Source organism: Paracoccus solventivorans (assembly GCF_900142875.1).
GTDB lineage: Bacteria > Pseudomonadota > Alphaproteobacteria > Rhodobacterales > Rhodobacteraceae > Paracoccus > Paracoccus solventivorans.
Genome location: NZ_FRCK01000005.1, coordinates 1 through 55,836 on the forward strand (window position 1 = coordinate 1; position 55,836 = coordinate 55,836).

At 70.2% G+C, this 55,836-nt stretch carries 49 protein-coding genes and 3 tRNA genes (1 of these 52 only partly in view); 29 read left to right on the top strand and 23 right to left on the bottom strand.

All coding sequences use genetic code 11. The annotated features are described in order from the left end of the window. Positions 1-87 precede the first annotated feature (87 nt). A tRNA-Ser gene (locus BUB57_RS09005) sits at positions 88-177 on the bottom strand. 414 nt (positions 178-591) lie between these two features. Here BUB57_RS09005 and BUB57_RS09010 point away from each other — a divergent pair. The 6 genes from BUB57_RS09010 (at position 592) to BUB57_RS09035 (ending at position 7,536) form a co-directional block, all read left to right on the top strand. Next, positions 592-1,503 carry a hypothetical protein gene (locus tag BUB57_RS09010; protein WP_143159682.1) on the top strand — a complete coding sequence of 304 codons (912 nt, stop codon included), beginning with the start codon at positions 592-594 and terminating at the stop codon, positions 1,501-1,503. Then, a complete protein-coding gene (locus BUB57_RS09015) occupies positions 1,497-2,597 on the top strand; it encodes an NUDIX domain-containing protein (RefSeq protein ID WP_143159683.1) in 1,101 nt (366 codons plus the stop codon). Before BUB57_RS09010 ends, BUB57_RS09015 begins: the two co-directional genes overlap by 7 nt. Positions 2,598-2,741: 144 nt before the next feature. Continuing rightward, positions 2,742-3,782, top strand: coding sequence for a cysteine synthase A (locus BUB57_RS09020; protein WP_073065631.1), 1,041 nt, complete (start codon positions 2,742-2,744; stop codon positions 3,780-3,782). 202 nt (positions 3,783-3,984) lie between these two features. Continuing rightward, positions 3,985-6,243: a DUF3772 domain-containing protein gene (locus tag BUB57_RS09025; protein ID WP_407670340.1), complete on the top strand. Its 2,259-nt coding sequence runs from the start codon at positions 3,985-3,987 to the stop codon at positions 6,241-6,243. Positions 6,244-6,341: 98 nt separating this feature from the next. Continuing rightward, positions 6,342-6,773: an ElaB/YgaM/YqjD family protein gene (locus tag BUB57_RS09030; protein ID WP_073065637.1), complete on the top strand. Its 432-nt coding sequence runs from the start codon at positions 6,342-6,344 to the stop codon at positions 6,771-6,773. Between the two features lie 4 nt (positions 6,774-6,777). Then, the gene (locus tag BUB57_RS09035) at positions 6,778-7,536 is read left to right on the top strand and encodes a hypothetical protein (protein ID WP_073065640.1); all 759 of its coding nucleotides are present in this window, start codon (positions 6,778-6,780) and stop codon (positions 7,534-7,536) included. Positions 7,537-7,843: 307 nt separating this feature from the next. On the opposite strand, the gene grxD is transcribed toward BUB57_RS09035, so the two are convergent. Together grxD and BUB57_RS09045 are read right to left on the bottom strand one after the other, a co-directional pair. After that, positions 7,844-8,206 (bottom strand): Grx4 family monothiol glutaredoxin, encoded by a 363-nt coding sequence (gene grxD, locus BUB57_RS09040; protein WP_073065644.1) that lies wholly within the window; start codon positions 8,204-8,206, stop codon positions 7,844-7,846. A gap of 30 nt (positions 8,207-8,236) precedes the next feature. Then, positions 8,237-8,479, bottom strand: coding sequence for a BolA/IbaG family iron-sulfur metabolism protein (locus BUB57_RS09045; RefSeq protein WP_073065647.1), 243 nt, complete (start codon positions 8,477-8,479; stop codon positions 8,237-8,239). Positions 8,480-8,656: 177 nt separating this feature from the next. Here BUB57_RS09045 and BUB57_RS09050 point away from each other — a divergent pair, with 177 nt between their 5' ends. Then, positions 8,657-9,325 (top strand): protein-L-isoaspartate(D-aspartate) O-methyltransferase, encoded by a 669-nt coding sequence (locus BUB57_RS09050; RefSeq protein WP_200796437.1) that lies wholly within the window; start codon positions 8,657-8,659, stop codon positions 9,323-9,325. A gap of 39 nt (positions 9,326-9,364) precedes the next feature. Beyond that, on the top strand, positions 9,365-10,312 hold the full coding sequence (locus BUB57_RS09055; RefSeq protein ID WP_073065651.1) for a pirin family protein: 948 nt from the start codon (positions 9,365-9,367) through the stop codon (positions 10,310-10,312). 93 nt (positions 10,313-10,405) lie between these two features. Here BUB57_RS09055 and BUB57_RS09060 read toward each other — a convergent pair whose 3' ends face one another. Continuing rightward, positions 10,406-11,032 (bottom strand): DnaJ domain-containing protein, encoded by a 627-nt coding sequence (locus tag BUB57_RS09060; protein ID WP_073065654.1) that lies wholly within the window; start codon positions 11,030-11,032, stop codon positions 10,406-10,408. A gap of 73 nt (positions 11,033-11,105) precedes the next feature. On the opposite strand from BUB57_RS09060, the gene BUB57_RS09065 reads away from it, so the two are divergent. From BUB57_RS09065 to BUB57_RS09080, 4 genes are all read left to right on the top strand, one after another. Beyond that, positions 11,106-11,366, top strand: a complete 261-nt coding sequence (locus tag BUB57_RS09065) for a BolA family protein (protein WP_073065657.1) — start codon at positions 11,106-11,108, stop codon at positions 11,364-11,366. A gap of 141 nt (positions 11,367-11,507) precedes the next feature. After that, on the top strand, positions 11,508-12,476 hold the full coding sequence (gene glpX / locus BUB57_RS09070; RefSeq protein WP_073065660.1) for a class II fructose-bisphosphatase: 969 nt from the start codon (positions 11,508-11,510) through the stop codon (positions 12,474-12,476). A 149-nt stretch (positions 12,477-12,625) separates the two neighbouring features. Then, entirely contained in the window at positions 12,626-14,389 is a 1,764-nt protein-coding gene (recJ, locus tag BUB57_RS09075; protein ID WP_073065663.1) for a single-stranded-DNA-specific exonuclease RecJ, read from the top strand. 97 nt (positions 14,390-14,486) lie between these two features. After that, positions 14,487-14,561: transfer RNA gene (locus BUB57_RS09080), tRNA-Glu, on the top strand. Between the two features lie 313 nt (positions 14,562-14,874). On the opposite strand, the gene BUB57_RS09085 is transcribed toward BUB57_RS09080, so the two are convergent. Beyond that, positions 14,875-15,069, bottom strand: coding sequence for a hypothetical protein (locus BUB57_RS09085; protein ID WP_073065666.1), 195 nt, complete (start codon positions 15,067-15,069; stop codon positions 14,875-14,877). 92 nt (positions 15,070-15,161) lie between these two features. Continuing rightward, positions 15,162-15,416, bottom strand: coding sequence for a hypothetical protein (locus tag BUB57_RS16560; protein ID WP_143159684.1), 255 nt, complete (start codon positions 15,414-15,416; stop codon positions 15,162-15,164). A gap of 431 nt (positions 15,417-15,847) precedes the next feature. On the opposite strand from BUB57_RS16560, the gene BUB57_RS09090 reads away from it, so the two are divergent. Next, positions 15,848-15,937 (top strand) — tRNA-Ser (locus tag BUB57_RS09090). Positions 15,938-16,911: 974 nt separating this feature from the next. Here the strand turns inward: BUB57_RS09090 and clpA are convergent. Together clpA and gloB are read right to left on the bottom strand one after the other, a co-directional pair. After that, positions 16,912-19,230: an ATP-dependent Clp protease ATP-binding subunit ClpA gene (gene clpA, locus BUB57_RS09100; protein ID WP_073065672.1), complete on the bottom strand. Its 2,319-nt coding sequence runs from the start codon at positions 19,228-19,230 to the stop codon at positions 16,912-16,914. 187 nt (positions 19,231-19,417) lie between these two features. Beyond that, complete coding sequence (gene gloB / locus BUB57_RS09105) at positions 19,418-20,155, bottom strand: hydroxyacylglutathione hydrolase (protein WP_073065675.1); 738 nt, start codon at positions 20,153-20,155, stop codon at positions 19,418-19,420. A 120-nt stretch (positions 20,156-20,275) separates the two neighbouring features. Between gloB and BUB57_RS09110 the strand changes: the two genes are divergently transcribed. From BUB57_RS09110 to BUB57_RS09135, 6 genes are all read left to right on the top strand, one after another. Further along, positions 20,276-21,067, top strand: coding sequence for a class I SAM-dependent methyltransferase (locus tag BUB57_RS09110; protein ID WP_073065678.1), 792 nt, complete (start codon positions 20,276-20,278; stop codon positions 21,065-21,067). Positions 21,068-21,419: 352 nt separating this feature from the next. Then, positions 21,420-21,980 (top strand): F0F1 ATP synthase subunit delta, encoded by a 561-nt coding sequence (locus BUB57_RS09115; RefSeq protein ID WP_073066136.1) that lies wholly within the window; start codon positions 21,420-21,422, stop codon positions 21,978-21,980. Continuing rightward, positions 21,980-23,515 carry a F0F1 ATP synthase subunit alpha gene (gene atpA / locus BUB57_RS09120; protein ID WP_073065681.1) on the top strand — a complete coding sequence of 512 codons (1,536 nt, stop codon included), beginning with the start codon at positions 21,980-21,982 and terminating at the stop codon, positions 23,513-23,515. Before BUB57_RS09115 ends, atpA begins: the two co-directional genes overlap by 1 nt. Before the next feature lie 12 nt (positions 23,516-23,527). Then, positions 23,528-24,400, top strand: a complete 873-nt coding sequence (locus BUB57_RS09125; RefSeq protein WP_073065684.1) for a F0F1 ATP synthase subunit gamma — start codon at positions 23,528-23,530, stop codon at positions 24,398-24,400. A gap of 20 nt (positions 24,401-24,420) precedes the next feature. Further along, positions 24,421-25,842 (top strand): F0F1 ATP synthase subunit beta, encoded by a 1,422-nt coding sequence (atpD, locus tag BUB57_RS09130; RefSeq protein ID WP_073065687.1) that lies wholly within the window; start codon positions 24,421-24,423, stop codon positions 25,840-25,842. 9 nt (positions 25,843-25,851) lie between these two features. After that, on the top strand, positions 25,852-26,301 hold the full coding sequence (locus BUB57_RS09135) for a F0F1 ATP synthase subunit epsilon (RefSeq protein ID WP_073065691.1): 450 nt from the start codon (positions 25,852-25,854) through the stop codon (positions 26,299-26,301). A 277-nt stretch (positions 26,302-26,578) separates the two neighbouring features. Here the strand turns inward: BUB57_RS09135 and BUB57_RS09140 are convergent, their stop codons facing one another. Together BUB57_RS09140 and BUB57_RS09145 are read right to left on the bottom strand one after the other, a co-directional pair. After that, the gene (locus BUB57_RS09140; RefSeq protein ID WP_073065700.1) at positions 26,579-27,364 is read right to left on the bottom strand and encodes an alpha/beta fold hydrolase; all 786 of its coding nucleotides are present in this window, start codon (positions 27,362-27,364) and stop codon (positions 26,579-26,581) included. After that, complete coding sequence (locus BUB57_RS09145; RefSeq protein WP_073065703.1) at positions 27,361-27,960, bottom strand: 2-hydroxychromene-2-carboxylate isomerase; 600 nt, start codon at positions 27,958-27,960, stop codon at positions 27,361-27,363. Before BUB57_RS09145 ends, BUB57_RS09140 begins: the two co-directional genes overlap by 4 nt. A 110-nt stretch (positions 27,961-28,070) precedes the next feature. Between BUB57_RS09145 and BUB57_RS09150 the strand changes: the two genes are divergently transcribed. Continuing rightward, complete coding sequence (locus BUB57_RS09150) at positions 28,071-29,090, top strand: ribose-phosphate pyrophosphokinase (protein WP_073065707.1); 1,020 nt, start codon at positions 28,071-28,073, stop codon at positions 29,088-29,090. A 195-nt stretch (positions 29,091-29,285) separates the two neighbouring features. On the opposite strand, the gene purD is transcribed toward BUB57_RS09150, so the two are convergent. Then, on the bottom strand, positions 29,286-30,545 hold the full coding sequence (gene purD / locus BUB57_RS09155; RefSeq protein WP_073065710.1) for a phosphoribosylamine--glycine ligase: 1,260 nt from the start codon (positions 30,543-30,545) through the stop codon (positions 29,286-29,288). 513 nt (positions 30,546-31,058) lie between these two features. Here purD and BUB57_RS09160 point away from each other — a divergent pair. Continuing rightward, on the top strand, positions 31,059-32,252 hold the full coding sequence (locus BUB57_RS09160) for a 3-deoxy-D-manno-octulosonic acid transferase (protein WP_073065713.1): 1,194 nt from the start codon (positions 31,059-31,061) through the stop codon (positions 32,250-32,252). Further along, the gene (gene lpxK, locus BUB57_RS09165) at positions 32,252-33,241 is read left to right on the top strand and encodes a tetraacyldisaccharide 4'-kinase (protein WP_073065717.1); all 990 of its coding nucleotides are present in this window, start codon (positions 32,252-32,254) and stop codon (positions 33,239-33,241) included. Before BUB57_RS09160 ends, lpxK begins: the two co-directional genes overlap by 1 nt. A gap of 51 nt (positions 33,242-33,292) precedes the next feature. On the opposite strand, the gene BUB57_RS09170 is transcribed toward lpxK, so the two are convergent. Continuing rightward, the gene (locus BUB57_RS09170; RefSeq protein WP_073065720.1) at positions 33,293-33,958 is read right to left on the bottom strand and encodes a DsbA family protein; all 666 of its coding nucleotides are present in this window, start codon (positions 33,956-33,958) and stop codon (positions 33,293-33,295) included. A 38-nt stretch (positions 33,959-33,996) separates the two neighbouring features. Then, positions 33,997-34,578: a DUF721 domain-containing protein gene (locus tag BUB57_RS09175; protein WP_407670341.1), complete on the bottom strand. Its 582-nt coding sequence runs from the start codon at positions 34,576-34,578 to the stop codon at positions 33,997-33,999. Positions 34,579-34,660: 82 nt separating this feature from the next. On the opposite strand from BUB57_RS09175, the gene BUB57_RS09180 reads away from it, so the two are divergent. Beyond that, on the top strand, positions 34,661-35,689 hold the full coding sequence (locus tag BUB57_RS09180) for an A/G-specific adenine glycosylase (RefSeq protein WP_073066142.1): 1,029 nt from the start codon (positions 34,661-34,663) through the stop codon (positions 35,687-35,689). Positions 35,690-35,692: 3 nt separating this feature from the next. On the opposite strand, the gene argF is transcribed toward BUB57_RS09180, so the two are convergent. The 5 genes from argF to BUB57_RS09205 all read right to left on the bottom strand — a co-directional run bounded on the left by argF (position 35,693) and on the right by BUB57_RS09205 (position 43,184). Next, positions 35,693-36,619 carry an ornithine carbamoyltransferase gene (gene argF / locus BUB57_RS09185; RefSeq protein ID WP_073065724.1) on the bottom strand — a complete coding sequence of 309 codons (927 nt, stop codon included), beginning with the start codon at positions 36,617-36,619 and terminating at the stop codon, positions 35,693-35,695. Positions 36,620-36,873: 254 nt separating this feature from the next. Continuing rightward, complete coding sequence (gene rocF / locus BUB57_RS09190; RefSeq protein ID WP_073065727.1) at positions 36,874-37,794, bottom strand: arginase; 921 nt, start codon at positions 37,792-37,794, stop codon at positions 36,874-36,876. 119 nt (positions 37,795-37,913) lie between these two features. After that, positions 37,914-39,983 (bottom strand): TonB-dependent receptor domain-containing protein, encoded by a 2,070-nt coding sequence (locus tag BUB57_RS09195; protein WP_084732062.1) that lies wholly within the window; start codon positions 39,981-39,983, stop codon positions 37,914-37,916. A 377-nt stretch (positions 39,984-40,360) separates the two neighbouring features. After that, entirely contained in the window at positions 40,361-42,088 is a 1,728-nt protein-coding gene (gene metG / locus BUB57_RS09200; protein WP_073065730.1) for a methionine--tRNA ligase, read from the bottom strand. 409 nt (positions 42,089-42,497) lie between these two features. Then, entirely contained in the window at positions 42,498-43,184 is a 687-nt protein-coding gene (locus BUB57_RS09205; RefSeq protein ID WP_073065733.1) for a GcrA family cell cycle regulator, read from the bottom strand. Positions 43,185-43,435: 251 nt separating this feature from the next. On the opposite strand from BUB57_RS09205, the gene BUB57_RS09210 reads away from it, so the two are divergent. Then, the gene (locus BUB57_RS09210; protein WP_084732076.1) at positions 43,436-44,221 is read left to right on the top strand and encodes an ABC transporter permease; all 786 of its coding nucleotides are present in this window, start codon (positions 43,436-43,438) and stop codon (positions 44,219-44,221) included. A 174-nt stretch (positions 44,222-44,395) separates the two neighbouring features. Further along, entirely contained in the window at positions 44,396-45,565 is a 1,170-nt protein-coding gene (locus tag BUB57_RS09215) for an aspartate aminotransferase family protein (RefSeq protein WP_073065741.1), read from the top strand. A gap of 173 nt (positions 45,566-45,738) precedes the next feature. Here the strand turns inward: BUB57_RS09215 and BUB57_RS09220 are convergent, their stop codons facing one another. The 5 genes from BUB57_RS09220 to BUB57_RS09240 all read right to left on the bottom strand — a co-directional run bounded on the left by BUB57_RS09220 (position 45,739) and on the right by BUB57_RS09240 (position 51,558). Continuing rightward, positions 45,739-46,638 carry a PfkB family carbohydrate kinase gene (locus BUB57_RS09220; RefSeq protein ID WP_084732063.1) on the bottom strand — a complete coding sequence of 300 codons (900 nt, stop codon included), beginning with the start codon at positions 46,636-46,638 and terminating at the stop codon, positions 45,739-45,741. Further along, positions 46,635-47,924: a TFIIB-type zinc ribbon-containing protein gene (locus BUB57_RS09225; protein ID WP_073065748.1), complete on the bottom strand. Its 1,290-nt coding sequence runs from the start codon at positions 47,922-47,924 to the stop codon at positions 46,635-46,637. Before BUB57_RS09225 ends, BUB57_RS09220 begins: the two co-directional genes overlap by 4 nt. A gap of 96 nt (positions 47,925-48,020) precedes the next feature. Next, on the bottom strand, positions 48,021-49,163 hold the full coding sequence (locus tag BUB57_RS09230) for an SPFH domain-containing protein (RefSeq protein ID WP_073065751.1): 1,143 nt from the start codon (positions 49,161-49,163) through the stop codon (positions 48,021-48,023). Positions 49,164-49,247: 84 nt separating this feature from the next. Next, positions 49,248-50,267: a DUF2927 domain-containing protein gene (locus tag BUB57_RS09235; RefSeq protein WP_073065755.1), complete on the bottom strand. Its 1,020-nt coding sequence runs from the start codon at positions 50,265-50,267 to the stop codon at positions 49,248-49,250. An 82-nt stretch (positions 50,268-50,349) separates the two neighbouring features. Further along, positions 50,350-51,558: a toxic anion resistance protein gene (locus BUB57_RS09240; RefSeq protein ID WP_073065758.1), complete on the bottom strand. Its 1,209-nt coding sequence runs from the start codon at positions 51,556-51,558 to the stop codon at positions 50,350-50,352. Between the two features lie 315 nt (positions 51,559-51,873). On the opposite strand from BUB57_RS09240, the gene fabF reads away from it, so the two are divergent. The 4 genes from fabF to BUB57_RS09260 form a co-directional block, all read left to right on the top strand. Beyond that, a complete protein-coding gene (fabF, locus tag BUB57_RS09245) occupies positions 51,874-53,136 on the top strand; it encodes a beta-ketoacyl-ACP synthase II (protein WP_073065762.1) in 1,263 nt (420 codons plus the stop codon). Continuing rightward, positions 53,136-54,311: an endolytic transglycosylase MltG gene (gene mltG / locus BUB57_RS09250; protein WP_143159687.1), complete on the top strand. Its 1,176-nt coding sequence runs from the start codon at positions 53,136-53,138 to the stop codon at positions 54,309-54,311. The genes fabF and mltG overlap by 1 nt, the downstream gene beginning before the upstream one ends. Positions 54,312-54,661: 350 nt before the next feature. Next, entirely contained in the window at positions 54,662-55,060 is a 399-nt protein-coding gene (locus tag BUB57_RS09255; RefSeq protein WP_143159688.1) for a permease, read from the top strand. Then, on the top strand, positions 55,002-55,836 hold the 5' portion of the coding sequence (locus BUB57_RS09260; protein WP_143159694.1) for a DNA-packaging protein. Its footprint extends 521 nt past the window's final position; 835 of the gene's 1,356 nt are visible here — the first part of the coding sequence; it begins with the start codon at positions 55,002-55,004; its stop codon lies beyond the right edge, outside the window. Before BUB57_RS09255 ends, BUB57_RS09260 begins: the two co-directional genes overlap by 59 nt.

The following is a 55,836-nucleotide window of genomic DNA, read 5'->3' on the forward strand; positions in this document are numbered from 1 at the left end:
GTTCGTATCATGGGATCGAAGTCCCGGCTGCTACAGACGCTCGTGGCGGGAAGTGGCGTAAACTCAGTGCCCACTCAGGGACTGAAGTGGCGGAGAGGGTGGGATTCGAACCCACGGAACCCGTGAAGGCTCAACGGTTTTCGAGACCGCCCCGTTCGACCACTCCGGCACCTCTCCGCGCTTTGGGGTGGTGAGGGCGGGATTTATCGGTGCGGTGGGCGAAGCGCAAGGGGGATTTCGCAAATATTTGCCGCCTTTGGGGGGCGCTGCAGAACGGCGGCCGGCTGCGGGACCCGTGGCGGCGCAAGCCCGTGCGGGCGGGTGGGAAGACAGGTGTCGTCGCTGACCTTCCGCCGCTCGGACGTCGCTCAAGCCCGCGCGGACGGGGCGTCAGCTCAAGCCGGCCCCCGCCGGTGGCGCCGGTCCAGCCTCGACCCGCGCGGACGGGGCGGCGGCTCCGGGAGGGTTCCGAGGGGGCTCTCTCAGCACCCGAACCCGCACGGACGACGGGGCGGCGGAATCGGGCCGGGCGACGCGCCTGCGACCTTCCGCGGCTTGCGGGACGGCGGCGGGTAGGGCACAGGGGCAGGGATGAGCAGATCCACCGTCAGGGCTGTTTGCATTGCCGCGGCGTTGTCGGGGCTGGCCGCCATGCCCGGCATTCCGGTGGCGCCGGGGCGTGCCGCCGCGCAGCAGCCGGATCTGCCCGCCCGGCCTCCAGCCGAGTTTCGCGCCGTCGACCCCGCGCGGGTGGAACAGGCGATGCGGCTCGACCTGCTGGCAACGGTGCTGGCGGCCGAGATCGCGGCGGCGGGCGACCCGTTGCGCCCGCCTCCCCCCGGCGTCCGCGATCCGCGCTGGCAGGCGATCGCGACCCGCATCGCCTCGCCGCAGCGGATCCTGGCCGGGCTGCGCGCGGGCGTGGCCGAGGGGCTGGCGGCGCTGGACCAGCAAGCGCAGCGGGCGGCGGTGGCCGAGGCGCTGGGCTTCTGGGAAGCGCCGCTCGGGCGGCGGGTGATCCTGCTGGAACTGGCCGCGCGCGAGGCGATGATCGCCCCGGGGTTCGACGCCGCCGCCCGCGCCGATTTCGCCGGCGCCGCGGCGCGCAACCATCCGCGGGCCGAACAGGTGCGCGCGCTGATCGCCGCGGGCGATCTGGTCGAGCCGGCGGTCGCCGCCGCGCTGAACATGAGCGTGGCGCTGCTGGAAGGGGTGGCGCAGGCCGAGCGCCGGCCGGTCGACCGCGATACGCTGCTGCGCCGGGCCTGGGCGCAGGAACCCTCCATCCGCGCCGACCAGTCCGGCTGGATCGAGGCGCTGCTCCATGTCGCCACCGGGCCGCTGAGCGATGCCGAGATGGCGCTGCTGGTCCGGGCGGCCGGGCGGCCGGGGCACCACCGGCTCAACGCGATCCTGCAACAGGCGGCGGCCGGGGCGTTCGCCGAGATCGCCCGCGATCTCGGTCGCGCTTCGGCGCGGCGCGGGCGGGGGGCTCCGTGGTAGGCCCGGCCGGGACGGTGCTGCTGGTCGGGGTGCTGGCGGCGCCCGAGATGCTGGCGGCGCTGGGGCTGGCGCCGGCGGGGCCCGACATCGCGCTGCCCGGGGCGCTGCGCGGCGGCGGCGCGGGGATCGGCGCCGGGGACTGGCCGCAGTGGGATCGCGACGCGCCGGGGACGGTGGCGGCGACCCCGGTCACGTCCAACCCGCAGCTGGCGCGCTATGCTGCGATCATGGGGCTCGCGCCGGTCGAGACCGGGCAGGGCAGGGTGCTCGGCATCCGCCCGCCCGGCGACCCTGACCCTGAGGCCGCCCCTCCCCCTGACCCGGCGCTGGCCGCAGGGGTGGCGGCGGAACTGCTGGCCCTCGACCCCGCCATCCCGGCAGAGCTGCTGCGGGCGCATCTGCCGGGGATCGCTTGGCGGGCGGATTCGCGGCGCCGCGCGCGGGGCGCGCCACCCCGCGGCGAGCTTGTGCCCACCCCCGGCGAGCCCGCCCCCGACCGGCTGCGCATCGAACACCGCTCTACCCCCTATCTGGGCCATTTCGCCGTCGAACAGCTGCGCCTGCGCCACCTCCTGCACCACGGCGGCTGGAGCGGGGAGATCGAGCGGGCGGTGTTCATCTCGGGCGATGCGGTGGTGGTGCTGCCCTGGGATCCGGGCCGCGACCGGGTGCTGCTGGTCGAGCAGTTCCGCGCCGGCCCGGCCGCGCGCGGCGACCCGCAGCCCTGGCTGCTCGAACCCGTCGCCGGCCGCATCGACCCCGGCGACACCCCGGCTCAAACCGCAAGGCGCGAGGCCGCGGAGGAGGCAGGGCTGACGCTGTCGCGGCTGATCCCGGTGCCGGGCAGCTACCCCTCGCCGGGCAGCGTGGCCGAATATATCTACGCCTTTATCGGCATCGCCGAACTGCCGGACGGGGCGGCGGGGATCGGGGGGCTCGAGTCGGAATCCGAGGATATCCGCAGCCATGTCCTCGACCGCGCCCGGCTGACCGAGATGGCGCTGGCCGGGCAGATCGTGAACGCGCCGCTGATGATCCTGGCGCTGTGGCTCGACCGCATGGCCGGGCGGCTGCGCTGCGACATGGCCCGCTGACAGCTTCTTCCTTGCCCCAATATCCCGCGGGGGGGCGGGGGCGCGAAGCCCCCGCCCGCAGCCGTGCAACCGCCGCCCCCGCCGCAGGGTTGCCTGATCCCGCCCCCGCTGGTTTAACGGCAGGGCAAGAGGAAAGGCCCGACCATGCGCAACTGCCCCGACCTGGCCGCCGCCATCGGCCACACCCCGCTGATCCGCCTCAACCGCGCCTCGGAGGCGACGGGCTGCGAGATCTGGGGCAAGGCCGAGTTCATGAACCCCGGCCAGTCGGTCAAGGACCGCGCCGCACTCTACATCATCCGTGACGCGGTGGCGCGGGGCGAGCTGCGCCCGGGCGGCACCATCGTCGAGGGCACGGCCGGCAATACCGGCATCGGGCTGGCGCTGGTCGGGGCCTCGATGGGGTTCCGCTCGGTCATCGTGATCCCGGAAACCCAGAGCCAGGAAAAAAAGGACATGCTGCGGCTGGCCGGCGCCGAGCTGGTCGAGGTCCCCGCCGCCCCCTACAAGAACCCCAACAACTACGTGCGCTATTCCGGGCGGCTGGCCGCGGCGCTGGCGCGCGATCTGCCGGGGGGCGCGATCTGGGCCAACCAGTTCGACAACACCGCCAACCGGCAGGCGCATGAGGAAACCACCGGCCCCGAGATCTGGGAACAGACCCAGGGCCGCGTCGACGGCTTTGTCTGCGCGGTGGGGTCCGGGGGCACGCTGGCGGGGGTGGCGGCGGCGCTGCAGCCCCGCGGCGTCAAGATCGGGCTGGCCGACCCCGAGGGCGCGGCGCTGCACGCCTATTACACCACCGGCCAGTTCGACAGCCCCGGCAGCTCGATCACCGAAGGCATCGGCCAGGGCCGGATCACCGCCAACCTCGAAGGCTTCACCCCCGATTTCAGCTGGCGCATCCCGGACGCCGAGGCGCTGCCGGTGATCTTCGACCTGCTCGAGTTCGAGGGGCTGTGCCTGGGCGGCTCGTCCGGGATCAACGTCGCCGGCGCGATCCGCATGGCGCGCGAGATGGGGCCGGGCAAGACCATCGTCACCGTGCTGGCCGATTACGGCAACCGCTATCAGACCAAGCTGTGGAACCCGGCGTTCCTGCGGGACAAGGGCCTGCCGGTGCCGCATTGGCTGGACCGCGACGCCGGCACCCCGGCGGCGCTGCCGGACGTGACCGAGGGCTGAGCCGATGCAAGGCGCCCGCATCCCGCAGGCCGGGCGGCTGCGGCCGGTGCTGCTGGCCGCGCTGCTGTGGCTGGCGCTGGCGGTGGCGGTGCTGGCGCAATCCGCCGCCACCGAGCCCGATTATGCGGACTGGGAACGCGAGGCCAGCCGCGCCGAAGAGCTGGTCGAGGCCAGCGACACCCCTCCGGACGTGCTGGGGGCGGTGCGGGCGGAAATCGTCGCCTGGCGCGACCAGTTCCAGCAGGCGCAGACGCTGAACGGCACCCGCATCGCCACGCTGCGCGAACAGATCGGCGCGCTTGGCCCCGCGCCGGCCGAGGGCGAGACCGAGGCCGAGGACATCGCCGCCCGCCGCCGCACCCTGAACGAGCAGCTGTCGGAATTGCAGGCGCCGGGGCTGCGCGCGGTCGAGGCGTACAGCCGCGCCGACAGCCTGGTGCGCGGCATCGACGACGAGTTGCGCACCCGCCAGACCAGCGCCCTGCTGCGCCACGGTCCCTCGCCGCTCATGCCCGGCAGCTGGGCCGAGGCGGTGTCCGCGGCGGTGCAGCTGGCGCGCGGCATCGCCGCGGATGTGCGCGAGCGCTGGGTCGGCCCCTCTGGGGAAACCCTGCCCGCCCGCCTGCCCGAGGTGGCGCTGTATCTGGCGCTGGCGCTGGGGCTGCTGGTGTTTGCCCGCGGCTGGGTGGAGGCGCTGCCGCGCCGGATGTCGGAACGGGCCAGCGACTATGCCCGCGACGCGGTGGGGTTCGCGGCCTCGCTGGGGCAGATCGCGATCCCGACCGCGGGCGCCTATCTGCTGGTGCGGGCGCTGGATGCGACGGGGCTGGCCGGTCCCTGGGCGCGGCCGATCCTGATGGCGCTGCCGGTGGCGGCGCTGATCCTGTTCGGGGGCCGCTGGCTGGCGCGGCGGCTGTTCCCGGCCAGCGGCGACCCGCCGGTCTGCTTCCCCGAGCCGATGCGGCTGCGCGGGCGGCTTTACGGCACCGGGCTGGCGCTGGCGCTGGCGCTGCACCATGTCGCGGCCCGGGCGCTGCTGCCGCTGTCGGGGACGCGGGGCGGCGGACCGCAGGACAGCCGCATCCCGCTCGAGATCGACCCGGGCGCGGCGGCGGTGTTCCACCTGCCGCTGGTGGTGATGGGCGCGGTGATGCTGTTCCGCCTAAGCCATATCCTGCGCCGCGCCCGCGAGTTCACCAACACCAACACCCCCGATTACGGCGATGCGGCGCTGGCGCTGCTGGGACATGCCGGGCGCTTCGTGGCGCTGGTGGCGCCGGCGCTGGTGCTGGTCGGCTTCGTCACCATGGCCAATGCGATCCTGTGGCCGACCGCGATGACGCTGGGGCTGCTGGCGCTGCTGGTGGTGCTGCAGGAGTTCGTGGCCGACCTGTGGGTGCTGGTGACGCGCAACCGCGACGGCTCGCGCAACGAGCTGGCGCCGGTGCTGATCGGCTTTGCCATGGTGCTGCTGTCGCTGCCGCTGTTCGCGATGATCTGGGGCGCCAGCGTCACCGACCTGACCGAGACCTGGACCCGGGTGCGACAGGGGATCTCGCTGGGCGGGATCCGGCTGTCGCCGGGGGCGATCCTGACCTTCGTCGTCGTGTTCGCGCTGGGGTACATGGCGACGCGGCTGCTGCAGGGCACGGTGCGCAACACCATCCTGCCCCGCACGCGCCTGGACGAGGGCGCGCAGAACGCCGCCGTGGCCGGGCTGGGCTATGTCGGCATCGTGCTGGCGGCGCTGTTTGCGATCACCTCGGCGGGGATCGACATGTCGAGCCTGGCCATCGTCGCCGGGGCGCTGTCGGTGGGGATCGGTTTCGGCCTGCAGAACATCGTCTCGAACTTCGTCAGCGGCATCATCCTGCTGGTGGAGCGGCCGGTGGCGGTGGGCGACTGGATCCAGGTCGGCGGCGCGCAGGGCTATGTGCGCAGCATCTCGGTGCGCTCGACCCGCATCCAGACCTTCGACCGCACCGATGTGATCGTGCCGAACTCGGACCTGATCTCGAAAGAGGTGGTGAACTGGACGCGCGGCAACCTGCAGGGCCGGATCATCGTGCCGGTGCGGGTGGCTTACGGTTGCGATTCCCGCCGGGTAGCGCAGATCCTGACCGAGATCGCCGAGGACCAGCCCACCGTGCTGATCAACCCCGCGCCGGTGGTGGTGCTGGCCGGTTTCGGCACCGACAGCCTGGATTTCGAGATCCGGGCGGTGCTGGCCGACATCAACCAGGGCGTCACCGTCGCCTCGGAGATCCGCCACCAGATCGTCGAGCGCTTCGCCGCCGAGGGGCTGGCGATTCCCTTCACCAACCGGCAGGTGCGCATCGTCAGCGGCGATGGCGCCGTCTTTGGCGTGCCCCCCAAGCCTGCGCCGCCGGCCGAGGCGGGCAGCGCCGGCGGCGACGAGGAGGCGGGCGAGGGCGAGGGCAAGGGCGCCGGCCAGCGCTAGGCCGTCCAGGACACAAGTTTTCGCGGGCGATGGAACGATTGCCGCCACGACCGGGTTCGGATGCCATAAGCAAATCCCTTCGTGGAAAGGAAGATGAAATGGCCAATCAAGACAACGCCTCGAACGCCGGCAAGACCATCAAGGACACCGCGCGGGATGCTGCGGACGATCTGAAGCAGGGCGCCTCGAAGCTGGCCAGCGGCGCGAAGGAGGCCTGGGACGAGGCGACCGATGGCTCGACCGCCCAGCGGCTCAAGCAGGATGCCTCGGAGATGGCGCAGACCGTGCGCGACAAGGGCGCCGAGGCGGTCGACGCCGCCCGCGAGAAGGGGACGGAATATGTCGAGCGCGCCCGGCACGAGGCCGACCGCCTGTATCGCGCCGCCGACCGCCGCGTCCACGAGGTCGCCGACCACGCCGAGGAATATTACGACGAGCTGTCCGACATGGTGCGCCGCCGCCCCGCGCAGGCGCTGGGGATCGCGGCCGGCGTCGGCTTCCTGGTCGGCCTGATCCTGGCGCGGCGCTGAACCCATGTTCGACTATGCGCGCAACCTGAAGCTCGCCGCCCAGGACACCGGCCGCAGGGTCGCCATCAAGGCGGCCGCCGGCGGCGCGGTGATGCTGGGCGCCGGGTTCCTGCTGGCGGCGCTGTGGACGTTCCTTGCGCGCACGCTGGGCTGGGGGCCGCTGGTCGCCTCGCTGCTGATCGGGGTGGTGTTCGTCGGCGCGGGCATCGCGCTGCTGGCCAGCTCGCACGAGGTCAAGCACCCGGTGCCCACCACCGACGAGCTGAAGGCCGAGATCGAGACCCGGCTGGAGCTGGCCACCGACGCGGCGCTGGAAAAGGCGCGGCTGAAGGCGACCGAGGTGGTGGACACGGTGGAAAACCGCGTGCACTCCGTGGTCGACGAGGTGACCCACAAGGCCAACCGCTTTGCCGACAGCGCCGAGGCCCGGGTGCAGGGCTTTGCCAGCAGCATCGCCGGCCAGGCCGGGAAAGCGGCGGAAAAGGTCGGCCTGACGCCCCAGCGGGTGGCGCGCGCCGAGGCGCGGGTCAAGTCGGGGGCGGAACGCTTCCGCCACTCGAACGCCGCCACCATCCCGCCGCTGGTCGGGGCCTTCGCCGTGGGCATCGCGCTGGCCAACCGCCTGCAATCCTGGCGCCACGGCGACGATGCCGGGGCAGAGGATGACAGCGCCTGGGACAGGGAATGGGAAGAACAGTGGGACGATCCCTACGGCAACCCCTATCCCCCCGACGAGCCCTATGACGGCGACCGCTACGCCTGAGCCGGGGCGCCGCCCGGGCGGACACAGACAAACGAAAAAGGGCCGCGGATTCCGCAGCCCTTTTTCATGTGTCCCCGATGCCGGGGCGCTGGTCCCGGACGGGCGCTCAGCCGCCCATCTTGCTCGAGGATCGGGAAGAGCAGTGGGGCGATCCCTATGGCCACCCTCTCCCCCGGACGAACCCCATGACGGCGACTGCTACGCGCGAGCCGGGCGCCGCCCGGGCGGGCACAACAGAACGAAAAAGGGCCGCGGAAGCCGCAGCCCTTTCTCATGCGTTCCCGGGGCGCTGGTCCCGGACCGGCGCTCAGCTGTTGGCTTCGCGGATCTTGTTGGCGGCGTCCTTGTCGTAGGCGACGTCGGTGCGGTCGAACAGCTGGTCGAGCTCGCCCGACAGCGTCATCTCGGTCACGATGTCGCAGCCGCCGACGAACTCGCCCTTGACGTAAAGCTGCGGCACGGTCGGCCAGTCCGAGAAATCCTTGATGCCCTGGCGCATCTCGTCGCTGGCCAGCACGTTCACGTCGCGATAGGCAACGCCCATGTAGTTCAGCACCCCCGCCACGCGGCTGGAAAATCCGCATTGCGGGACGTCGCGCGTGCCCTTCATGAACAGCACGACGTCATTGCCGTCGATGAGTTCCTGGATCTCGGTGCGGGTGTCGGTCATTTCGGGTGTATCCCCAGAGATTGGTTGCATTCAGTCGGGCACGCGGGTGGTCAGCGCCAGCGCGTGCAGCGCCCCGGCGGGCCCGTCCATCCGGCCCTGAAGCGCCGCATAGACCATCCGCTGCTGCTGGACCCGGTTCTTGCCGCGGAAACTTTCGTCCACGACCTCGGCGGCATAGTGGTTACCGTCGCCCGCCAGGTCGGTGATGGTGATGCGGGCGTCGGGAAAAGCCTCGCGGATCAACGCCTCGATCTCAAAGGCTTCAATCGCCATGACGCATCCTCCGTAGCTTGCCAGTGCCTGACTTAGGACGCGGGCGATGGGGGCGCAAGCCCGGCGGCGGGGAATGCGGGCCTGCTGCGGGGCAAAGGGGCGGGAACATTGGCCGGGCAGGGCGGTTCGTGCTAGGATCGCGGGCAAAGCGCGGGGAACCACTTGGGGGTGTGCGCCATGCCGGACCGCAGCAGCGACCGCCAGCTTATGGTGGCCAGCCAGATCGCGCCGCGGGGCGTCGCCGACGCCAGGGTGCTCGACGCCATGCGCAGCGTCCCGCGCGAAGAGTTCGTGCCGCCGGCGCAGCGCGCCGATGCCTATGCCGACCACCCGCTGCCGATCGGCTCGGGGCAGACCATCTCGCAGCCCTATATCGTGGCGATGATGCTGGAAGCGGCCGAGATCGCGCCCGAGGACCGCGTGCTCGAGATCGGCGCCGGCTCGGGCTATGCGGCGGCGGTGGCCAGCCGGCTGGCGGCCAGCGTCTGCGCGGTCGAGCGTATCGGCGATCTGGCCCGGGCCGCGGCCGGGCGGCTGGCCCGGCTGGGCTACGGCAATGTCGAGGTCCGCCACGACGACGGCACCGGCGGCTGGCCCGGCGGCGGCAGCTTCGACGTGATCCTGGTCGCCGCCGCGGGCCCCGAGATCCCGGCGCCGCTGCTGGCGCAGCTGGCCCCCGGCGGGCGGCTGGTGATGCCGGTGGGGCCGCGGGGCGAGGCGCAGCGGCTGACCCGCATCCGCCGCACGCCCGAGGGCGACCGCCACGAGGATCTGGGCGCGGTGGTCTTTGTTCCCCTGATCGGCGCGGCCGGCTATGCTGATGATGGCGGGTCCGCGCCCGGCTGACCGCTTCCGCCCGCTGTTGTTCCTTGCAGGAGACCCGAGATGAGCTGGATGCCCGACCTGGAACCCGTCTGCCCCGATGCCGGGGCGCTGGACGACATCGAGCTGCTGATCGTGCCGCGCGCCCGGGACATCGGTGGTTTCGAGGTGCGCCGTGCGCTGCCCGCGCCCCGGCGGCAGATGGTCGGCCCGTTCATCTTCTTCGACCAGATGGGCCCGGCCGAGTTCATCCACGGCGGCGGCATCGACGTGCGCCCGCACCCGCATATCGGGCTGGCGACGCTGACCTATCTGTTCCGCGGCGCCTTCCAGCACCGCGACAGCCTGGGTTCGGACCAGATGATCCAGCCCGGCGCGGTCAACTGGATGGTGGCGGGCAACGGCGTCACCCATTCCGAACGCACCGACGCCGCCACCCGCGCCGCGCCGCACACGCTGTTCGGCATCCAGACCTGGGTGGCGCTGCCCGAGGCGCAGGAGGACGCGCCGGGCAGCTTCGAGCACCACGGCGCGGATGCGCTGCCGGTGCTGGAGGCCGAGGGCAAGCAGCTGCGGCTGATCGCCGGGCGCGGCTGGGGGGCGCGGGCGCCGGTGACCGTGCACAGCGACCTGTTCTATGCCGATGCGGTGCTGGCCCCCGGCGCCCGCCTGCCGCTGCCGCTCGACCACGAGGACCGCGGGCTATACGTCACCGAGGGCTCGGTGTTGGTGGCGGGCGAGGAGTTTCCCGCCGGCCGCATGATGGTGTTCCGCCCCGGCGACGAGATCACCGTGACGGCGGGCGAGCAGGGTGCGCGGTTCGTGGCACTGGGCGGCGAGACGCTGAACGGGCCGCGCTACATCATGTGGAACTTCGTCGCCTCGTCCCGCGAACGGCTGGAGGCGGCGCGCGAGGCGTGGAAGGCGGGCGATTTCGAGCACGGCCGTTTCCGGCTGCCGCCGGGCGATGATGCGGAGTTCGTGCCCTATCCGGGCGGGCCGGGGCGCTGATCGCGGCGGCTGGGGGCTTTGCCCCCGGCCCGTGCCGGGCCTCCCCCAGGATATTTGCGGCACGGTGAAAGGGCGCCGGGCGCCCCCGGGCGGTCAGTCCTTGAAGCTGCGGCTGTCCTTGATCTGGTCCCAGGCCCAGACGACCTCTTGCAGCCGATCCTCGTCCGAGCGGTCGCCGCCGTTCATGTCGGGATGAAGATCCTTGACCAGGGACTTGTATTGCTTGCGGATTTCCACCTTGGTCCAGGTGTCCTTGGCGTCGAGGATCTCGAGCGCGCGGCGCTCGGTCGGGGGCAGCTTGCGGGCGGTGCGCAGCCGCTGTTCGGGGTTGGTGCCGTTGGCGCCCAGGATTTCCAGCGGGTCGCTGATCCCGTGCCGCGCCCAGGCCTGTTCCTGCGCCGCCCGGCCAAAGGGGCGGGTCGGGCGTTCCCACACCGTGGCGTTGTCCAGAAACTCCTGGAACTCGGCCTCGGACTGGCCCTGGAAGTAATTCCAGTTGGTGTTGTACTCGCGCACATGCTCCTTGCAGAACCAGTAATAGTCGTCGAGCTGCTTGGGCGATTTGGGCGCGCGGTATTGGCCCGGCTGCGTGCAGCCCGACTTGTCGCACTGGCGAGTCGACGTCTCGAAGGCGCCCGACATGCCGCGGCGCCCCCTGGACCGCCGCTTCTTGTCCGAGGCGGCGGAGATATCGAAATCGAACGGGTCGCTGGTAGTCATGCAAGGCCTTCTTTTCGACTCGGGACCGGAAGTGTAGGGGTTTTGCACCGCTTGGGAAGGGGTGAAGGGTATCATGCAGCGATCTATCGCCGAGGAAATGAACAAAAGACTGGCGGAACTGTCGCCGACCGCGCTGGAGGTGATCGACGAAAGCGAGCTGCACCGCGGCCACGCCGGCTGGCGCGAGGGCGGGCAGACGCATTTCCGCATCCGCATGGCCGCCCCGGTCTTTGCCGGGCTGAACCGGGTCGAGCGGCACCGGCTGGTCAACCGCACGCTGGGCGATATCGTGCCGCGCATCCACGCGCTGGCGCTGGAACTGTCGGAACCGTAAGCGCCGATGTGGGCGCGCGGGCGCCCGGGTTCAACCCCGCGGTGCGCCGGCGCAGCCGCCGTTAGCGCACACAGTCTGGACGCCACCCGGGGCGGGGCCTAAGAGCCGGCAGGACGGCTGCTGCAAGCAAGGGATCGACCGATGACCGACACCAGGGATTTCAACGACCGCATGCTCTCGCTGGGCCTGGCCCGGGTCAGCGAAGCCGCGGCCCATGCCTCGGCCCGGCTGGTCGGGCGCGGCGACGAAAAGGCCGCCGACCAGGCGGCGGTGAACGCGATGCGCGACCAGCTGAACATGCTGGACATCAAGGGCACGGTGGTGATCGGCGAGGGCGAGCGCGACGAGGCGCCGATGCTGTTCATCGGCGAAGAGGTCGGCACCGGCAACGGCCCCGAGGTGGATATCGCGCTGGACCCGCTGGAAGGCACCACCCTGACCGCCAAGGACATGCCGAACGCGCTGACCGTGATCGCCATGGCCCCGCGCGGCACGCTGCTGCACGCGCCCGACGTCTATATGGACAAGCTGGCGGTGGGGCCGGGCTATCCCAAGGACGTGGTCAGCCTGGAGATGTCGCCGCGCGAACGGGTGCTGGCGCTGGCCGCCGCCGGTGGCGTCAAGCCCTACGACATCACCGTCTGCATCCTCGAACGCCCCCGCCACGAAGAGATGATCGCCGAGGTGCGTTCCACTGGCGCCGCGATCCGGCTGATCACCGATGGCGACGTGGCCGGCGTGATCCATGTCGCCGAATCGGACAAGACCGGCATCGACATGTACATGGGTTCCGGCGGCGCCCCCGAGGGCGTACTGGCGGCATCCGCGCTGAAATGCATGGGCGGGCAGATGTGGGGGCGGCTGCTGTTCCGCAACGACGACGAACGCGGCCGCGCTGCCAAGGCCGGGATCACCGACCTGAACCGCATCTATACCCGCGACGAGATGGTCACCGCCGACGTGATCTTTTCGGCGACCGGCGTCACCAACGGCTCGATCGTCAAGGGCCTGCGGCGCGAGCCGCATTTCGTTGAAACCGAAACCATCCTGATGCGCTCCAAGACCGGCTCGGTCCGGCGGATGATCTATCGCAACCCGGTTCGGGCATAAGGGCAGGGAGGCGCTGCCCCCGTCCCGTGCCGGGACTCCCCCGGGATATTTTTCCACCAAAGATATTTTCCACCAAGGAGGGGCCGTCCGCCGCGCGGGCGGCCTTTTCGCATCTTGCCCTTGCGGCGGGCTGTGGCGACAAGGCGCCCATGTCTGCTTTCCTGAACGTCGAATCCTCGCTGACCGGCCGCCGCTGGGCCGGTCCCGATCCCATGGAAGAGCGGTTGGCCGAGGGGCTGGCGCAGGCCGCGCTGCTGCCCCTGCCGGTGGCGCGGGTGCTGGCCGCGCGCGGCGTGGCTGCCGAAGAGGCCGCCGGTCACCTGGAGCCGAAGCTGCGCGACCTGCTGCCCGACCCGCTGCGCCTGCGCGACATGGAGCTTGCGGCCGAGCGGCTGGTCGCCGCCGTGGTGGCGGGCGAGCGGATTGCGGTGTTCGCCGATTACGACGTGGACGGCGGCGCCTCGGCGGCGCTGCTGCTGGGCTGGCTGCGCGCACAGGGGCGCGAGGCGACGCTGTATATCCCCGACCGCATCGACGAGGGCTACGGCCCCAACCCCGCCGCGATCGAGCAGCTTGCGCGCGACCATGCGCTGATCGTCTGCGTCGACTGCGGCACGCTGAGCCACGAGGCGCTGGCGGTGGCCGAGGGCCGCGCCGACGTGATCGTGCTGGACCATCACCAGGGCGGCGAGACCTTGCCGCCGGTGCTGGCGGTGGTGAACCCCAACCGCGCCGATGAGGACGGGGCGCTGGGGCATCTCTGCGCCGCGGGGGTGGTGTTCCTGACGCTGGTGCAGGCCAACCGCGGCCTGCGTGCGCGCGGGCTGGCCGAGCCGGATCTGATCCGGATGCTGGATCTGGTGGCGCTGGCGACGGTGGCCGACGTGGCGCCGCTGCTGGGGGTGAACCGCGCCTTTGTCCGGCAGGGGCTGGCGATCATGGCGCGCCGCGCCCGCCCGGGGCTGGTGGCGCTGTCCGACGTGGCGCGGCTCGATTCGGCGCCCTCGGCCTTTCATCTCGGCTTCCTGCTGGGGCCGCGGATCAACGCCGGCGGCCGCGTCGGCCGCGCCGATCTGGGCGCGCGCTGCCTCTCGGCCACCGACCGCGCCGAGGCCGAGGCGCTGGCCGCCCAGCTGGATGCGCTGAACCATGAGCGCCGCGAGATCGAGGCGCTGGTCCGCGAATCCGCCTTTGCCCAGGCCGAAGCGCATGGCGACCCGGCGCTGTCCTGGGCCGCGGGCGAGGGCTGGCACCCCGGTGTCGTCGGCATCGTCGCGGCACGTCTGAAAGAGGCGACCGGCCGGCCGTCGGTGGTGATCGGCGTCGCGGGCGGCGTGGGCAAGGGCTCGGCCCGCTCGGTCCCCGGCTTCGACATCGGCCGCGCGGTGCAGCGGCTTCAGGCCGAGGGGCTGGTCACCCGCGGCGGCGGCCACGCCATGGCCGCGGGGCTGACGGTCGAGCCCGCGCAGATCGCCCCCGCCATGGCGCGGCTGTCCGAACTGGCGGCGGCGGCGCTGGCGGGAAGGGCGGCCGGGGCGCTGCGAATCTCGGGCCTGCTCGACGCGCGCGCCGCCACCCCCGAGATGATCGAGGCGCTGGAGCGCGCCGGTCCCTTCGGCGCTGGCGCCCCCGCGCCGCGCTTTGCGCTGAGCGACCTGATTCTCGAACAGGTGGACACCATGGGCGAGGGCCACCTGCGCCTGCGCGCCCGCAGCGGGGCCGGGGCGCTGGATGCGGTCGCCTGGGGTGCGATGCAGGGCGCGCTTGGCCCGGCGCTGCTGCGCGCGCGCGGGCGGCGTTTCCACCTGGCCGGGCGGCTGGAGCTGTCGCTGTGGGGCGGCCGCCAGCGCGTGCGCCTGCGCCTGGACGACGCCGCCGAGCCCGCGGGCAACGGAACGCCCCGGGCCGATTGAAGAAATCGCGCGCGCCGAAATTTTCTGCTTGCGGTCCCCGCGCGCATTGCCTAGATACCGCTCCACGCCACGCAGCAACGCTGCAAGCGCAAAAGGTGGCCCGTTCGTCTATCGGTTAGGACGCCAGGTTTTCAACCTGGAAAGAGGGGTTCGACTCCCCTACGGGCTGCCAATTTTCCGCCTAGACGGCTGATCTTGCTAGAGATTATTGCCAGCATGGCGTACCCGTGGGGATGCGGGTAGCCATAACTCGTACTGGGCCTACTTCGTCATCTAGGCGAGTTTCCTGTAAGCAACTGCATGGCGCGGTCTGCTAGACCGGCCCGGCGCATCTTTTCCGTGTATCGCTCAACTTCTGCAAGTGTCTTGTGCCTACACCACGTTCCGATGGTCCGCGGAGTCCGTCCCGAACACCGCAATGTTGAACGTGGTGCTGCATTGCATGAGGGATGCGGTACCTACGATATAGCGGTCCACGTCCGCGGTCAGCGTGTCTGCGCCGTCTTTGCGAGGTACGTTGTTGCGCGGGCGGTGGCTGCGTGCGCTCGGATTGTGCTGTCGTCGCCGTCGTCGTCCACGATGATCGAGGCCACCAAGAATGTCTGCCCGCCCTTGAGCCGGTCCAGTGCCTCCTTGATGGTCTCCCGATCGTCCTCCCACGCCTCCGCATAGCCTGGCATGGGGTTGGCTCATGGCACATATGCGATTCCCCCCGTCTTGGACTGCTGGAATGTCAGGATGCCGTTCGGTCCCACATTGCGCGGCCCGAGGGTCACGGCGTCATTCGTGCGCGCCGCCGTCCAGTATAGCAGCTCGAACGCTGCCCGCTGCACGGTGCCGATCTTCCAATGCGCGCGAACATCGCGATATCGTCGCTGTCCCATGCCGCGAATCCCTCAACCTTCACCTCGCGGCGCTTGACCTCAAGCGCGGGGTTGGGCGTCACGCGAGCATGGCTCATCAGCGCGTGCCGAGCCGTCAGCCGGTCGTTCGCAGGGTTGACCTCGGTCCACTCGCGCACGATCACCGGCGGCTGCCTTCCCGGTGGTGTCCAGCTTGGCGCACAGGCGCTTCTTGCTCGCCAAGGCCACCAGCCGGGACGCGGCCTTCTCTGCATCTTTGATGATCGAGGCCACGTGATACTTGTACGCAGCTGGGATCACACGCTCGTACGCCGGGAAGCTCCCGTCGATGCAGCGGGATCGGATCAACCACGTCCCGGAGGGTAAGGCGCAAGAGACATGCCGCGGCACGGATATCCACGACGGGACTGCGGGGAGTCTCCGAAGTTCTAAGGGAGAACTCACGGGGAACAGGCGTTGCCGGAATCTCGCCACGGATCGATGCGTGTTCCTGCTTCGCCCTGCGAAAGGGGCCCTCGGCGGGTTGGGGCTTATTTGGTGGCGACATGCAATTCCCCCTTGTTTCCCGCCGCCTCGTGCTGCTAGACCCCGCCGCGGAGACGTGGCCGAGTGGTCGAAGGCACACCCCTGCTAAGGGTGCAGGCGGGAAACCGCCTCGAGGGTTCGAATCCCTTCGTCTCCGCCACATTCAGTTGCCGAAGCCGTCCAAGGACCCCGATTGGGCCTTTTTTCTTTTTGTTTCAAAGGGCGTTGGCAGGTCCATCCGCCCTTCGGAGACTGGGCGCTTGGCGCGGAATGGGGCTCCGAATGGCCTGTGTCTCTCTTCGAACGCCCCTCGATGGTCACGGGACGGCGTAAGACATCCTCGCATTTCCAATAGGTTGCCGCGTTCATGGGGTCGTCCCGTTCGCGAGATAATCCGGTGGCGGAGACTGATACAAAAGCGCAGGACGGTCGGGAGGACGGCTCGGTGGCGGCCGATCACTAGGTCCGGCGGAAGCGTCCGTAGCGAGCCAAGACCCTGCCGGAAGTCTCTTATAACAAATGGACTTCGTGCTCATATCCTGGCGAAATGTCAAACGGGCCCTGGACGGATGAAGAGAACGACCTGATCGTCGCGGATTACTTCGCGATGGGGTTAAACGATCCGGGCGACCGGACCTGCACCTGCGGTTCATCTATTGCCGCCGGGGTCCGAGCCTGCTTGTGGACGAGAGGCGGCTGAACACGAAGGGTCGTGCGGTGGCGCCGCGATCAACGATAGGCCGGGGCCTCGTGATGGCGCGGATCTTCCTCCTGGTGTTACAGCCCAAGCTGTCCTGGCGGCTCGACTTTAGTGCGGGGCCTGGAGGCGCACGCGCATGCCAGCATCACCTTCACCTCGCACGCCATCTACCTGCCGCGCCCCGAGTCCTGCGGCCTGCGCCCGCCCGCAGGATATCGAGGCGGCGCTGCAATCGGTGATGGCAAAGCAGGGGCGGCCGTTGTCCTGATGGCTTTGCGAGGCTTTCGGTGATGGCAGACCAGGGGTGGCTATTGCCCTGCGGAGCCGCCGAGCAGGGGTTGTCCAAGCACCCTTTCCCGTTGCCCAAGCGCCGTTACAGCACCCAAGCATCCTTCGTTAACGGAAAAAAAGGGGCGCTCGTGGCGCCCCTTTTGTCATTCCGCGGTCAGCAGCGGGGTCTTGTCCTTGCCCAGCCGCGGGGTGCCGGGGCCCTGGATGTCGAAGACCGGCTTGTCGTCCTCGATGCGGACCTTGACGATGCCGCCCTTGATCAGACGGCCGAACAGCAGCTCTTCGGCCAGGGGTTTCTTGATCGTCTCCTGGATCACCCGGGCCAGCGGGCGGGCGCCCATGCGGTCGTCGTAGCCGCGATGCGCCAGCCAGTCGGCGGCCTCGGGGGTCAGCTCGATATGGACGCCGCGGTCCATCAGCTGCGCTTCCAGCTGCAGGATGAACTTTTCGACCACCTGCACGATCACCTCGCGCGACAGCGGCGCGAAGGAGATCACCGCGTCCAGCCGGTTGCGGAACTCGGGCGTGAAGGTGCGCTCGATCGCCTCCTTGTCCTCGCCCTCGCGGCGTTCGCGGCCGAAGCCGATGGCTGCGCGGGCCTGGTCGGCGGCGCCGGCGTTCGAGGTCATGATCAGGATCACGTTGCGGAAATCCACCTGCCGTCCGTTGTGGTCGGTCAGCTTGCCGTGGTCCATCACCTGCAGCAGGATGTTGTAGACATCCGGGTGCGCCTTTTCGATCTCGTCCAGCAGCAGCACGCAATGTGGGTGCTGGTCGACGCCGTCGGTCAGGAGGCCCCCTTGGTCAAAGCCCACATAGCCCGGCGGCGCCCCGATCAGGCGGCTGACCGCGTGTTTCTCCATGTATTCGGACATGTCGAAACGCAGCAGCTCGACCCCCAGGGTGTTGGCCAGCTGCTTGGCGACCTCGGTCTTGCCGACGCCGGTCGGGCCCGCGAACAGGTAGTTGCCGATGGGTTTTTCCGGCTCGCGCAGCCCGGCGCGCGCCAGCTTGATCGAGGAGGCCAGCGCCTCGATCGCCGCATCCTGGCCGAACACCAGCCGCTTGAGGTTCCTGTCCAGGTCGCGCAGCACCTCGGCGTCGTCCTTGCTGACGCTTTTCGGGGGGATGCGGGCGATCTTGGCCACCACGGCCTCGATCTCCTTGGGCGAGATCACCTTCTTGCGGCGGCTTTCGGCCACGACGTGCTGGGCCGCCCCGGCCTCGTCGATCACGTCGATCGCCGAATCGGGCAGCTTGCGGTCGTTGATATAGCGCGAGGCCAGTTCGACTGCGGTGCGGATCGCCTCGGCCGTGTAGCGCAGCTCGTGGTGCTTCTCGAAGCTGGGCTTCAGCCCCATCAGGATCTTGATCGCGTCGGGGACCGAGGGTTCGTTCACGTCGATCTTCTGGAACCGCCGCGACAGGGCGCGGTCCTTTTCGAAATGCTGCCGGAACTCCTTGTAGGTGGTCGAGCCCATGCAGCGCAGCTTGCCGCCGGCCAGCGCCGGTTTCAGCAGGTTCGAGGCGTCCATCGCCCCGCCCGAGGTCGCCCCGGCGCCGATCACGGTGTGGATCTCGTCGATGAACAGGATGGCATCGTCGTGGTCCTCGAGCTCTTTCACCACGGCCTTCAGCCGCTCCTCGAAATCGCCGCGATAGCGGGTGCCGGCCAGCAGCGCGCCCATGTCCAGCGAATAGATGGTGGCGCCCTTGAGCACGTCCGGGGTCTCGCCGCGCACGATCTTCAGCGCCAGCCCCTCGGCGATGGCGGTCTTGCCGACGCCGGGGTCACCGACCAGCAGCGGGTTGTTCTTGCGCCGGCGGCACAGCACCTGGATGCAGCGCTCGACCTCGTCGGCGCGGCCGATCAGCGGGTCGACGTCGCCGCGCGCGGCCTTGACGTTCAGGTCGACGCAGTATTTCGCCAGCGCCGAGTCCTCTTTCCCGCCGGGGCGTTCCTCGGCGGCGGGCTGTTCGGTGTCCGCCCCCTGCACCCGGCGCGATTCGGAGAACGAGGGGTTCTTGGCGACGCCATGGGCGATGAAGTTCACCGCGTCATAGCGGGTCATGTCGAGTTCCTGCAGGAAGAACGCGGCATTCGATTCCCGCTCCGCGAAGATCGCGACCAGCACGTTGGCGCCCGTGACCTCGTTGCGGCCCGAGCTTTGCACATGGATGGCGGCGCGCTGGATCACGCGCTGGAAGGCGGCGGTGGGGACGGCTTCGGATCCGTCGACGTCGGTGATCAGCGTGGACAGGTCGTCCTCGATGAAATCGTTCAGCATCTGGCGCAGCCGGTCGAGATCGACGTTGCAGGCGCGCATCACGCGCAGGGCGTCGGGTTCCTCGGTCAGGGCCAGCAGCAGGTGTTCCAGCGTCGCCAGCTCATGGCGGTGGCGGTTGGCCAGCGACAAGGCGGCATGGATCGCCTGTTCCAGGGTGGTCGAAAAGGACGGCACTTCACTGCTCCTGTCAGTCGGCTGGCGGTCTGGGCCGGGCGTTTCGACCCACCTGACCAGACTGTCACGATACCATTAAGAATTGGTGCATTTCGGCGCGACGCAAGGGGGTAACGTCGAGGTTGGGGCCGAAGTTGCGGCGGTTGAGCGGGATGTGATCACGACCGGCCCCGGTTTCAAGCGCCGCTCAGCCCCGGAACGCATCCTTTTCGGCCCGCAGCCGGGTGAAACTGGCCAGCGCGTCCTCGCCCGGCCGCGCCAGCGCCTGCGCGCGCAGAAAGGGATTCGTGGCCTTTTCCTCGGCCAGCGTCGCAGGCGCCGCGGGGCGCTGCCCGGAAAGCGTCGCGACCAGCCGGTCCTTGAGCGCCTGATTCCCCGAGTCCACCGCCAGGGCAAAACCGCCGTTGCCGCGCGCATAGTCGTGGCCCGAACAGATCAGCGTGTCGTCGGGCAACGCCGCCAGCCGGGAAAGCGATTCCCACATCTGCGCGGGCGTGCCCTCGAACAGCCGTCCGCAGCCCATCGCCATCAGGCTGTCGGCGGTAAAGGCCAGCCCGGCCTGCGGCAGGTGATAGGCGACATGACCGACGGTATGGCCCGGCACGTCGATGACGCGCAGCGGCTGGCCGCAGAGCTCGGTGTCGGCCCCCGGCTCCAGCGCCCGGTCCAGCGGCGGCAGGCGCGCGGCGTCGGCGCCGTTGCCCCAGACCTGCGCCCCGGTCGCGGCCACGATCTCGGCCACCGCCTGGATATGGTCGTCGTGGTGGTGGGTCAGCAGGATCACGTCCAGCCCCCAGCCGCGGCGGTCGAGTTCCGCCAGGATCGGCGCGGCCTCGGGGGCGTCGACCAGCAGGGTGCAGCCGCGGTCGTGGACCAGCCAGGCATAGTTGTCGGTCAGGCAGCGGATGCTGAGCAGCTCGGCCATCGTCTCCTCCTTGGTCGATGGGCCGAGGATAGGCGCGGGCCGGGACCGAGACCACCCCCGAAGCGGCCCGTTGAGGCGGGCGGACTTGACGCCGCCGCGGCCCCGGTCCCTGTTGTCGCCATGCACCACGATGTCGCCGCGCTGCGCAGTTTCTATTACGACCGGCCGCTGGGCCGGGTGGTGCAGCGCATCCTGCGCGAACGGCTGACGGCGCTGTGGCCGCCTTCACGGGCCACCGGCATGACGGTGGCGGGCTACGGGTTCGCGGCGCCGCTGCTGCGGCCCTATCTGGCGCGGGCGCGGCGGGTGATGGCGTTGATGCCGGGGCAGCAGGGGGTGATGGCCTGGCCCGCCGGGCTGCCCAACCACAGCGTGCTGGCGGACGAGGACGCCTGGCCGCTGGAGACCGGCAGCGTCGACCGGCTGCTGGTGCTGCACGCGCTGGAGACCGCCGACCACGCCGCCGGGCTGCTGACGGAATGCGCGCGGGTGCTGGGGCCGGGGGGGCGGATGGTGGTGATGGTCCCGAACCGCGCCGGGCTGTGGGCGCAGACCGACACCACGCCCTTTGGCATCGGGCGCAGCTATACCCGCGGTCAGCTGGAAGCCCAGGCCCGCGCCGCCGGCTTCGTGCCGGAAACCGCGGGGGCGGCGGTCTATATCCCGCCCTCGGACCGGCGCTTCTGGCTCAAGACCGCGCAGCTGTGGGAACGCACGGGCACGCGCATCGCCTCGGTGCTGATCGCGGGGGTGGTGGTGGCCGAGTTCTCCAAGCAGACGCCGGCGCCGGTGGGGCCGGCGCAGCGGGTGGTCATCCCCAGCCCGCTCGAGCTGCTGGACGGGATCCGCCGCCCGCGGCCCTCGGCCGAGCCGAGCCGCTCGGGCGGCCCCAGCCGGCGCCGCGACGACTGAACCGGCGCGCCCCGCCGCGGGAAACGATTCGGCGCGGCCGGGGGCCGGGGCAGGGCGCGGGGACGGGGCGATGCCGTGGCGGCACGGTGCCCGTCGGGGCCTTGCGAGCGGACTGTTAGCGCTGCACCCTTGGAGGTTGCGCGGCTGCCGGGCCGGATATGCGCGTTTCCGGCCACGATGCTGCTGAATCCAACCTTCGCATGGTTGCGCGGTCCCGTGATCTGCTGTTAGAGACGCCGCATCTTGAGGGGTGCGCCGTCCACAGGCCGCCCTGCCGTTGTCAGCACCTCGCGACCGGCCGCCGCCACTGGCAGCCCGCCCGCGGGGCTACGCGCAAACCAAAGGGGTGTCCGTGGCCAATACCGCTTCGATTTCCGCAAATATCGCCGGGCGTTATGCGCAGGCCGTGTTCGACCTGGTGAAGGAACAGGGCGGGCTGGACCAGCTTGCCGCGCAACTGGACGACCTGCGCACGGCCCTGTCGGGCAGCGCCGATCTGCGCACGCTGATCACCTCGCCGCTGTACTCGCGCGAGCAGCAGGAAACCGCGATCGCCGCCATCGCCGCCAAAATGGGGCTGTCGGCGACGCTGTCGAACACCCTGCGGCTGATGGCGCAGAACCGCCGCCTGTTCACCCTGCCGCAGCTGGTCGCACGGCTGGGCGAGCTGATCGCCGAGGCGCGCGGCGAGGTCACCGCCGAGGTGGTCAGCGCCGCCGCGCTGTCGGCCGAGCAGCAGAAGCGGCTGACCGAAACGCTTGCCGCCAAATCCGGCAAGACCGTGAAACTGAACACCAGCGTCGATGAAAGCCTCATCGGCGGAATGATCGTCAAGCTGGGCTCGCAGATGATCGACAGCTCGATCCGCTCGAAGCTCGCTTCTCTCCAGAATGCCATGAAAGAGGTCGGATAATGGGAATCCAGGCTGCCGAGATTTCGGCGATCCTCAAGGATCAGATCAAGAATTTCGGTCAGGACGCCGAAGTGGCCGAGATCGGCCAGGTGCTGTCGGTCGGTGACGGGATCGCGCGCGTCCATGGTCTGGACAAGGTGCAGGCCGGCGAGATGGTCGAGTTCCCCGGCGGCATCCGCGGCATGGTGCTGAACCTGGAAACCGACAACGTCGGGATCGTGATCTTCGGCGACGACCGCTCGATCAAGGAAGGCGACACCGTCAAGCGCACCCGTTCCATCGTGGACGTGCCGGTGGGCCCGGCGCTGCTGGGCCGCGTCGTGGACGCCCTGGGCAACCCCATCGACGGCAAGGGCCCGATCGAGGCGACCGAGCGCCGCGTGGCCGACGTCAAGGCCCCCGGCATCATGCCGCGCAAATCGGTGCACGAGCCGATGGCGACCGGGCTGAAGTCCGTCGACGCGATGATCCCGATCGGCCGCGGCCAGCGCGAGCTGATCATCGGCGACCGCCAGACCGGCAAGACCGCCATCGCGATGGACACCATCCTCAACCAGAAGAACTACAACGGCCGCGAAGCCGACGGGATGAAGACGCTGCACTGCTTCTACGTCGCCATCGGCCAGAAGCGTTCGACCGTGGCCCAGCTGGTCAAGAAGCTGGAAGAAACCGGCGCCATGGCCTATACCACCATCATCGCCGCGACCGCTTCGGAACCAGCGCCGATGCAGTATCTGGCCCCCTACGCCGCCACCGCGATGGCCGAATACTATCGCGACAACGGCATGGACGCGCTGATCATCTATGACGACCTGTCGAAACAGGCCGTGGCCTATCGCCAGATGTCGCTGCTGCTGCGCCGCCCGCCGGGGCGCGAGGCCTATCCGGGCGACGTGTTCTACCTGCACAGCCGCCTGCTGGAACGTTCGGCCAAGCTGAACGAGGACAACGGCGCCGGCTCGCTGACCGCGCTGCCGATCATCGAGACCCAGGCGGGCGACGTGTCGGCCTATATCCCGACCAACGTGATCTCGATCACCGACGGCCAGATCTTCCTGGAAACTGACCTGTTCTTCCAGGGCATCCGCCCGGCCGTGAACACCGGTCTGTCGGTCAGCCGGGTGGGTTCGGCCGCGCAGACCAACGCGATGAAATCGGTCGCCGGCCCGGTCAAGCTGGAACTGGCGCAGTACCGCGAGATGGCGGCCTTCGCGCAGTTCGGCTCGGACCTCGACGCCGCAACGCAGAAGCTGCTGAACCGCGGCGCCCGCCTGACCGAGCTGATGAAGCAGCCGCAGTATTCGCCGCTGACCAACGCGGAAATCGTGGCGGTGATCTATGCCGGCACCCACGGTTATCTGGACAACCTGCCGCTGGCCGAGGCCGGCAAGTGGGAACAGGGGCTGCTGGCCTATCTGCGCAACCAGCACGCCGATGTCCTGGACTGGCTGACCCGCGAGGACCCGAAGATCAAGGGCGAGGCCGAGGACCGGCTGAAGAAGGTTCTGGACGCCTACGCCAAAACCTACGCCTGAGAGGAGGGATAGATGCCCAGCCTCAAGGATCTCAAGAACCGGATCGGAAGCGTCAAGAACACGCGGAAGATCACCAAGGCGATGCAGATGGTCGCCGCCGCCAAATTGCGCCGCGCGCAAGAGGCGGCGGAGGCCGCGCGCCCCTATGCCGAGCGCATGGCCGTGGTGATGGCGGGGCTGACCGCCGCCACCGCCGGGTCGGAAAGCGCGCCGCGGCTGCTGGCCGGCACCGGCGCCGACCAGCGCCACCTGCTGGTGGTGCTGACCTCGGAACGCGGGCTTGCCGGCGGGTTCAACAGCTCGATCGTCAAGCTGGCCCGGAGCCATGCCGAGGCGCTGCTGGCCCAGGGCAAGGAGGTGGCGATCGTCACCGTGGGCAAGAAGGCCCGCGAGCAGCTGCGCCGCGACATGGGCAAGCGCTTCGTCCATCATGTCGACATGTCCGAGGTCAAGCGCGTGGGCTATGAAAACGCCCGCGAGATCGCGCAAGGTATCCTCGACCGCTTCGACGCGGGCGATTTCGACGTGGCGACGCTGTTCTACAGCCGCTTCGAATCGGTGATCAGCCAGGTGCCGACCGCGCGCCAGATCATCCCCGCCGTGATCGAGGGCGAGGCGACCGAGGTGTCGTCGCTCTACGACTACGAACCCGGCGAGGAGGCGATCCTGTCCGAGCTGCTGCCGCGCTCGATCACCACCCAGGTGTTCGCGGCGCTGCTGGAAAACGCGGCCTCGGAACAGGGCGCGCGGATGACCGCCATGGACAACGCCACCCGCAACGCGGGCGACATGATCGACAGGCTGACGACGGTCTACAACCGCTCGCGTCAGGCCGCGATCACCAAGGAACTCATTGAAATCATTTCGGGCGCCGAGGCGCTCTGACCGTAACGCAGGGGTAGATAATGGCAGCTACTGGCAAGATTACTCAGGTCATCGGCGCCGTCGTCGACGTGCAGTTCGACGACCATCTGCCGGCGATCCTGAACGCGCTGGAAACCGAGAACAACGGCAAGAAACTGGTGCTGGAAGTGGCCCAGCACCTGGGCGAGAACACCGTCCGCGCCATCGCCATGGACGCGACCGAAGGTCTGGTCCGCGGCGCCGCCGTCACCGACCTGGGCGGGCCGATCTCGGTCCCGGTGGGCGAGGCGACGCTGGGCCGCATCCTCAACGTGGTGGGCGAGCCGGTGGACGACCGCGGCCCGGTCGAGGCGACGGAAACCCGCGCCATCCACCAGCCCGCGCCCGAGTTCGCGCAGCAGGCCACCAGCTCGGAAATCCTGGTCACCGGCATCAAGGTCATCGATCTGCTGGCCCCCTATTCCAAGGGCGGCAAGATCGGGCTGTTCGGCGGCGCCGGCGTCGGCAAGACCGTTCTGATCATGGAGCTGATCAACAACATCGCCAAGGTGCACTCGGGCTATTCCGTGTTCGCCGGGGTGGGTGAGCGGACCCGCGAGGGCAACGACCTCTACCACGAGATGGTGGAATCGGGCGTCATCAAGCCGGACAACCTGGCGGAATCGCAGGTGGCGCTGGTCTATGGCCAGATGAACGAGCCCCCCGGGGCGCGGATGCGGGTGGCGCTGACCGGGCTGACGCTGGCGGAACAGTTCCGCGACGCGACCGGCACCGACGTGCTGTTCTTCGTCGACAACATCTTCCGCTTTACCCAGGCGGGTTCCGAGGTGTCGGCGCTGCTGGGCCGCATCCCCTCCGCCGTGGGCTACCAGCCGACGCTGGCCACCGACATGGGCGCGATGCAGGAACGCATCACCTCGACCAAATCGGGCTCGATCACCTCGATCCAGGCCGTCTACGTGCCGGCCGACGACCTGACCGACCCGGCGCCGGCGACGACCTTTGCCCACCTCGACGCCACCACCGTGCTGTCGCGCGCGATCTCGGAACTGGGGATCTACCCGGCCGTGGACCCGCTCGATTCCAACAGCCGGATCCTCGACCCGGCCGTGGTCGGCGAAGAGCACTATCAGGTGGCCCGCGACGTCCAGGGGATCCTGCAAAAATACAAGTCGCTGCAGGACATCATCGCCATTCTCGGCATGGACGAGCTGTCGGAAGAGGACAAGCTGACCGTGGCCCGCGCCCGCAAGATCCAGCGCTTCCTGTCGCAGCCCTTCGACGTGGCCAAGGTGTTCACCGGCTCGGACGGGGTGCAGGTGCCGCTGGAGGACACGATCGCCTCGTTCAAGGCGGTGGTGGCCGGCGAATACGACCACCTGCCGGAAGCGGCCTTCTACATGGTCGGCGGCATCGAGGAAGTGAAAGCCAAGGCGCAGCGCCTCGCCGCTGACGCGGCATAAGGGGGCGACATGGCCGACACGATGCAGTTCGACCTCGTCTCGCCGGAACGGAGCCTCGTCTCCGTCCCGGTGCGCGAGGTGCGCCTGCCGGGCACCGACGGCGACATGACCGCCATGCCCGGCCATGCCGCGACCATCGTCACGCTGCGGCCGGGTCTGGTCACGGTGGTGGACGCGCAGGGCAATGCGACGGAATTCGCGGTGACCGGCGGTTTTGCCGAGATCAACGGCGAATCCGTCAGCCTGCTGGCCGAGCGCGGGCACCCGCGCGCCGAGATCACGCAGGAGGTCTATAACGAGATGATGCGCGAGGCCCGCCGCGCGCATCAGACCGCCGAGACCCGCCGCGAATCGCTGGGCGACGAGGTCGTCGCCGCCGCCGCCAAGCTGCTTGGCGATATGGAGGCGCTTGGCACCCATATCGGGCTGGACCCCAACCAGGCGACGTTTCCCGACTGATCTTCTGTCAGCGGATCGGCGATCTGACGAACCAACCCCTCCCGGCCGGACGCCGGGAGGGGCTTTTTCATTTCTGCGCCAGTGCTTGCGATAACCGCAGTTCGCGGGGCGGGAGGTGCCCTGTTGCCAAGCGTGGACACATGGATCGCCCCGGTGGGAGGCCGGCTGGCGAACGGCGGCGCCGGGCACGAGGGGAGGCCGTGCTGGAATGAAACTCCCTGCTCTCGGCCCGGCTGCCAGCCGGGCGGCCCCCTATGCCCCGCTCAGCCAGCCCGCGTCACGACCGGTCCAGGTTCACCGCGATCAGCCCGGCCACCTGTGCGGGGTGGGTCATCGGCAGCATATGCCCGGCGCCCGGCACGCTGGCACGCCCGACGTCGGCCAGCCGCGCCGCCAGGGTCTCGGCGATCTCGGCGATCACCGGCGGGCTGTCGGCGCCTGCGATCAGCATCACCGGCGCTAGGATGCCCTCGAGCCCGCCCGGGCGCAGGATGTGGTGGCAGTCGCCGGACATCGCCGGGCCGGTTTCCAGGATCAGCGGCACCTGCGCAACGGCGGCCTGCCGGGTGGCGGGTGGCAGGGCGTCGAAGCCGCCGGGGCCGCCCCACATATCCATGAACAGCCGCGTCGCCTGTTCCATCCGCCCCCCGGCCGCCAGCTCGGCCAGCTGCCCGTCGAGCGGGTGGCCGCGGGGAGAGGCCGCAAACAGCACCGGCTCGATCAGCGTCAGCGAGCGCACCAGCGCCGGCCTGTCCACCGCGATCCGCAGCGCCACGGTGGCGCCGATGGAATGGCCGATCAGGTCCAGCGGCCCGTCGCCGGTGATGTCGCGGATCAGCCCCCGCGCGATGCGGGTGACGGTGCTGTGGTAATCCTCGCCCGCCTCGGGGCGCCACTTCGCGCTGCGCCCGTGCGAGGGCAGGTCGAATCCGTGCAGCGCCACCCGTCCCCCCAGCCGCGCCGCCACCGGGTCGAAGGCGCGGCTGCTGCCCATCATGCAATGGATCGCCAGCGCCGGGCGCGCGGGATCGCCCGGCCAGTGCCGCAGATGCACGGGGCTCACAGCGTGCCGAGATGGCGGTCGAGGAACTCCAGCTGGTCCTGCCCCCAGAACCGCTGGTCGCTGTCGAGCACGTGATAGAAGGGCACGCCGAACACCCCGGCCTCGACCGCGCGTTCCAGGTTGCGCCCATAGGTCTCGGCGCCGACGAACAGCCCGCGGTCGGCAAGTGTGGGGTCGAAGCCGGTGGCCGCCAGCACCTCGCGGATCACCGCATCCTCGGCGATGTCGCGCCCGTCCACGAACCGTGCCGCCAGCAGCCCGCGCACCAGCGCGCCCACATCGCCGCCGGGCTGCGCCTCGGCCTGCGCGGCGATGATCGCATAGGAGGCCGGCGCCGGGTTGGTGACCGTCACGTCCATGCGCAGGGGCATCCCCAGATGCTCGGCCCAGCGGGGCAGCTCCTGCGCGCGATAGGCCAGCCGCGCGGGGTGGCGCGATTCCGGGCGGGTACCGCCGGTGCGGTCGAACAGCGCCATGATGTCGAGCGGGCGATAGGTGACGCTTGCCCCGTGCGCCTGCGCGATCCGCTCCAGCCGGTCGCCGGCCAGATACGCCCAGGGGCTGATCGGGCTGAGGTAATAGTCGATCGCGGCCATGGCCAGTTTCCCCTTTCGCCGGTTTGCCCGGACGCTATCGCGGTGGTAAGCGGGGCGCAATCCGGCGAGTCGCCGGGTGCTTCACCCCCAGAAAGCCGCCGAGGATGCCGATGCCCGCCATGACCGAACCCAAGCTGATCGCCGGGAACGCCAATCGCCCGCTGGCCACCGCCATCGCGCGGCGGATGTCGATGCACCGCGGCATGAACGTCGGGCTGGTGGATGCGCGGGTCGAGCGGTTCAACGACCAGGAAATCTTCGTCGAGGTCTATGACAACGTCCGCGGCGAGGACATGTACATCATCCAGCCGACCTCGAACCCGGCCAACGACAACCTGATGGAGCTGCTGATCATGACCGACGCGCTGCGGCGCAGCTCGGCCAATCGCATCACTGCGGTGATCCCCTATTTCGGCTATGCGCGGCAGGACCGCCGGGCCAAGGCGCGCACGCCGATCTCGGCCAAACTGGTGGCCAACCTGCTGACCCAGGCCGGCGTGGACCGGGTGCTGACGCTGGACCTGCACGCCACCCAGATCCAGGGGTTCTTCGACATCCCGGTGGACAACCTCTATGCGGCGCCGATCTTTTCGCTGGATATCATGCACCATTTCAAGGGTCGCATGGACGATCTGATGATCGTGTCCCCGGACGTGGGCGGCGTGGCGCGGGCGCGCGAGATCGCGGCAAGGATCGACGCGCCGATGGCCATCGTGGACAAGCGCCGCGAAAAGGCCGGCGAGATCGCCGAGATGACGGTGATCGGCGATGTCGCGGGCAAGACCTGCGTCATCGTCGACGACATCTGCGACACCGCCGGCACGCTGGTCAAGGCCGCGCAGCTCTTGGCCGACCACGGCGCGACCGAGGTCCATGCCTATATCACCCACGGGGTGCTGTCCGGCCCCGCGGTCGAGCGGATCGAGAAATCGGTGATGAAATCGCTGGTCGTCACCGATTCGATCAGCCAGCCCGAGCCGGTCAAGAACGCCCGCAACATCCGCATCGTCCCCACCGCGCCGCTGTTCGCGCAGGCGATCATGTCGACCTGGAACGGCACTTCGGTGTCGTCGCTGTTCGAGCTGGAGACGCTGCTGCCGATCTACGAGGGAATGTATTCGGCGGCCTGAGCGCGGGCGAGCCGGGGGCCTCATGCCCCCCCCCCGCGGGCCACTGCGGTGGCCTTCCTCGCTGAAAATGGACCGTTTCCGGGCGCTCGGAAGCCCGCGGGATATTCATGGCAAGATGAAAGCGCGGGCGCGCCGGCGGGCACGCAATTTACAGCGGGTTGGTAAATGGTGCGTGGTCTCCACGCACCTCTGCTTTCAGAGCGCGCGCCAGCCGATGTCGCGGCGGTAGAAGCCGCCGGGCCAGTCCACCGCCTCGGCCAGCGCATAGGCGGCGTCGCGGGCCTCGGCCAGGGTGGCGCCGCGGCCGGTGGCGTTCAGCACCCGCCCGCCGGTGGCGACCAGCTGCCCGTCGCGCAGGGCGGTGCCGGCGTGAAAGATCATCCGCGACGAGCTTTCGGTCAGTTCGGGCAGGCGGATCGCCGTGCCCTTTTCGTAATCGCCCGGATAGCCGTTGGCGGCCAGCACCACGGTCAGGGCGTGATCCTCGGCCCAGTTGGCGGTCACGCTGTCCAGCCGCCCTTCGGCGCAGGCCTGGATCAGGTCCAGCGCCTGCGCGCCCAGCCGCATCATCAGCACCTGCGCCTCGGGGTCGCCGAAGCGGGCGTTGTATTCGACCAGCCGCGCCCGGCCGTCCGCGATCATGAGCCCGGCATAGAGCACGCCCTGGAACGGCGTGCCGCGGCGGGCCATCTCGGCGACGGTAGGCTCGACGATCTCGGCCATCACCTGCGCCTGGATCGCCGCGGTCAGCACCGGGGCGGGGGAATAGGCGCCCATGCCGCCGGTGTTGGGGCCGCTGTCGCCTTCGCCGACGCGCTTGTGGTCCTGGGCGGTGCCGATGGGCAGGCAGTTGGTGCCGTCGACCAGCACGAAGAAACTGGCTTCCTCGCCGGCCATGAACTCCTCGATCACCACCTCGGCGCCCGCCTCGCCAAAGGCGCCGCCAAAGGCCGCATCGACGGCGGCGACGGCCTCGGCCTCGGTCATGGCGACGGTGACGCCCTTGCCGGCGGCGAGCCCGTCGGCCTTGACCACGATCGGCGCGCCGACCCGGGCGATATGGTCGCGCGCCGCGGCAGCGTCGGTAAAGCGGGCCCAGGCGGCGGTGGGGGCGCCGCAGGCGTCGCAGATTTCCTTGGTGAAGCTCTTCGACGCCTCGAGCTGCGCCGCCGCGGCCGAGGGGCCAAAGGCGAGGATCCCGGCCGCGCGCAGCGCATCGGCGACGCCGGCGGCCAGCGGCGCCTCGGGGCCGATCACCACCAGGTCGATGGCGTTCTCCTCGCAGAAACCCACCACCGCGGCGCCGTCGGTGATCGCCAGCTCGGCGCAGCGGGCGATCCCGGCGATCCCCGCGTTGCCGGGGGCCACGATCAGCCGGTCGCATTTCGGGTTCTGCCGTATCGCCCAGGCCAGCGCGTGTTCACGCCCGCCGCCGCCGAGGATCAGGATGTTCATGCGCGCCCCCTTGTCGATGTCGCGCCTGCTCTAGGCCGCGCCCGGCGCGCCTTCAACCCGTCCTTCTTCCTTGCGGACATATCCCGGGGGCCGGGGCAAAGACCCGGTCCGGCATTCTCCCCCGTGAACCTCCCTGCGGCAGACCTGCCGGCAACGCGCCGTCCTGCCGCCGAGGGATTGCAGGCGAAGGGCTCCGGCATGACACCCAAAACCCTTCGCCGCCGCATGCCCCCGGCAACCCCAGGCCCACCACACGCGATGCGAAATCGGTTCCGGCCGCTCTCGCCGTGCTGCGATTCATGCCCGAGGTCCCGGCGCCGCCGCAACCGCGGGATCCGCGGCATTCGATACAAATGCCTCGTATCTCAACCGCGGCCCGCCGCGGCCCTTGGTTCCCCGGCCGCGGCAGGCTATCCCGGGGCGACACCAGCCGGGCCGCTCTCATGCCATTCCGCCTTTCACGCTGTTCCCGCCATCAGGGCGCGCTGCCGTCCCCGTCCTGCGGAATGCACCATGCCCGGCTTCGGTGAACTCGCCCAATGGCTGCAAAAACGCGTGCCGCGCAGCGATGGGGCCGCGGCCGAGCCGGTAATTCCGCCCGGCGACGGGCCGCTGGTGCTGCTGTGCGGGCTCGAGACCGGCGCGGTCGCCACCGCGCTGCGCCGCCTGTGCCCGCCGCTGCGGGTCGGCGCCCTGGGGCAGGTCGCGGTCGAGCGGGGCGCGCGCGCCGTGCCCATGGTGCTGCCCGAGCCGCCCGGCGACCCGCAGGCGGCGCGGCGGCTGCTGGAGCTGACCTCGCCCGGGGCGGTGCTGCTGAGCAACGACGCGCTGCCGGCCGCGCTGGTCGCCGCCTGCGAAGAGGCCGCGGTGCCGGTGACGCTGGTCACCGACGCCAGCGGCCTGGCCGCGGCGGCGGCGCGGCGGGTCTGGCGCGGCGGCAGGCGCGGGCCGCTGGCGCGGCTCAGCCGGGTGCTGGTCCCCGACGCGCCTGCGCGCGAGGCGGCGCTGCGCGAAGGCATCGCGCCGCTGCGGGTGGAGATCATCGGCACGGCGCTGCCGATCCTGCCGCCGCTGCCCTGCAACCCGCGCGAGCTGGCGGCGCTGCGCCCGCATTTGCGCGACCGCCCGGTGTGGCTGGCGGCGGCGCTGCCGCTGCGCGAGCTGACCGCGGTGATGGCCGCCCACGAAGGGCTGCTGTCGGCTCGCCACCGCGCGCTGCTGATCATCGCCCCCGCCCGCGCCGGCGACGCCGACGCGATGGCCGCGGCGCTGGCCGAGCGCGGCCTGACCGTCGCCCGCATCGAGGATGCCGACCCCGGCCCCGAGGTGCAGGTGCTGCTGGCCGAGGACAGCTCGGAACTGGGGCTGTGGTATCGGCTGGCGGCGGTCACCTATGCCGGCGGCACGCTGATCCGCGGCGCCGACCCGGCGCCCCGCCACCCGTTCGAGCCCGCGGGGCTGGGCACCGCCATCGTCCACGGCCCGGCCATGGGCGAGCACGCCGCGCATTGGCAGGCGCTGGACCGCGCCGGCGGCGCCCGCCAGATCCACGGCCCGCTGGCGCTGCCGCGGGTGATCGAGGAACTGGCCGAGCCCGATACCGCCGCCCGCCTCGCCCGCGCCGCCTGGGAGGTCGCGACCGAGGGCGCCGAAATCACCCGCCGCATCGCCGAAGCGGTGCTGTCGGACCTGCAGGAGAGCTGCTGATGCCCCTCGCCCTTACCGCCCCCGGTTTCTGGAACCGCCCGCCCGGGCTGGCCGCCCGCGCCCTGCAACCGCTGGGTGCGCTTTATGCCGCGGCGACCGCGCGGCGGCTGGCGCGGGGCGGGCGCGCGAGGGTGGGGGTGCCGGTGATCTGCGTCGGCAACCTCGACGCCGGCGGCACCGGCAAGACGCCCACCGTGATCGCGCTGATCGAGCGTCTGGCCGCCCGCGGCATCGCCGCCCATGTGGTCAGCCGCGGCCATGGCGGCACCGAGACCGGCCCCACGCTGGTGGACGAACGCAGCCATTCCGCCACGCAGGTGGGGGACGAGCCGCTGCTGCTGTCGGCCTTCGCGCCGGTGGTGGTGGCGCGCGACCGGGTGGCGGGCGCGCGCGCGGCGGTGGCGGCGGGGGCGGGGGCGATCCTGCTGGACGACGGGTTCCAGGACCCGGCGCTGGCGCATGACCTGGCGCTGGTGGTGGCGGATGCGGCGCGCGGCTGGGGCAACGGGCTGTGCATCCCGGCCGGGCCCTTGCGCGAGCCGGTGGCCCGGGGCCTGGCCCGCGCCGACATGGTGCTGACCATCGGCACCCCCGAGGCGCAGGCGGCGTTTTCCGCCCGCTGGCCCGCGCTGCCGGTGCCGCGGCTGACCGGCCAGCTGCAGCCGCTGCAGACCGGGATGGACTGGCAGGGGCTGCGGGCGCTGGCCTTCGCCGGGATCGGCCATCCGCAGAAGTTCTTTGCCACCCTGCGGGCTCTGGGCGCGCAGGTGGTGCGGGCCGAGGCGCTGGCCGACCACCAGCCGTTTTCCCGCCAGATGCTGACGCGGCTTGAAACGGAATCGCGGCTGCTGGGGGCGCAGTTGGTCACCACCGAAAAGGACGCAGCAAGGCTGCCGCGCAGTTTCCGCCCCAAGGTTCTGACCCTGCCGGTGCGGCTGCGGCTGGATGATCCGGCGCCGCTGGACGCCGCGCTCGACCGGCTGTTCTGACGAAAAAGGCCGCCCCCGGGGGCGGCCTTTCCGGTCGGGATGGTTGGCGGTTTACTGCGCCGCGGCCAGTTTCTCGTCCAGCTTGGCCTTGAGCTGCTCCCACGGCAGGTTGGACACTTTCTCGCCCGCGATGATGAAGGTGGGCGTGCCCTCGATCTGGTCGGCGACCGCGTTCTGCTGGAAGGTCGCGACCAGGCTTTGCACCTTGGCCTCGTCCTGCCAGCAGGCGTCCATCTGCTCGGCCGAATAGCCGGCCTTGGCGCCGATCTTGCGCAGGTTGGCGGCAAGCTCCTCGCCGTTCTTGGCCGACAGCCATTCGCGCTGGCTTTCGAACAGCATCCCGGCGACCGGGTAGAACTTGGACTCGTCGCCGCAGCGGGCCAGGATTCCGGCCCACAGCCCCACGTCGTCGAAATACACATCGCGCTGCGCAAAGCGGATCTTGCCGGTGTCGATGTATTCCGCCTTGAGCTTGGGGAACACCTCGGTGCTGAAATCGGCGCAATGCGAACAGGTGAAGCTGGCGTATTCGATGAAATCGACCGGCGCGTCCGCGGCCCCCAGCCACAGGTCGGGCAGGATCTGCGGGGCGGCGGCCTCGGCGGTGGCGGCCGGGGCAGGTTCCGGGGCGGCGGTCTGCGCCGTGGCGGGCAGGTGGAACGCGGTGGCAAGCGCCGCAAGGGCTGCGGCCGGGGCGAGGCGGCGGATCAGGGTCATGTCTGGCCTTTCGTTGGGTTTTTCGGGAATGCCGCCCGTCAGCGCCGGGCCGCCCGCGCCGCACGGGCAAGGGCCAGCCGTCGCATCGAGTCGGCAAGTTTCGGGTCGTCGAACCGCGCCGCCACCGCCTCGGCCGCGGCCGCAGCCTCGGGCGGCAGGGGGGCGGCACAGGGGGTAGGGGGGCGGTGCAGGAACTCGGCCTGCCCCTCGGCGAACCCCTGCGCGGCGGTCTGGGTGATGGTGACGCGGGCGATGGCGTTGAAGCCGTAGACCGCGTTCACCCGCTCGCGGATGCGCGGCAGCTCCATCTGCACCAGGGGCGCGTGGGCGCCGTCGGTCAGGATGGTCAGGGTGGCGCCCAGCCCCTGGGTGCGGCTGTGGCTGACCTTGACCGGGCGGGTGTGGGCGGCGGTCTGCGCGCCGACGATTTCCGGCCAGTCGGTCAGCAGCCGCGCCACCGCAAAGCCGCGCGATTCGGCGCTGCGGCGCAGCTGCGGCGCGATCAGCGTCGCTGCCGGCTCGAAGCCGCGCATCCGGCGGCGCGGCGGCGCATCCTCGGCCGCCGCGGGCTTGCGCCTGCGGGTCTTGGGCGGCGAGGGGGGCGTGGGCGTGTCGGTCATCGGCCTTGCAGTTCGTGATCGGCTTACTCTGGACCGGACGCGCCGGGGATGCCAGACCGGCGCGATGAACAACCGGGCAAACTTGCGTGAAACCTCGGCCGTCGGGCCGGACCCCGTGGCGGTGGTCCCGCGCCTGCTGGGCTGGTACGACCGCCACGCCCGCGTGCTGCCCTGGCGGGCGCCGCCGGGGACCGCACCGATGGACCCCTATCGCGTCTGGCTGTCCGAAGTGATGCTGCAACAGACCACCGTCGCCGCGGTGCGGGCATATTTCGAGCGGTTCACCACGCTGTGGCCCACGGTGCAGGCGCTAGCCACGGCCGAGGAGACGCAGGTGATGGGGGAATGGGCGGGGCTGGGCTACTATGCCCGCGCCCGCAACCTGCTGGCCTGCGCGCGGCAGGTGGCGGCGATGGGCGGGTTTCCCGACACGAGGCAGGCGCTGGCGCAGCTGCCGGGGATCGGCCCCTATACCTCGGCCGCGATCGCCGCCATCGCCTTTGACCGCGCAGAAACCGTGGTCGACGGCAATGTGGAGCGGGTGGTGGCGCGGCTGTTCGCGGTGGACACCCCGATGCCCGCGGCCAAGCCGCAGCTGGTGGCGCTGGCCGCGACCCTGACCCCCGACCGCCGCCCCGGCGATTTCGCGCAAGCGATGATGGACCTTGGCGCCACCATCTGCACCCCGCGCAACCCCGCCTGCGCGCTGTGCCCGCTGAACGACCTGTGTCGCGCCCGCACGCTCGGCCTTGCCGCCGAACTGCCGCGCAAATCCCCGAAACCGCCGAGGCCGCAGCGCCGCGGCACCGCCTGGCTGGCGCTGGACGCGAGCCACGTGCTGGTGGAACGCCGTCCCGCCAAAGGGCTGCTGGGCGGCACGCTGGCCTTCCCCTCGACCGGCTGGGACGGATCAGAGCACCCCGCCCCCGCCGCCGGCCCGTGGCAGGAGCTGGGCGAGGTCCGCCACATCTTCACCCATTTCGAGCTGCATCTGACCGTGCTTGCCGGCCCGCCGCAGGGGGTCAGCCGCGGGCTGCTGCTGCCGCGGCGGGATTTCGATCCCGCCACGCTGCCGGGGCTGATGCGCAAGGTCTGGGCGCTGGCGCCCTGAAAATCAGACCCCCAGGCACCAGCGCATCACCGCCTTTTGCGCGTGCAGGCGGTTCTCGGCCTCGTCCCAGACCACCGAATGCGGGCCGTCCATCACCTCGGAGGTCACCTCGTCCTCGCGATGCGCGGGCAGGCAGTGCATGAACAGCGCATCCGGCTTGGCCCGCGCCATCAGCGCCGCGTTGACCTGATAGGCACGCAGCTGGTTGTGGCGGCGTTCCTTGGCCGATTGCGGGTCGTGCATCGACACCCAGGTGTCGGTGACCACCAGATCGGCGCCCTCGACCGCGCGGGCCGGGTCACGCTCGATCAGCGCCTGCACCCCCTGCGCGCGGGCGAACTCCAGCCACTCGGCCTCGGGGTCCAGCGGCTTCGGGCCGGTAAAGGTGAAGTCGAAGCCGAACTGCCCCGCCGCCTGGATCAGGCTGGCGCAGACATTGTTGCCGTCGCCCGACCACACCACCTTGCGCCCGCCGATGGGGCCGCGGTGCTCTTCGTACGTCAGCACGTCGGCCATGATCTGGCAGGGATGGGTGCGGTTGGTCAGCCCGTTGATCACCGGCACGCTGGCGTATTCCGCCATCTCCTGCAGGGTCGCTTCCTCGAAGGTGCGGATCATGATCATGTCGACATAGCGCGACAGCACGCGGGCGGTGTCGGCGATGGTCTCGCCATGGCCCAGCTGCATCTCCTGGCCCGACAGCACCATGGTCTGCCCGCCCATCTGCCGCACGCCCAGATCGAAGCTGACCCGGGTCCGGGTCGAGGGCTTTTCGAAGATCAGCGCCACCATGCGGTTCGCCAGCGGCTGTTCTGCGTCCGGGGTGCCGCGCGGGCAGCCGTTGCGCGCCTCTTTCATCGCGCGCGCATTGTCGATGATCGCGCGCAGCTCGTCACGCGGCGTGGTGTGAATGTCTAGAAAACTCGGCATCTTTCAACGTCCTGTCTGTTCCGGTATCTGGCGGCGCCGGATGCCGTCGTCGGCGCCTGGCGCGCGCGGGCGCCGGAACGGAACGGAACTTCGGGGCGGTCGGCAGAGGCTTGCACATGATCGCGGCACTTCACCGCCAGCGCCGGGCGGGGTCAAGCCCCCCACCGCCGCAATTTCACGGGTTTCTTCATCACGAAAATATCCCGCGGGGGAGCCCGAAGGGCGGGGGGCGCGCAGCCCCCTTGTCCCGCCCCCTATCCCGCCCGCGTCGGCCGGTCGAAGACCTTGCGCCCCATCAGGCTGCCGACCAGGTCGACCATCATCCGCGCCGTGCGCCCGCGCTCGTCCAGGAACGGGTTCAGCTCGACCAGATCCAGCGAACACATCAGCCCGCTTTCGTGGATCAGCTCGCAGACCAGATGCGCCTCGCGGAAGGTCGCGCCGCCGGGGACGGTGGTCCCCACCGCCGGCGCCACCGAAGGGTCGAGGAAATCCACGTCGAGGCTGACATGCAGCATCCCCCCCGCCGCCTGCACCCGGTCCAGGAACTCGCGCATCGGGGCGGCGAAGCCCCGTTCGTCCAGCACCCGCATGTCGTTGACGATGATGTCCGAGCGTTCCAGCGCCGCATGTTCCGCCGGATCGACGCTGCGGATGCCGAACAGGCAGATATTCGCCTCGGCCACCGGGGCGGGAAAGGGCGGAAACGGCTCGAACCCCGGCCGCCCGGCCAGATAGGCCAGGGGCGTGCCGTGCAGATTGCCGCTTTCGGTCGAGCTGAGGCTGTGGATGTCGGAATGCGCGTCCAGCCACAGCACGAAAAGCGGCCGCCCCACGGCCGCCGCATGGGCCGCAACCCCGTGGATGCTGCCGAGCGACAGCGAGTGATCGCCGCCCAGAAAGATCGGCAGCCCCTCCGCCATCGCGCGCGCGCTGGCATCGGCCAGCGCCCGGGTCCAGGCCAGCGTCTCGGGCAGGGAATGCACGGTCGGGTTCGGGCAGCTTTCCCGACCCAGAGCCCCCGGCACCACGTCGCCCCGGTCCTCGACCGTATGGCCAAGCGCCGCCAGAACCTCGGCGATCCGCGCCACGCGATAGGCCGCCGGTCCCATCAGACAGCCGGGCCGCTGCTGGCCGCTGTCCACCGGCGCGCCGATCAGGATGCAATGGGTCATCTGTTCCCCCGCTCAGGACCTGCCGCATCATGCGATGCAAGGCGCCGGGGTTCCACCCCGCTGCAACGGGAAAGGGCCGCCAGTCGGCGGCCCTTTGGAATATTGCGCAGGGTGACGAATCAGAACCGGGTGGTGACGCCGAGGGTGAACACGCGCCCGTCCTCGCGATAGTCGACGTCGGATTCGGGCTGATCGTCGAACAGGTTGTCGATGCCGAAGTTCAGCGTCGCGCTGTCGGTCAGGTCATAGGCGGCCGCAACATTGACCAGGAAATAGGCCTTGCTGTTCTGGCCTGCGGGCACGGATGCCTGCTCGCCCTCGCCGACCACAAGCCCGTCCGCGACCACATAGCCGGCCTGCTTGCCGACATAGGTCACGTCGCCCGACAGCTTCAGCCGGTCGTTGGTCTGCCAGTCGAGCCCGGTGGTGACGTTCCATTTCGGCGTCGTCGCCATCGGATAGGCAGTGTCAAAGTCGCCATACTTGAACTCGGACTTGGCGATATAGGTGCCCGAGGTCACCCAGGTCAGGTCGTCGCTCAGCTGATGGTCCAGCCCGAACTCGACGCCGGCGGTCTTGCCATAGTCGAAGTTGTCGCGCACGAAGATCGGGTTGTCGTTTCCGGCCACCTCGTCCGTGCGGCGGGCGCTGATCATGTTCTCGACATCGTTGTAGAAGGCAGTGACCTCCCAGCTGGTGCGCTCGCCCTGGTAGTTCAGCCCGATCTCGAAGTTGTCCGAGGTTTCCGGCTGAAGATCGGGGTTGCCGATGATCGTGCAGGGGCCGCGATAGGGTTTGCAGCCGTTGCCGCGAGAGCCCATCTGGTAATTCGGGTTCAGGTTGCGCAGGTCCGGCGCCACGAAGGCCTGCGAATAGCCGGCCTTGAGCATCAGCCCGTTGCCGAAGTCGTAGTTGGCATAGATCCGCGGCGTGACATGGGTGCCGAAGCGCTCGTGATGGTCCACGCGCAGGCCGCTGGTCAGGCTCAGCGCCTCGGTCGCCTGATAGCGGCCTTCGGCGTAGATTGCGGCGGTATCGACCGAACCCTCGATCAACGCGTTGGCGGTGGTCTGGGGGTCGCTCAGCTTTTCATGCGCCACCAGCCCGCCAAGCGTATAGTCCAGCGTCCGGCCGCCGATGCTGGTCTGCGAGGTATAGCGGCTTTCCAGCGTCAGCGTGTCGTATTCGATCGGGTCGTTCCACCCCGAGGTGGTGGTGTTCCAGCTCTGGTTCTCGGAGGTCTCGTAGCGAAGATAGCTGCTGACCGAGCCGGTGCCGAGCGTCCAGTCGTGGTTCAGCGCGATGCTGTTCTTGGTGACCTCGTTGGAATCGGGGCCGCCGAGATCATCGAGATAGTTGTCGACCGAGGTCTGCGCCTCGAGCCCCCATTCCTGCCCGTCCAGCGGCGTCCAGCTGAGCCTTGCACCCAGCGCCTTGGTGCGGATGCCGTTGGTCGAGAAAAGCGGCGCGGGCGGGGTGGCGGTCGAATAGGCGTAGGGTTCGTCCGGCGCCTCGGTTTCCGCGATCTTGCCCCAGGCCGACATGCTGAGGTTCTCACCCAGCGGCCCTGACACATAGGCCGAGATCGAGCGGTTGTCGGCGGTGGTGCTTTCGTCGGCAAAGCCGAACTCGGTGGTCAGCGAGCCCGACCAGACCTCGGTGTTCTTCTTGGTGATGATGTTGATGACGCCGCCCATCGCGTCCGAGCCGTACAGCGTCGACATCGGACCGCGCACGACCTCGATCCGCTCGATCGCGTCCAGCGGCACGTTCTGGAGATCGCCCTGATAGTGGCGGGCAAAGGTGTTGCGGCTGCTGATCCGCTTGCCGTCGACCAGCGTCAGCGTCCGGCTGGACGACAGCCCGCGGAACGAGACCTGCGAGTTGCCGTCGTTGCTGCGGGTCAGGTTCAGCCCGGGCACCCGGCGCAGCACGTCGTTGAGGCTGCGCCCGCCGCTGGCGAGGATCTCGCTCTGGTCGATGACGGTGATGGAGGCGGGCGCGTCCTGCACCGAGGTGGCGATGGACGACGCCGAGGTGACGTAGATCGGATCCAGCACGATCTGGTCGGGCGTTTCCTGCGCCAGCACCAGCGCCGGCGAGGACAGGGCGGTCAGCGACAGCAGCGCCACGCGCAGGCGGCTGCGGCTGCCGGATGGCAGGGACGGAAGGACGGGAGGGGACGGCATCAGGACCTCGAAACTGAAAGCGGAAGGTTGCCTGGGCCGAGAGCGCGGAGGGAAACGCCGTTACCTGGGTGTCGGGCCCGGTTCCCCCAACCGGTCCCCGGGGTCAAGCGTGCCCGGGGACCCGGTGGCGAGGCTGTGGCCGGAATGTGACAGGCGGCGAGTTTTTGGGATGGCGCGCAAAGGGTCGCAGTGGGGGCGGGTCTGGGCTTTGCCCGGGGGCCGCTGGCAGGGCCTCCTCGCTGAAAACCGTCCTCCCAAACCATCCGAGGGAGAAACAGCCCTCATGGCCGGTTTTCCGATCCACCCCTTGTCCGGGCGCTCGGAAGCCCCGGGATATTCGCGGCAAGATGAACATCCCGCCGCGGGCGGGCGCGGGGTCAGTCCCGGGTGCCCTTGAACCGCTCCTGCCATTCCGCGCGGCTGTCGTCGCTGATCTTGGCGAACAGCACCTCGGGGACATCAAAACCGTGGCCGGGGGACAGGGCCGCCAGCGCGGCGGCCACGTCGTCGGGCCAGCTGCGGTCGTCGCTGCGCATCGCCTGCAGCATGGAATCGGCGGCAAACGGGATGAACGGGGCCGAGAGCACCGCGTAGAGCCGGATCAGGTTCAGCCCCAGCCGCACCTGCATCGCCGCGCGCTCGGGGTCGGTCTTGAAGCTGGCCCAGGGCGCGGCGGATTGCAGGTATTCGTTGCCCAGCACCCAGATCGCGCGCAGCTCATTGGCGGATTTGCGGACCTCCATCGCCTCCATGAAGCCCTCATAGGCGCGGATGCGGGTGGTCAGCGCCGCGACCAGCGCCGCTTCCTCGGGGCCGTAGTCGCCGCCCGCGGGGACGGTCTCGCCGAACTTGCTGCGGCAGAACTTGGTGATTCGGCTGACGAAATTGCCCAGCACGTCGGCGAGGTCCTTGTTCACCGAGGTCTGGAAATTCTCCCAGGTGAACTCGGCGTCCGACCCCTCGGGGGCGTGGCTGAGCAGCCACCAGCGCCAGTAATCCGCCGGCAGCACCTCGAGCGCCTGATCCTGGAACACCCCGCGCCCCTGCGAGGTCGAGAACTGCCCGCCGTCATAGGTCAGGTAGTTGAAGGACTTGATGTAGTCGACCAGCTTCCACGGCTCGCCCGAGCCGATGATCGTGGCCGGGAAGGACAGGGTGTGAAAGGGCACGTTGTCCTTGCCCATGAACTGGGTGTAGCGCACGTCGCCCGCGCCCTCGTCCAGTCGCCACCAGCGGCGCCATGCCTCGGGCTCGCCGCGGGCCTCGGCCCATTCGGCGGTGGCGGCGATATATTCGATGGGGGCGTCGAACCAGACGTAGAAGACCTTGCCCTCCATCCCCGGCCAGGGCTGGTCGCCCTTTTTCACCGGGATCCCCCAGTCGAGGTCGCGGGTGATGCCGCGGTCCTGCAGCCCGTCGCCATCGTTCAGCCATTTTCGGGCGATCGAGGTGGTCAGCACCGGCCAGTCGGTCTTGCTGTCGATCCATTCCGACAGTTTCCCGCGCATCGCGGACTGGCGCAGGAACAGATGCTTGGTTTCGCGCACCTCGAGGTCGGTCGAGCCGGAAATGGCGCTGCGCGGGTTGATCAGGTCGGTCGGGTCCAGCTGCTTGGTGCAGTTCTCGCACTGGTCGCCGCGGGCCTTGTCATAGCCGCAGTTGGGGCAGGTGCCCTCGATATAGCGGTCGGGCAGGAAGCGGCCGTCGGTCAGCGAATAGACCTGGCGCTCGCTGACTTCGGCGATCAGCCCGTTCTCGGCCAGCCTGCCGGCGAAATGCTGGGTCAGCCGGTGGTTCTGCGGGCTGGAGGAGCGCCCGAAGTGGTCGAAGCTGAGCCCGAAGCGGCGCGCGATGTCGGCCTGGGTGTCGTGCATCCGCGCGCAGAAATCCGCGACCTTCTGCCCGGCCTTGGCGGCGGCCAGCTCGGCCGGGGTGCCGTGCTCGTCGGTGGCGCAGACGAACATGACCTCGTTGCCGCGGCCGCGCTGAAAGCGGGCGAACAGATCCGCGGGCAGCTGGCTGCCGACGAGGTTCCCCAGGTGCTTGATGCCGTTGATATACGGCAGGGCCGAGGTGATGAGATGGCGCGTGCGCGTCTTGGGCATGGTGTCGTCCTTTGGATGACCGGCTCTTACCCCCATGCGCCGCGCAGGGGAAGGGCGGTGGGCACCGCTTGCCGCCTGCATCCCGCAACCGCCGCCCGGCGGCCCCGCGCTCAGCGGTCCATGGCGCACGCCCCCGCAACGGTCAGAAGGCCCGGAACTCCACCCATCATCCCCTCCATCCTCAGCCTGCGAAAAGAACGCCCCCGATCCGGCTCGCAATGAAGCCAGGCGGGACGAAGGCGCCCTGGTCCGGAGCGGTCATCGGTGTTCCCGCCGGTGCCGCCCGTTCCTGATCGCAGGCAAAGATGAAGATTCGGTGAATCTGCCTCAGGCCGGGAAAAAATATCCTCGAGGCAAACGGCCCCCGGCTCCGGCCGCGCTGAAATCGCGAGGTCTGCCCCGGCCGAGGTTACCGCCGGCGGTCGCGCCTCGCGCTCATCGGCTGGAAGGCGACGCCGACATGGGCCTCGCAATAGGGTTTGCCGGGCTGGCTGGGCAGGCCGCAGAACCAGAACTTGTCGGTCGCGGGGTCGCCGATCGGCCATTTGCAGGTGCGCTCGGTCAGCTCCATCAGCGACAGTTTCAGCGAGGTCTTTTCGACCTCGCGCACCGAGGCCAGCGCCTCGGGGGAAATTTCGTTGGCCGAGGGCTGCGGCGGCAGCGGCTGGCCGGCGGGCACGATCGGGCGGCGCGGGGTGAACACCGGCTGCGGCGCGGGGGCGGGCTCGGGGGTCTCGGCCGCGGGGCGCGCCTCGGCGGCGGGGGCCTCGGGGCGCGGCTCTGCGCGCGACTCGGCGGATTTTTCCGCGGCGGGCTCGGCGCGGGCCGGGGCTTCGGCGCGCGGCGCGGCGGCGCGGGGGGCGGGCTGCGGTGCGGGCGCAGGGTCGGCGGCAGGCGCGGCAGCGGCTGCGGGGGCCGCGGCTGCGGGCTTGGCGGGCTCTTCGCCCTCGGTGCGGTTCGACAGGCCCAGGCGGTGGACCTTGCCGATGACCGCGTTGCGGGTGACGCCGCCCAGTTCCTTGGCGATCTGGCTGGCCGACTGGCCTTCGGCCCACAGGCGTTTCAGCGTCTCGACGCGGTCGTCGGTCCAGGACATGGCGGTCTCTCCACGGGCAGATGGTGTCCCAAGGGGGCTTGGGGGCGGATGGTCTGAGTTACGCGCCCCCGCCCCGGGAATCAAGGTCCGGGCGGGAAATCGGCGGTTGCAGCTGCGGTCCGGGCGCCCCTCTCGTCCCCGGCGCGCGGGCCGGCTATGCTGGCCCGATCTGTGCTAAGGACCCAGCGATGCCCCCTACCGATGCGCCCCCCATTTCCTCGCCCGACCATGCCGCCCCCGATTATGGCCAGATGCCGCTGCGCCGCTTTGGCCGCATCAACTGGCTGGGCACGGCGACGCTGGCCGAACGCGAGATCCGGCGCTTCATGTCGGTGTGGCAGCAGACGGTGCTGGCGCCGCTGATCACTGCGGGGCTGTTCGTGGTGGTGTTCGTCGTGGCGCTGGGGAGCGGGCGGGGTGAGGTGATGGGCCTGCCCTTCGTCGAGTTCATCGGCCCCGGCATCCTGATGATGACGGTGATCCAGACCGGCTTCGCCAACAGCTCGTCCTCGCTGATCTCGGCCAAGATGCAGGGCAACATCATCGACACGCTGATGCCGCCGCTGTCGGCGGCCGAGATCCTGGCGGGCTATCTGACCGGCAGCCTGGTGCGGTCGCTGATGGTGGCGGCGGTGATCTCGGCCGGGCTGGCGCTGGTGGTGGGGCACGGCCCGGCGCATCCGCTGCTGGCCCTGCTCTATATCGTGCTGGGGGCGCTGCTGCTGGGAGGACTGGGCATCCTGGGCGGGATCATCGCGCAAAAATTCGACCACATGGCGACGCTGACCAATTTCGTGGTGACGCCGCTGTCGTTCCTGTCGGGCACCTTCTATTCCGTGCAGGCCCTGCCCGAGCCGTTCCGCACCCTGTCGCACTGGAACCCGATCTTCTACCTGATCGACGGGGCGCGCTATGGTTTCGCCGGGGTGGGCGACGCGCCGGTGCTGCGCGGGCTGGCGGTCAGCGTGGTCTCGGTCGCGGCGGTGAACGGCTTGTGCTGGTGGTGGCTGCGCACCGGTTATCGGATGAAGCCCTGAGCGGGCGGCAGGGGGCGTTGAACCGGAAGGGCGGGCTTGGTAACGCTGCGCCCATGACGACGATTCGCCCCTGTCTCCGACGCTGACGCGTTTCCCCGGACGCCGCGCGCAAGCTGCGCGCCTGGGCCTTCGCCGCCCGATCCTATTTCGCTTTCCGACCAGAGGGACAGACCCATGATCGACGCCGTGCTGCCGACCTACAACCGCGCGCCCATCGCCTTTGAGCGTGGCGAGGGCGCCTGGGCCATCGCCACGGACGGCACGCGATACCTGGACCTGGGCGCCGGCATCGCGGTGAATGCGCTGGGGCACGCCAACCCCGAGCTGGTGGCGGCGCTGACCGCGCAGGCGGGGCGGATCTGGCATGTCTCGAACCTCTACCAGATCCCCGAGCAGCAGCGGCTGGCCGAGATGCTGGTGGACAGGACCTTTGCCGACACGGTGTTCGTGACCAATTCCGGCACCGAGGCCGCCGAGCTGGCGATCAAGATGGTGCGCAAATACTGGCACAGCAAGGGCCAGCCCGAGCGGATCGAGATCCTGACCTTCGAGGGCGCGTTCCACGGCCGCTCCACCGGCGCCATCGCCGCGGCGGGGTCGGAAAAGATGACCGCGGGCTACGGACCGCTGATGCCGGGGTTCCGGGTGCTGCCCTGGGGCGACATGGCGGCGCTGGAGGCCGCGATGTCCGACAGCACCGCCGCGGTGATGCTGGAGCCGGTGCAGGGCGAGGGCGGCATCCGGGTGCTGCCCGACGCCGACTTGCGCCGCATCCGCGAGCTGTGCGACGCCACCGGCGCGCTGCTGGTGCTGGACGAGGTGCAAAGCGGCATGGGCCGCACGGGCCGGCTGTTCGCCCATGAATGGGCCGGGATCACCCCCGACATCATGATGATCGCCAAGGGCATCGGCGGCGGCTTTCCGCTGGGCGCGGTGCTGGCGACCGAAGCCGCGGCCGCGGGGATGGTCGCGGGCAGCCACGGCTCGACCTATGGCGGCAACCCGCTGGCCTGCGCGGTGGGTGCGCGGGTGATGGAAATCGTTGCGGATGATGCGTTCCTGGCCGAGGTTGCCCGCAAGGCGGCGCTGCTGCGCCAGCGGCTCGAGGGGCTGGTCGCCGCCCATCCCGAGGTCTTTGACGAGGTGCGCGGGATGGGGCTGCTGCTGGGGCTGCATTGCAAGGTGGCGCCGTCTGAGCTGGTCGCGGCGGCTTATGCCGAGCAGCTGTTGACCGTGCCGGCGGCCGACAACGTGGTGCGGCTGCTGCCGCCGCTGAACATCAGCGACGAGGAGATCGCCGAGGCGGTGGCGCGGCTGGACCGCGCTGCGGCGCGGCTGGAGTAGGCGGCGGTTTCAGGGCGGAGGGAGCTGCGCCCCCGAGTCTTTTGCAGAGGGGGCTCTGCCCCCGTCGCGCAAGCGCGGCCACTGCCGTGGCCTTCTTCGCTGAAAACGCGCCACTGGCGCGTTTTCCGGGCGCTCGGAAGCCCCGGGATATTTGGGACCGCCCGAAACCGGGGTCAGAGTTCGTCGGCCCAGGGCGGGTCGGCGCCGGGGCGCGAGACGGTGATCGCCGCCGCTTTCGTGGCAAGGGCGAGGGCGGCGGTGACTGCGGCGCTGTCGGGAGCGTCGAGGGCGTTGCTGTGGAGGAGGCTGGCGAGGAAGCCCGCGTTGAAGCTGTCGCCGGCGCCGATGCTGTCGGCCACCGTGGCCGGGACGGCGGCAGCGTAAAGGCGGTGCTGCCGGGTCAGAGCCAGCGCGCCCTGGGCGCCGCAGGTCAGCACCACGATGCCGGGGCCGCGGGCGAGGATCCGGCGGGCGGTCTCTTCCGGCGCCATGCCGGGGGCAAGCCAGACGGCATCCTCGGCCGAGAGCTTCACCAGATGCGACAGGGCGAACAGGCGGTCGAGCCGGGCGCGGTATTTCGGTTCGTCATGAATGGCTTGCGGGCGGATATTCGGATCGAGCATCAACGGGACGCCCCGGCGGGCGGCGCTGGTGGCGAACCGCTCGACGGTGCTGCCGCAGGGCTCGGCGGCCAGGCTGATGCCGCCGATCAGCAGCGCGCGGCAGTCCGGCGGCAGCGGCGGCAGTTGCGCGGGGGCGAACATCCGGCCGGCGGAGTTTTCGTAGTCGAAACGATAGCTTGCATCGCTGGAGTTCAGGTCAATTCTCGCCAGTGCGGTGGGGCGGTCGCTGCGAGGGCAAAGCGAGGTCTCGACCCCGGCCGCGGCCAGCGGCCCCAGCAGCAGCGCCCCATAAGCATCGCGCGAGATCGGCCAGGCAAAGCTGGTCGCCACCCCCAGCCGCCCCAGCGCCAGCGCGGTGTTCCAGGCGCCGCCGCCGGGTAGCGGGCGGATGCTGCCATCGGGCCGGGGAACCAGATCGACCAGCGCCTCGCCCATGCACAGCACGGTCATGTGACGGTCCATGGCGGTGCGGGCGCGGCTGCGGTGATCGCGGGCGCGGGAGTGACGGCGGGCGCCGCGCCGAGGTCGAAGCTGCCGCCGCCCTCGCTCAGCAGCATCAGCATCGCCCCGGCCAGCAGCGCCGCCAGCACCGCCAGCGCGATTTTCCACACCGACCAGGGGCGGTCGCCCTGCACCCGCCCCGACTGCCCGTTGACCACGAAGCGATAGCTGCGGCCGTTGTATTTATAGGCGGCGAGCCAGATCGGCAGCAGGACATGTTTGAAGGTCTCGGCCTCGTGCCTTGTCTCGGCCGAGGTGATCCGCTGTTCGTCGCCGCCGATGTCGCGGCGGATGTCCACGGCGATCACCGCGGCCATTTCCTGCCGGGCGATCTGGTGGCCCTCGGCCAGGGGGACGGTATAGCCCTCGGCCGAAAACCCCGACAGGTAGCGCGGGTCGTAGGGGGTCAGGTGCGAAAGTTCCCACGGCGCCAGCGCATCGGTGAAGCGGCGCGGCAGCGAGGCCGAGGCCAGCACCAGCACATCGTCGAAGGCGCGCGCCACCTGCCCCGAGCGCGGGGTCCAGCGGGTGCGCCGGACCTGCTGCGCCACCTGCCGCGGGCGGCCGTCGACCACCTGCGTGACATAGATGGTGTCGTAATAATAATCGCCGCGCTGGCCGTGATAGCGCGTGTGGGTGTCGGCGTCGAAGGTCCAGAACGGCGAATACACCCCCTGCATCCGCCGCCCGCGGCGGGCGTATTGCACCAGCCCGTTGGGGGCGAACCACAGCCCGCGCAGCCAGTCCTCGAGCGCGGCGCGGGCCTGCGCCTCGGTCAGCACGAAGGGCAGCACCGCCTGCGGCTTGATCAGCCGGGTGGCGCCGGTGTCGGTGACCACCGGGGTAGCGCAGAACGGGCAGGTGCTGGCGTGGCGTGTGCTGTCCTGTTCGATCTTTGCGCCGCAGTTGGGGCAGGAGAGCGTGCGCACCGTTTCCGCAAGGTCGCTGGTTTCGTCCAGCCGCAGCCCGCGCGCCAGCGGGATCTCGTCCAGCCCCGGCGCCTTGTGGCCGGCGTCCCACTGGATCGCCCGCCCGGTCGCGCCTGTGCCGAGCAGCGCGTCCTGCCCCTCGGGGCCGCCGGCGTGCTGGCGGGCCGGGGCCTGGGCGGCGCCGGGCGAGATCTTCTGCACATGGCCGCAATAGGGGCAGACCAGCGCATCCTGTCCCGGCGCAAAGGCAAGGGCGGCGCCGCAGTTGTCGCAGGGGTAGCGGTGTTCGATCGGGGCGGTGGGCATGTGGGGCAGATGTCCGGTGGGGCCGTCGGACCGGGGGCCAGCCCCCGGACCCCCGGGATATTTCGGGTAGGATGAAAGCGCCCGGGGGCGCGCGGCTCAGGCTTGCGGCAGCGGCGGCGGCAGGCCGGCGAAAAGCGGGGCGAGGGCGGGAAGCTCGCCGGCGCGCTGCCAGCCGTCCTGGCCCTGGGTCCAGGCCAGCGTGTCGGCGGTCAGCCGGCCCTGGTCGCGCAGCCGTTCGAGCTCGGCGCGGGTGAAGGGGCCGGCGGCGGCGCCGTCGAGCGCGAGATGCCAAGGCGGATCCTCGGGCGCCGCGGGGTGGAGGGGCGGCGGCGAGGACGGGCCGGCCGGCGGGGTATCGTGCTGCGGGGCCCCATTCTGCGGGGCGGTGCCCCAGGGGCCGCGCATGGCGCCGGCCATGCCGATGGCGGCACCCATCCCGGCGCCGAGCCCGGCGCCCATGGCGTTGTCGCCGGTCGACGCGTTCAGCATCGATTCCGCCTGAGCATATTGTCCGAAGCGGTTGAGATCGCCGACGATTCCCATAGAGGTTCGCTTGTCGAGCATCTTTTCGACCTCATCGGGAAGGCTGATGTTCTCGATATAGAACTCGGGGATGGTCAGCCCGTATTGGGCAATGGTGGGCGCGATGGCGGTGGCGACGATGCGGCCGAGATCGGCGGTGTTGACGGCCATGTCCAGCACCGGGATCCCGGCGCTGGCGATCATGCGCGAGAATTCTTGCACGATGACGTTGCGCAGCTGGAAGCTGATCTCGTCGGCGGTGAACTCGCCATCGGTGCCGACGATCTCGGTCATGAAGACGCCGGGGTCGGTGACGCGCATCGAATAGGTGCCGAAGGCGCGCAGCCGCACCGGGCCGAACTCGGGGTCGCGGGTGATGACCGGGTTGCGGGTGCCCCATTTCAGGTCGTTGAAGCGGGTGGTGCTGACGAAATACACCTCGGACTTGAAGGGCGAGCGGAAGCCGTGGTCCCAGTGCTGCAGCCGGGTCAGCACCGGCAGGTTGTTGGTTTCCAGCATGTAGAGCCCGGGGGTGAACACGTCGGCGAGCTGGCCTTCGTGGACGAACACCGCCGCCTGGCCCTCGCGCACGGTCAGCTTGGCGCCGTATTTGATGGCGCGGCCGCGGGTTTCGTAGCGCCAGACCATCGTGTCGCGGGTGTCGTCCACCCATTCGATGACGTCGATGAACTCGCCGGTCAGGAAATCGAGGACCATGGCTTCCTCCTATGCAGGCGGTCTATGCAGGCGGCGGCGCGGTGCGGGCCCGGGGGACCATTGCCGGGCGGCGCCGGGGGTTTGTCAAGGTGCCAGCTCGGCGGCGATGCGGGCGACGATGGGGCGGGCCTCGGCCTCGGTCATGCCGGGGCGCAGGCGCTTGTCGTAGAGGATCTTCAGCAAGAGCTCGTCATGCGGGGTGAGGAAGGCGAATTCCTCGTCGTCGTTGAAGATCGAGGGGCGCACGTCGGGGCTGTCGTTGGCGAGGCCGAGGCCCTGGGCCAGTTCCTCGTGGATGCAGCTGAGCCGCAGCCGGTCGGGCAGTTCGGCGCGGATCACCGCGACGGCGTTGGAATAGGGCTGGCCGGCGCCGGGGGAATAGGCGAAGACGGTGCAGTAATTCTGCGGCGCAAGCTCTTGGATTGCCATGATATCTGCGGCGGGGATGCCGGGGATGAGCTGCGCGAGCCGCGGGCCGATGGCGCGGCGTTCGTCCTCGGCCAGCAGCAGCACCACGAAATTGCCGGACTCGGCGGTCATGGCGATGGGGTGGCCGGTGACCCGCGACAGCCGCTGCACATAGTCGGCGATGTCGTTGCGGTCGCGGATGCGGGTGGCGGGGGGGACGGAATCGCCGAACTCGGTCACCACACGGACCGGGCGCTCCCAGCGGCGCAGCGGCGCCGGGCGGGATTCCGGCACCAGCCGGCCGTTGCGGCGGACATATTCGTCGTGGAGCGCGATCTGGATGAAATCCTCGGTCAGCTGCGCGGCGCTGGCCGGGGGGATGCCGTCGGCGCCGGGGCGCAGCAGCCCGCGGGCGAGCAGCGCGTCCTGCACGTTGCCCATGTATTGCGCCATGGTGAGGCTGGCGGGGCCCGGGGCGTGGCCGGCGGCCTCGCGCGCCGCCTGTGCGCGGTCGCGGCGCATCTGGGCAAGGTCGTCGGGCCGCGGCTCGGGGGCGGGGACCGCCGAGGGGCGCGGCGCCGGCAGCGGCGCCGGGGCCGGATCGGGGGCGCAGGCGGCCAGCGCCAGCGCCCCGGCCAGTGCCGCCAAGGCTGCCGGCCGCCATCCCCGTGGGGGGGCGGCGCAGGCGATGTCCATGCTGTCGGTCACGATGGTCGGGTCCCGTGTGATGGGCGTTCGGGGGTGGGCGGCTGGCCGACTGGAAGGGCGCGCGCGGGGATCAGCCCCGCGGAGTCACCCTTGCCTCGCCCATGTCGGCAGCGGTGCCGGGCGGCAGCGTGGCGCGGGCGCGCGAGGCGGCGAGCGTCTGGCGCAGGTCGCTTTCCATCTTCTGCAGGTCCAGCTCGGCGGCGGCGCGGCGGGCCTTGCCCTCGTCGGCGATGCGCAGGCTGTCCTCGATGGTGGCGATCAGCTCGGCGTTGGCGGTGCGCACCGATTCGATGTCGAAGACGCCGCGTTCCATTTCGGTGCGGATGCGGGCGTTGGCCTCGCGCAGGTTCCTGGCGTTCGCGGTCAGCAGGTCGTTGGTCAAGTCGCTGGCCTGCTTGACCGCCTGCGCCGCCTGTGCGCCGCGCTGGATGGTCACCGCCTGCGCCAGCTGGGTTTCCCACAGCGGCACCGTGTTCACCAGCGTCGAGCTGATCTTGGTGACCAGCGACTTGTCGTTTTCCTGCACCAGCCGGATCGAGGGCAGCGACTGCATGGTCACCTGCCGGGTCAGCTTGAGGTCGTGGACCCGGCGCTCCAGATCGTCGCGCATGGCGCGCAGGTCGCGCAGCTGCTGGGCCTCGATCACGTCGCCGTCGGTGGTCGAGGCCTGCACCTCGGCCTCTTTCGCGGGGATGGTCTTGGTGTCCAGCTCGTGCAGCTTTTCCTCGCCCGCGGCGATGTAGAGCGCGAGTTCGTCGTAGAAATCCAGCGTGCGTTCATAGAGCACGTCCAGCGACTTGATGTCCTTGAGCAGCGTGTGCTGGTGGCTTTCCAGGTCGCTGGTGATCTTGTCGATCTGGCCCTGCACCTGTTCGTAATTGGCGACGAACTTGGCGAAGGGGGCCGAGCGGCCCAGCAGCTTTTCCCACCAGCTGCGTTCGCGGCGCACGTCGAGTTCGCTGATCGAGAAGCCGCGGATCGTGGTCACGATATCGCGCAGGGAATCGCCGGCCGGGCCGACGTCCTTGTTCTTGACGTCGGCCAGCATCGCCTGGCTGATTTCCTGCAACCCCGCCTGCGCGCGCGAGCCGAAATGCACCACCGAGCCGGTGTCGCGCAGGTCGATTTCGTCCATGCGGCGGCGGATTTCCTCGGCCACCGGGGCGGGGGCCTGTTCCAGCGGCACCACCTCGGCCGCCGGTTCGGGCAGCACGACGGAGGTGACCGCCTGAAGCTCGGGCAGGGTGGCCTCGGCGCGGGTCTGGGTTTCGATGCTCATCGGGCGGTTTCCCTTGTTCGGCGGTCGGGGTCGGCGGGATCGGAAGGCCGGGTCCGCGGTTCAGCCGCGAATCCCCGCCGGGGCGGGCAGTTTCAGGTTGGGAGGATGGCGGTGTCTGTGCAAGTGGCGGCAGATGCGATTTTAATGGCGGACGGTCAACCGGATTAGGGGCAGAAAAGTTCCGAAAAAGCAACGCAGAGCCCCGAACCGCCGCCGGATGTGGCAAAACCGCGCGCCCTTGGTTCTCGCCTGCGTTGCGCGCGCGGGGGGGCGCGTGTATTCAGCCCGCAAGAATGTGTCGGGGAAGGATCGCGAATGCGCAGGGTTGTCGTTACCGGACTGGGAATGGTCACACCGCTGGCCTGCGGGGTCGAGGAGACCTGGGCGCGGCTGCTGGACGGGCAATCCGGGGCCGGACCGATCACCCGGTTCGATGCATCCGACGTGGTGACGAAATACGCCTGCGAGATCCCGTTCGGGGACGGCAGCGGCGGGACGTTCAATCCGGACGACTGGATGGAGCCCAAGGACCGCCGCAAGGTCGACGACTTCATCCTGTACGGGATGGCCGCCGCCGCGCAGGCGGTCGAGGATTCCGGCTGGGTGCCGCAGGCCGACGAGCAGCGCGAGCGCACCGGGGTGATGATCGGCTCGGGCATCGGCGGGCTGACCACCATTGCCGACGCGGCGGTGCTGCTGAAGGAAAAGGGGCCCAAGCGGGTGTCGCCGTTTTTCATCCCCGGCGCGCTGATCAACCTGGCCAGCGGGCAGGTCTCGATCCGCTACGGGTTCAAGGGGCCGAACCATGCGGTGGTGACGGCGTGCTCCACCGGCGCCCATGCCATCGGCGACGCGGCGCGGCTGATCGCGGTGGGCGACGCCGACGTGATGGTCGCGGGCGGCACGGAATCGCCGATTTCCGAACTGGGCATTGCCGGATTCAACGCCTGCAAGGCCCTGTCCACCAAGCGCGACAACGACCCCAAGGCCGCCAGCCGCCCCTGGGACAAGGACCGCGACGGCTTCGTCATGGGCGAGGGCGCCGGGGTGATGGTGCTTGAGGAATACGAGCACGCCCGCGCCCGCGGTGCCAAGATCTATGCCGAGATCCTGGGCTATGGGCTGTCGGGCGACGCCTATCACATCACCGCCCCCAGCGAGGATGGCGACGGCGGTTTCCGCTCGATGGCGGCGGCGCTGAAGCGGGCGGGGCTGGAACCCTCGGCCATCGACTACATCAACGCGCATGGCACCTCGACCATGGCCGACGTGATCGAGCTGGGCGCGGTCGAGCGGCTGCTGGGCGATCACGCCGGCAACGTCACCATGTCGTCCACCAAATCCTCGATCGGGCATCTGCTGGGCGCGGCGGGGGCGGTCGAGGCGATCTTCTGCACGCTGGCGGTGCGCGACCAGATCGCGCCGCCGACCCTGAACCTGGACGACCCGCAGCGCGAGACCGCCATCGACCTGGCCGCCAACGCCGCGGTGCGCCGCAAGATCGAGGTGGCGCTGTCCAACAGCTTCGGCTTTGGCGGCACCAATGCCACGCTGGTGATCGGCAAGGTCCGCGACTGATGTGGCGGGCCATCGCCTCGAACGCGCTGACGCTGCTGATCGTCATCCTGGTGGCGGTCGCGGTGGCGGTGGCCTGGGGCCGCAACCAGTATCAGGCGCCCGGCCCCAGCGAGGTGGCGCAATGCGTCGAGATCCCGCAGGGCGCGCGGCTGAACGAGGTGAGCAAGCAGCTTGAGGCGCAGGGGGTGATCACCTCGCCCTATATCATGCGCACCGGCGCCGATTACGCCGGCAAGGCCGGGCAGCTGAAGTTCGGCAGCTATCTAGTGCCGCCGCACGCCAGCATGGAAGATGTGGTCGATGTGATCACCGCCGGCGGGCCGTCCACCTGCGGCACCGAGGTGATCTTTCGCGTCGGCGTGCGGGCCAACACCGTGGTGCTGCGCGACCTGAACCCGGAAAACGGCCGCTACGAGGACCGGATCCGCCACGATCCCGCCACGGGCGAGCTGCCCGAGGCGCTGGAACAGGCGGTCGACAAGCCCGGCGCGCGGCTGCGCGTCGCGGTGGCCGAGGGCACCACCGCCTGGCAGGTGGTCGAGGGGCTGAAACAGGCGCCCTTCCTTGAGGGCACCACCGGCCCGATGCCGCCCGAGGGCACGCTGGCGCCCGATACCTACGAGGTCGGCCGCGGCGCCAACCGCCGCGAATTGCTGGACCGGATGCGGGCGGCGCAGGACTCGATCCTCGCCGCCGCCTGGGAGGCTCGGCCCTTCGGGCTGCCGTATCAGACGCGGGAAGAGGCGCTGACCATGGCCTCGATCGTCGAGAAGGAAACCGGCGTCCCCGAGGAGCGCACCACCGTCGCGGCGGTGTTCGTGAACCGGCTGCGCGAGGGGATGCGGCTGCAGACCGACCCGACGGTGATCTATGGGGTGACCAACGGCCGCGAGGTCCTGGACCGCGGGCTGCGGCGCTCGGAACTGGACCGGCGCACGCCCTATAACACCTATCTGATCGCCGGGCTGCCCCCCACCCCCATCGCCAACCCGGGACGGGCGGCGATCGAGGCGGCGCTGAACCCGGCCGACAGCGATTACCTGTATTTCGTGGCCGACGGCTCGGGCGGGCACGCCTTTGCCCGCACGTTGGAAGAACACAACGCCAATGTCGCCCGCTGGCGCGAGATCGAGCGGGCGCGGGGCGAGGCGGAGGCTCCGGTCCAGACGGACTGAGAGTTGCGCGGCCGGAGCGGGGGCCAGCCCCCGCGCCCCCGGGATATTTGGGACCGCCCGAATCTCTCAGGCGCTGGTCTTTCGGGATCAGGGGCGAGTCTTGGGAGGCGGGTTCCGGGGGTGTTGCGTGCGGGGCGGTGGCGTGTTGCGTCGTGTAATTTGCTGATCTTATGTAATTAAATTGTGCGGATCGCGGGTTCGCCTGCTGTTGCGGATTGACTTTGCGAACGGTCTCGGATACACATTCCGACATGCTGGGAGAGATGGGCAAGCGGCCGGGTCGGTGACCCTCGGCCGCTTTTTCGTTTCTCGCTCGTGCGGACAGGCACCGAGGGCAGGGCATCACATAAATGGACATGAGTTTCGAGCCGGGGGGCGCACCGGAGGGGCCGTTCGTTTCCGCAAGGGACGGCGGCGCCGCGGGGCTGGAGCCGGGGCAGGCGATCGACGTGGCGGGCGAGATGTTTCGCGAGCTGGCCGAGGAGCTGCACCGGCTGAGGGTCGGGCTGCGGGCCGGGCTGAAGGAGGGCGCGGCGGCAGAGCCCGGCGAGCTGTCCGGCGAGGTCAGGGAAGCGGCGAAGCTGGTGCGCGACCTGCGGGCCGCGACGCAGCTGGTGCTGGAGGAAAGGAACCGAGTTGACAAGCTTCGCAAGGAAATCGGCGGTCAGGCCGGAGCGGGCGGCCTTGACCTTGACGCCGCACGAGACGAGATCGGGCGCCGCCTGGCTTGCCTGCGCCGGGCAGGCTGAGGTCGACGAGTTCATCGGCGGGCTGTCGGACAATGCGCTTGCCAGCCTGCCGTGGCTGTTCGAGTTCTGGGCGCTGCCGCATCAGCTGCCGCCCGAGGGCGACTGGAAGTCCTGGGTGATCATGGGCGGGCGCGGAGCGGGCAAGACCCGCGCCGGGGCCGAGTGGGTGCGCGCGCAGGTCGAGGGCGCGAGCCCGGATGCGCCGGGGCGGGCGCGGCGGGTGGCGCTGGTGGCCGAGACCTTCGACCAGGGGCGCGACGTGATGGTGATGGGCGACAGCGGCATCCTTGCCTGTTCGCCGCCCGACCGGCGCCCGGTGTGGGAGGCGGGGCGGCGGCGGCTGCTCTGGCCGAACGGCGCGACCGCGACGGTCTATTCGGCGCATGAGCCGGAGGCGCTGCGGGGGCCGCAGTTCGACGCGGCTTGGGTCGACGAGCTGGCCAAGTGGAAGAAGGCGGAGGAAAGCTGGGACATGCTGCAATTCGCGCTACGGCTGGGCGAGCATCCGCAGCAGGTGGTGACGACGACCCCGCGCAACGTGGGCGTGCTGAAGGCGATCCTGCGCAACCCGTCCACGGTGGTGACGCACGCGCCGACCGATGCGAACCGGGCCTATCTGGCGGAAAGTTTCCTGGCCGAGGTGCAGGCGCGCTATGCCGGCACGCGGCTGGGCCGGCAGGAGCTGGAGGGCGTTCTGCTGGAGGATGTCGAGGGCGCGCTGTGGACCACCGCGATGCTGGAGGGGTGCCGGGTGGATGCCGCGCCCGCGCTCGACC

What these genes read in the sequence shown, in the direction of transcription:
- BUB57_RS09010 (WP_143159682.1), top strand. Translation starts at nt 592, where the DNA reads ATGAGCAGATCCACCGTCAGGGCTGTTTGCATTGCCGCGGCGTTGTCG.
- BUB57_RS09020 (WP_073065631.1), top strand. Translation starts at nt 2,742, where the DNA reads ATGCGCAACTGCCCCGACCTGGCCGCCGCCATCGGCCACACCCCGCTG.
- BUB57_RS09030 (WP_073065637.1), top strand. Translation starts at nt 6,342, where the DNA reads ATGGCCAATCAAGACAACGCCTCGAACGCCGGCAAGACCATCAAGGAC.
- BUB57_RS09035 (WP_073065640.1), top strand. Translation starts at nt 6,778, where the DNA reads ATGTTCGACTATGCGCGCAACCTGAAGCTCGCCGCCCAGGACACCGGC.
- grxD (WP_073065644.1), bottom strand. Translation starts at nt 8,206, where the DNA reads ATGACCGACACCCGCACCGAGATCCAGGAACTCATCGACGGCAATGAC.
- BUB57_RS09045 (WP_073065647.1), bottom strand. Translation starts at nt 8,479, where the DNA reads ATGGCGATTGAAGCCTTTGAGATCGAGGCGTTGATCCGCGAGGCTTTT.
- BUB57_RS09050 (WP_200796437.1), top strand. Translation starts at nt 8,657, where the DNA reads ATGCCGGACCGCAGCAGCGACCGCCAGCTTATGGTGGCCAGCCAGATC.
- BUB57_RS09055 (WP_073065651.1), top strand. Translation starts at nt 9,365, where the DNA reads ATGAGCTGGATGCCCGACCTGGAACCCGTCTGCCCCGATGCCGGGGCG.
- BUB57_RS09060 (WP_073065654.1), bottom strand. Translation starts at nt 11,032, where the DNA reads ATGACTACCAGCGACCCGTTCGATTTCGATATCTCCGCCGCCTCGGAC.
- BUB57_RS09065 (WP_073065657.1), top strand. Translation starts at nt 11,106, where the DNA reads ATGCAGCGATCTATCGCCGAGGAAATGAACAAAAGACTGGCGGAACTG.
- glpX (WP_073065660.1), top strand. Translation starts at nt 11,508, where the DNA reads ATGACCGACACCAGGGATTTCAACGACCGCATGCTCTCGCTGGGCCTG.
- recJ (WP_073065663.1), top strand. Translation starts at nt 12,626, where the DNA reads ATGTCTGCTTTCCTGAACGTCGAATCCTCGCTGACCGGCCGCCGCTGG.
- BUB57_RS09085 (WP_073065666.1), bottom strand. Translation starts at nt 15,069, where the DNA reads ATGCCAGGCTATGCGGAGGCGTGGGAGGACGATCGGGAGACCATCAAG.
- gloB (WP_073065675.1), bottom strand. Translation starts at nt 20,155, where the DNA reads ATGGCCGAGCTGCTCAGCATCCGCTGCCTGACCGACAACTATGCCTGG.
- BUB57_RS09110 (WP_073065678.1), top strand. Translation starts at nt 20,276, where the DNA reads ATGCACCACGATGTCGCCGCGCTGCGCAGTTTCTATTACGACCGGCCG.
- atpA (WP_073065681.1), top strand. Translation starts at nt 21,980, where the DNA reads ATGGGAATCCAGGCTGCCGAGATTTCGGCGATCCTCAAGGATCAGATC.
- BUB57_RS09125 (WP_073065684.1), top strand. Translation starts at nt 23,528, where the DNA reads ATGCCCAGCCTCAAGGATCTCAAGAACCGGATCGGAAGCGTCAAGAAC.
- atpD (WP_073065687.1), top strand. Translation starts at nt 24,421, where the DNA reads ATGGCAGCTACTGGCAAGATTACTCAGGTCATCGGCGCCGTCGTCGAC.
- BUB57_RS09135 (WP_073065691.1), top strand. Translation starts at nt 25,852, where the DNA reads ATGGCCGACACGATGCAGTTCGACCTCGTCTCGCCGGAACGGAGCCTC.
- BUB57_RS09145 (WP_073065703.1), bottom strand. Translation starts at nt 27,960, where the DNA reads ATGGCCGCGATCGACTATTACCTCAGCCCGATCAGCCCCTGGGCGTAT.
- BUB57_RS09150 (WP_073065707.1), top strand. Translation starts at nt 28,071, where the DNA reads ATGCCCGCCATGACCGAACCCAAGCTGATCGCCGGGAACGCCAATCGC.
- purD (WP_073065710.1), bottom strand. Translation starts at nt 30,545, where the DNA reads ATGAACATCCTGATCCTCGGCGGCGGCGGGCGTGAACACGCGCTGGCC.
- BUB57_RS09160 (WP_073065713.1), top strand. Translation starts at nt 31,059, where the DNA reads ATGCCCGGCTTCGGTGAACTCGCCCAATGGCTGCAAAAACGCGTGCCG.
- lpxK (WP_073065717.1), top strand. Translation starts at nt 32,252, where the DNA reads ATGCCCCTCGCCCTTACCGCCCCCGGTTTCTGGAACCGCCCGCCCGGG.
- BUB57_RS09170 (WP_073065720.1), bottom strand. Translation starts at nt 33,958, where the DNA reads ATGACCCTGATCCGCCGCCTCGCCCCGGCCGCAGCCCTTGCGGCGCTT.
- BUB57_RS09175 (WP_407670341.1), bottom strand. Translation starts at nt 34,578, where the DNA reads ATGACCGACACGCCCACGCCCCCCTCGCCGCCCAAGACCCGCAGGCGC.
- argF (WP_073065724.1), bottom strand. Translation starts at nt 36,619, where the DNA reads ATGCCGAGTTTTCTAGACATTCACACCACGCCGCGTGACGAGCTGCGC.
- rocF (WP_073065727.1), bottom strand. Translation starts at nt 37,794, where the DNA reads ATGACCCATTGCATCCTGATCGGCGCGCCGGTGGACAGCGGCCAGCAG.
- BUB57_RS09195 (WP_084732062.1), bottom strand. Translation starts at nt 39,983, where the DNA reads ATGCCGTCCCCTCCCGTCCTTCCGTCCCTGCCATCCGGCAGCCGCAGC.
- metG (WP_073065730.1), bottom strand. Translation starts at nt 42,088, where the DNA reads ATGCCCAAGACGCGCACGCGCCATCTCATCACCTCGGCCCTGCCGTAT.
- BUB57_RS09205 (WP_073065733.1), bottom strand. Translation starts at nt 43,184, where the DNA reads ATGTCCTGGACCGACGACCGCGTCGAGACGCTGAAACGCCTGTGGGCC.
- BUB57_RS09210 (WP_084732076.1), top strand. Translation starts at nt 43,436, where the DNA reads ATGCCGCTGCGCCGCTTTGGCCGCATCAACTGGCTGGGCACGGCGACG.
- BUB57_RS09215 (WP_073065741.1), top strand. Translation starts at nt 44,396, where the DNA reads ATGATCGACGCCGTGCTGCCGACCTACAACCGCGCGCCCATCGCCTTT.
- BUB57_RS09220 (WP_084732063.1), bottom strand. Translation starts at nt 46,638, where the DNA reads ATGACCGTGCTGTGCATGGGCGAGGCGCTGGTCGATCTGGTTCCCCGG.
- BUB57_RS09225 (WP_073065748.1), bottom strand. Translation starts at nt 47,924, where the DNA reads ATGCCCACCGCCCCGATCGAACACCGCTACCCCTGCGACAACTGCGGC.
- BUB57_RS09230 (WP_073065751.1), bottom strand. Translation starts at nt 49,163, where the DNA reads ATGGTCCTCGATTTCCTGACCGGCGAGTTCATCGACGTCATCGAATGG.
- BUB57_RS09235 (WP_073065755.1), bottom strand. Translation starts at nt 50,267, where the DNA reads ATGGACATCGCCTGCGCCGCCCCCCCACGGGGATGGCGGCCGGCAGCC.
- BUB57_RS09240 (WP_073065758.1), bottom strand. Translation starts at nt 51,558, where the DNA reads ATGAGCATCGAAACCCAGACCCGCGCCGAGGCCACCCTGCCCGAGCTT.
- fabF (WP_073065762.1), top strand. Translation starts at nt 51,874, where the DNA reads ATGCGCAGGGTTGTCGTTACCGGACTGGGAATGGTCACACCGCTGGCC.
- mltG (WP_143159687.1), top strand. Translation starts at nt 53,136, where the DNA reads ATGTGGCGGGCCATCGCCTCGAACGCGCTGACGCTGCTGATCGTCATC.
- BUB57_RS09255 (WP_143159688.1), top strand. Translation starts at nt 54,662, where the DNA reads ATGGACATGAGTTTCGAGCCGGGGGGCGCACCGGAGGGGCCGTTCGTT.